Consider the following 57671-nt stretch of genomic DNA (forward strand, 5'->3'; position numbering starts at 1 on the left):
CTAAAAGCCATTACATGGTTAATTTGATCAAAGCATGACTTTATATCGGCCTCCAAAACCCAGTATGCACCCCTCTTTTTTGCTAAGGTTACGAAGCATTGTTCTATAGCATCAGCGGTACTACGACCTTTTCTGAAGCCATAAGAGTTTTGATCCGCAGTGGTCTCTGCAACAGGGTCAAGAGCTAGAAGGTGAAGTGCCTGCATAGCTCTATCTCGCATTATTGGGATCCCGAGTGGCCTCTTCTTGCCATTGCTTTTCTCAATATAAACGCGTTTTAAAGGTAAAGGTTTGTACCCTCTATGCTTTAGTTCGTTTATGGCAGCTGCTTTTCTTTCTGAAGTGGACCAGAGTTGTCGATCGACACCTGAGGTTCTCCTTCCTTCATTCTCTGTGACTCGTTTAATGGCAAGGATCTTACCGTAAAATGAGCGTGTAAGAAGATGTTGTAAGGCTTTTACCTTGTTCCATCTTCCTGCTTGTATTGCCTTCACAATACGCGCTTGGAGCTGCTGCACAGCCTTCTCAGCGGAAGACCAATTAAGTGCCTTCCAGTCGATTAGGTTGCGGGAGACTGCACCAGTATCCATATTTGTTACTGTCATCTGCTTTGTTTCCTAAAACAGTTAGCCAAGTTTCTTGTGTTCAAAAGCTAGATGGAAGTGGGCCCACTTTCGTGTGAGGCATTAACCTCTATCTTTACGATTACAGTAAAGCATTTGCTTTCTCCATCTTCCTTTACCCGCATCTCTATCAGCTAACCTTGCGGTACACCTTCCATATTGGAGAAATACGGGCTTACCGTGTTCCATTTATCCGACCATTGAATGGGTTAGGTTCTCTCTTTCCATCGGTGGTCTTTATGCCCATGAACAGGGAAATTTCAACCCTACTGCCGACCACGTTACCTTTTGGTTCAAGCTTATCAGCACCTTTAGCTTGTTCTTGCATAACGATGTTTATTAAGAGTTCACATATGTTAACCGTACCATTCGACCCTAGCTCCTTGCCGCCTTGGTGCTGGCAGCGCCTTCTTACCCTCACAAGTTCGAAGGAAGTCTTTCGACCTTGGACTACATTGTCAGAGGGCTTTATACAATTTGTTACCTCATTGCATTACCTCCTAGGGTACAGCTGATGGGACAGCTGGTTCTTCTGCAAAGCAGTGAACATTCGCATAAATAGCTTTGCACGTCGCACAAAGTTGTTGCAATCGAGGAGCCCTATCATTTTTAAACGTGTCCATCTCTTTAAAAGATCCTCTTAGATAAACTGATGGACAACAGACGTAACCACGCCCCATACGGTGAAGTCCATTTCCGGAGTAATAACGATATTCTTATAAGCTGGATTCTCAGGCGCAAGAACACATTTATCGGGATAAATCTTGAGTCTTTTAACGGTCAGTTCTCCATTTAAGACAGCAATTACTATACTATTATGTTTTGCCTTTAAAGACCGATCGACAACCAGAATATCATCATTATGGATACCTGCTCCTATCATAGAGTCTCCTGAAACTCGGACAAAGAAGGTAGCCGCGGGATGGGAGATTAAATGTTCATTGAGATCCAAGGATTTTTCCGCATAATCATCCGCCGGAGATGGAAACCCAGCTTGGACTCGACTGGAAAAAAGCGTTAAGTACACCTTAGAGTTTCTCGGAGTAATAATGCTGTCTAAGCTTGAGTCAAACTTTAGCAACCCAATGCTTGGTAGATAATGGATGCTATCTTGGATCTGAACATTCATAAGGCAAACCCTCAATGGTGAACAATAATCCTTATTATGCGACCATTTCCTATTAACAATCAATTCTTATAAGTAAATCAAATTTTTACTTAATTTCTCTTAGAAGCCCTCCAACAAACCGGCTTCATGTAGAAGGGTGCAATAGAGTTAAGAACGCAATTTAAAATTTTTATTTCTTTCAATTTTACGTTGCTCATTTATAAGTGTAGTAATTGAGGTGTAATTTATCCCTTTAGGCATATTGAGCAGAGTTAATACGGACAATAAACTATGAGCCTATATGATGAGGGATAAGAAAGCCTATCTATCATTTTTACTCCTAGGAGGACCTTATAATGAAGAAAATTACCCATACTTTCTCTATACTTAGTACAAGCATAATTGGCCTTGCTCTTTCCGCAACCCTTGTTACAGCTAACGATTATTTAAGTAGGGCAGATGCTCAAAGATATCAGATAGCCCAAGAGACTGAAAAAAGCAGTGAAGAAAATGAAAGATATTATGAAGGGTTAAACAATAAAAATTCCCAACTACTAATGCAGATTTATAAAAAAGCAGCCCTAATTGCGAAAAGAGACGCTAAGGGTGAAGACTATTATTATTCACCACCGTTTGGTAGAACAGAAAAGGAACATCCCGATTTAAAAGAATATAAGGAATTTAAAGATGACCTTAAAAAGGACTCAGGCAAAAGTCAAGACTTTGATAAGCTCGTCAAATATGTAGAGGATAATTTCGATTGCCTTTATAAGTTATATGAAGAGAAGAATTTCGCTAAGCTAGCATCCTTTAGGACAACAACAGTTTCTTTTGGAGAGCCATATGTGCCTGGAGGAAATGGGCGCTATCGAATTAATATAATTAGCTTATCATCAACGCAACAGTAAGACCTGATTTGTTAGAAGAGGCGCAGCGAGGCGTCTCTTATCACTAAAACACATAGTTCTAAAAACGTGATTGGGCAGCAAGATAGCGAGCCTAATAGAATACTCAAATATTTAAGAATTGCTTCCTTTTATCTTTGACGGCGATATATAAAGCTTGTATTTTGAAGCACAATAAATATTACCACATTAGCTTTTGAAGACTTAGATCAAATGAATAAAGAAGCCGCTTTTCTACTTACAGAAGATTATGCAACCTTTCTGCTAGAGAGTACTCCTAAAAACTTATCATTATCAGTGTTTATCGAGGCTTCCCCTGAACTTGTCTCTAAATTACCTGACAGAACAATCTGTAAATATCTGTTGGTCAATCTACCTTCACGAGCACTTTTGAATCCTAGAGCCTAACGGACCTTTACAGCTTTGTTGATTGTCAACAAAGATACTTTATAGCAATATCGATCCCCGTAAAAAGTAACAAATATTCAGATATTGAAGAAGAAATCAGACAACTGTCTGAAGATCTCATAGGCCACTATCCTTATTTACAACGAGTAGCTATTGGACAAATATCAAGCTTATTTGAGGGCTTGCTTGAAGGATCTAAAGAATCCTTTTTGAGAAATATTGAATCTGTTCTCGAAGAGGAATTCAATTTGATTAAAAAGCCTTCGCTTCAGAGAAATAAAAGACATGACTGTATGATTAAATATAATTGGTTTATGATGAGCCCTTTCTTGGAAGCCTATGATCTTTTCATCCCTCTCCCAAACCACACTTTATTCTGGAGAGCTTTTGAAATTCAGAAGAATGGAAACTTAGATTATAATCCGGTGGAGCACTATATAAAAGAACGAAGGGGAGAAGAGGCGGTTAAAGAAGATTTCGACTTTCCATTTGTCGCGTATGGTCGAAGCCGCTTTGAGTTCTCCCCTCTCTCTGAGCAGCTTCAGTAGATTAATTAAGAAAAGTGGCAAGCAATTCAAAATGGAAGTTCTTCTCCCTCCATGGTCTGCTTTTAAAAGATATGAGATAAATAAGTGTTTACTTATTCTCGGCTTCTTAGAAAGCTATTCTTAACCTTCTATATCTTGCTAGGTTTGTTTTTTCAAAGAATTAAGCTTGGCTACTTCTTCTCACAAGGCAAGGTCAGGTTTTGATAAATTGATATTTAACTTGATTCTTCTCGCCTTTATTCTTAAGAATTTCTTCTTGGAGGCCAAAGAGAAGATCTCGGCTTGCTGTCGCTGTAGAAATATCGGGATGGAGTTGTAGATAGTCTTTCCGGGAAAACCAGTTTTCCTTAATGCGAGCTTGGGCAAATTGAAGGCGCGTCCGGTGATCCTGAGGAAGACGAGCAGCAGTTTGAGAATAGTCTTTCAGTGCCGCATATATGACCTTTAAGGAGAACTCAATAAAAGGCGTAGATTCTCCCAGGTTGTCACTTTCACCTAAAACACTATAGTATTCTTCTTGGTTCTGTTTTATTAAAACTTCTACTGGGATAAATTCAAATAGAGCATCTTCCTTCATAAGAAGTAGTTGCTGCCAGAATCGTCCCATCCTTCCATTCCCATCTGAAAAAGGATGAATGAACTCGAATTCATAATGGAAAATACAGGCTTTGATCAGCCAAGAGATATCAGAAGAGTGGGCAAGAAAGTTAAATAACTCTTCCATAAGAATGGGCACTCTTTTTGCAGGCGGGGCAATATGGCTGACTTCGTTTCCTTTTAGAATACCGACTCCCCCAGTCCGCCATTTCCCATTCTCCTCAATCAGACCAGCCATCAGAATAGCGTGAGCTTTCAACATATCCTCAACTTTAAGAGGATTAAAGCGATGAAGGTCCTCATAGAGAATAAATGCATTCTGGACCTCTAAGATATCTTTGGACGGCCCTATAACGCGCCTGCCTTCCAGGAGGGCTGTTACCTGATTAAGAGAGAGGGTATTCCCTTCAATTGCTAAAGAGGCCTGAATACTTTTAATGTTATTTGATCGTCTTAAAGTAAGAGGAGTATCCGCTAGTTTACGACCTATGATCAGCCCTAATTCTCGACTAATATCTTGAGAGAGCTTTAAAATTAGAGGGGTGATTTTAAAAGGAGGAATATATTTCATAATTATGATAGTATCATATGATACTATCATTTGCCAAATTATTTAGAATTAGATTATCTGGCTCTGATCACTGAGCACCCTACTTTAGATAGCAGCGGAGCAATTTTGCCTTAATCATAAAGAGAGGGATTATATTCTGTGTCGTTTTAACAGAAAATATTTATGAGAGTACGCTTTCTATCCAATACATAGTTCTCTATAATTTATAAAAATTGTCTAAAGTATTAGACTTAGCAGCCTAAAATTGTTATACATGAATCCATATTATAATAGACTAAGGAGAACCCATGAGGGAATCATTGATTTCTAAAGTAGTGATGACGAGCGTTATAATTATAGGCATTGGTACCCTATTTAATGAACTTGCTCTACCCCCTTTATATTCCATGTATACAGCTGAACCCTTAAAAAGCTCAAGCAATAACAGCCTTAACTCTACTGAGAGTAAGATTGTAATTACTGAAAAAACAATCCATGATCTAGCTTGCTTTCAAATGGGTCTATCTCTTAAGACTCATTCTCCTCTAATGCTGAAATCTGCGAGTTATAAGAAATTATGCGGAGAGCATTAATCCTTACTTAGCTATATTTATAATCTAGTCTCTTTAAGAAAGAACTGTTTCTTTCTTAAAGATCCTTGTTTCCTATAAATAAGGTAATGCTTATGCACCTACCGTCTTCAAAAATTTATATAAATAAGATTTAGAAGCTCTTAGCGTATTGCAAGCTGTATTCTTGCTAAGACCTCTGTTTTGAGTGATTGCTTGGTAGCTGTACTGTGCATGGCATTTAATAAAACCTAATCTTTTCTTCCTCTTGCCTGAGCAGATTAAAGATACTTTAGGGTTTATTCTTGAGGAAAACATAGAGTTTTTCAAAAGCCACTTACTTGATAGATAAGTTCTTCTTTGCCTATGCTAAACCTTGGGCGCTCAACCTCTAACTTTGGCTAATACTTCCTCATAACAGAGATTTAATCTCAAAGATGCTTGCTGACTAATACTTATATAAAATAATTCTAAAAACAGGTAAGTAATATTGCTTGCGTCTATGTATAATTCTTATGTATATAAATAAGTAATAACCCTTTAAAGGTTATCACGGGGAGATGAAACCTCCTGACTGACCTCAGGAAACCAAGCAACAATACTATCTCATCTCCTCAATTTTCTTTCATCTTCTCTATCTCATATGTTTCTGCTAGATCCCTAAATGAAACTAAGCTCTATGATAGGTGCGCTTTATTGAAGATCTCCAGCTTTGTAAGTTGGTTGAAAGAACTTTGATGGGTTCCGGATGATCTTCCAGAAGACTATTATACATGAGCTCAAAATTACAATTTTATGCATTAATACCTCAGTAGCGGTATTAAACACAGAGATTCCATAATACGTTTCAGCAATCTGAGGTAAGAATCCTATAATGCTTATGTGAATAAGAGGAAAAAAGAGGGCTTTATAAGTAGCGATGAAACTAACTACATATAAAACTGCTATCAACCCTATTACAACGGCCAAGCAAAATACCAGAAATTTGAGAAAGCCTGGTATAATTAAGGATGCTAATGTTATCCAAAATAGCATCCTATAAATTCTTAGCTTTCCATATTGCTCTTCAAGCCATTGAATATACACTAGCTGCTTCTTTGTCATTCTTACTGCTTCTTCTGGGTGTTAATGTTTATATTTTATTGCCTAGTCTATTTTCTTCACAGTTTATTTGTGGCTCTGTTTTTCCTCGTTAAGATGGCGATAGTCAGCATAGTCCCGAGCGTATTTTAAGGGCGAGGGTTCTCCTTTAGGCCAAGCGATAAAATCTTTGGAGCCATCATAGATCAAACAGCCTGCTATTTCTTTATCCGATTCCTTAATTATGATGGGCCTTCCACCGCCTGTATAAATGAAATATAAATAAGTGTTAAATTGATGCGGCGCGGCTAAAAATATGAAAGCAGAAATTACGAAGCTGATTCCATAGGAGTTGTTCTTCGTGTGCTTATGTGAGAGTAAATAATGCCGAGTCACCATTACCAACGCAAAAATTATCGGTATTGCACTTAGGCTTAAGAGTAATGATTTATGATTTAGCAGCCGAATTGGATAGTGAGGCTTTAAATTGAAGGATCCATACGCATCTATAGCTAAGCTCCAGAAGATCAGTGTTATGAGGCTAACATCAAAATATAGCCTGTAAGCTTTATAACTGTTATTACTCGAGAAATACCTCGCACCTATGCCTATTACTGGAAAGTTAAGGAATACAGATAGAGCTAATAAGAAGCCGAACCTACTTAAATCAGTAAGCGTTGCCAAAGGAGGAAAGGCTACGACATATAAGGTACCAAGTAGAGGTAGTATGCCCGAGGCCTGATATAAATCGTGAAGTGTTGTCCTATCCCTGTCTTCAACTTCTAGGGATGAGATGGCATAACGAGAGTTAAGCGGATGATTAAGACCTGTTTGCATTCTCTCAAGCGATTTTGCACAGAGAAAATAGAGTAGCCATAGTTTTAAGAAAGGCAAAGGAATGCAAAAGAAAAGGGTTAAAGGAGAGAATTCTTTTATAGATATCTGGTAAACATAACAGTAAGTGACTAATCCGATAATTAGTCCTATAGCAGCAACAAAGACTCCTATATGGGCATGAAAATAGGTGGATGCTTTATCAGTAAGTTTATCACATTTTGTACTAATCATCATAATTTGTTTTCCATACTTAAAAGATTAGATGACATTTTCCCAATCATAACGGGGTAGGATATCGCGAGCTTTGACTCGGCCTTGTGTTGCTTTTTCAATTCTTAAGCAATTGATAGGGTCAGGAAAACCTAATCCTTTAAGCCATCTATATATATTAGCAGGTCTGATTCCTAACACTTTAGCTAGTTTCCAAGCAGATCCCATAATATCCACTGCCCTCTGAACCTCTTCCTTGTTATATTCTTGTGAATGGGTGCTTTTTTCCACCAATTGCTCTTCACCTTATGAGTTCACTTATATCTTGTATATCACATCTATGTGTATCGTAGCTATATATATATAGCAGCAATATATACAGTAGCTGTATATACATAGTAGCTGTATATAAGCAGTTGCAATATATACAGCTACTGTATATAGTTCTCATATAAAATTATGGATATAGGAATCGCATCCTATATATAAACTAACGGAGGGTAATAAAAATGATGGAGAATCTTCAGCTGGACTTTTTATGGGAAAGGTCAGCGCCCCTAGCTGAACCAGAAACAATTGCAATGATCGGCTTCGCGGCTGCGATTATTGCTGTGATAATTAGCGTTATAACACAGACTTCAGGTTTCTTTAGATTCACGGCATGTACCATTGTTCCCCTTATGTTTTACTGGGGGGGAGAATCAAAAGCTGCAATAATTATGGCATTTTTTATGATTGCCATTATGATGTCAGCGCTAAACGGAAGCTTAGGTAATATATTATACGCAATGTTCACCAGCATTCCTTTAAAACAAGATTTCTCACCTCAAAAAAGTGTATCACAATTAAGAAGAGCTAATGGGAACTTAACAACAAAAGAGCTCATCATGCTTATTGAAAGATCCCGTCCTTTCTTTGAGAGCTATTTCAACAACCTGAATAATAAAATTACTAAACCCATAAGAGAGATTATAGCTGAAAAAGAGGTTAGGAGAATACTCGGCCCCCTTAGTAGTTATCTTTGTAACAATGATGGCTATGATGTTGATTCAGAGTTAAGAGAGCTGGCTGTTAAAATACAGTATGAGCTATGCATATATGCAGAAGAGCATCAGGCTGAAATTGAAGACCATTTCAGAAAAATAGATCAAGGCCTTATTAAGCCCTTTTCATACTATAGAGCTTTTAAAGATGATTTACCCCTCGCAAGAGACTATCTTGCTAAACAGATTTATTTTAAAAGCTCCAAGGCTTCCTTGAAAAGAGACGAGAACCTAACCTAATTTAATAGGGAGTACCGTTAATCGGTAAACTAAAGGAGATCTCTTAGCACAGCATAATTGATTCTCCTCATCCCCCTCTTCCTTCTCGTATTCTCCGATCCGGTCATTCTTATTGATGAATATTTTGTTGAAAAGAATTATTTCCTAAAATTCATACATCGAGCTCATTATTAAAGCTGATAAACCAGCGACGCTTTATGTCAGTATAATAAGATTCTACCCTCTATAATATTGGTGTTACGTTTTAGAATTGTATCTTAATCCTACTCTCTAAGGGGTTTTACCCCTCGCGCCACCAAGGGGTGTCCCCATCCTTCCTCCATGGTTATTGCGTGCAGGATGGGTGATCCCCCTCCCCTTGTTCTTGCTACCCCCATCCTTCGCCAGGAAGTCACCAAGGTTAGAGAGAGGTCTCTAACCTTTCTCTGCTAATTAAAGAAATTAATTGGCAAATTACTAACCTTAAAAGAGAGGAATAAAATGCAAAATAATAAGATAAGCCGATCCTATGTGACTTTATACAGAACTCTATCTAGGGTTCTCGAGAACAAAAGTGGGTTCCTGTACTTTGTCAGCGATCTCGCGCAAACACTTCTTCACAACTTTGATGAAGCCAAGCCCATTTATTATTCTCTGACACGTATAGAGCCAACTGAGGAAAGCATAAAGATCTCAGATAACAGTCTTACGGTAACTGATGAGTTTGGGCAGGAGCATCCGCTTGATTTAAATGTTACTATTCACAATAGAAAGGGGCTTTTAACAAGGATTCATAACTTTGAAGAACCTAATATACTTCAAGTGTTAGGGTTTTACCATCAAAGCCAACGAAACGTTCATGTCTACCTTTCTTTCTTCAAAGGAGGAGAGGAAAGAGTTTACAAGCTTGAAGCGTGGACAGATCGGATAGCTTATTATCAAGAACATCAAGCCTAATACAGTAGTTATATATAGTTCCTATATGAATTTATCCATATAGGAACCGTATCTTAATATATAGGTTGACGGAGGATAATGAAAATGATGGAGAATCTTCAGCTAGACTTTGTATGGGAAAAGTTAGCGCTCCTGGATGAAATAGAAATAATTTTGATTATAGGAGGAGTAGCAATGGTTTTCAGTGCGGTTCCTAGGATTGCTAGAATAAGTGTCATTGCTTTCTTTTGTGCAATATTGGTTTATCTGTTTCTCTCTTATATGAGGTCGGAAGGATCCAATATAACACCTCTTTTGGGAATATTGATGATTGGTGCTCATCTAAAATTACTGTGCTATACCCCAGAACCAATTAATATGGACTTAGCGAAAAAAGAACTCTTTATGCACTTCGAATGCTACCGTTCTTTCATTGAGGGCTATTTTAAAAATCTTAATGAAGGGAGGAGTAAACCCTTAAGTGAGATTGCGGATATAAATGAAGTTAGAAGAATAATCGGTATCCCTTGTAAAGGCTACCTTAATGCCGATGATTACGACACTGATCAAGAATTTAGAGAAACAGTTATGAAAGCGCAGTATGAAATGTGTTTGTATGCAGAAGAGAACCAAGCTGAAATAGAGCATCATTTTAGAAGAATTGATCAAGGAGTTATCAAGCCGTTTTCCTCCGGCCGAGTTTTCCAAGATGATCTACAGCATGCTATGGATTACATTCTATCAAGAGTTTATAAAAGGTGCGGTTTAAACGGTTAACTTTGGTCAAAGAAAAGTAAGGCTCGCCTTCTCATCAGCATTTTTTATAGGACACTTTTATTCTAAATAGTTAAACTTTTGGAAAGAGGTAATCTTCTTATAGATAAGTGCATTTTTATAAATTTATATAAGTGTCACATATGTGACACTTTAAGTGTTCTTATTATGGCGTCTGGTTTAAAAGTTTGTCTCTCTAAGGAGATCTTATTTACCTTAAGAGGATGTTTAGATTAAATCTTCTTCAGGTGCTCATGCTACATAGTTGTTAAAAACAGATATCTCAATATTTTCTAAAGATTATAAAAATAATAAAGAGTTTTAAAACTTGTTTTTTGAAAATCGCAAATATTGGATTATAAGCTTCCTTTTAGTTAAGGCTCTCTTTTCGAAATAGGTGGCTCTCTTTACTCTTGCTCTTCTGTCACCTTATCTGCTTTTTCTTTATTACTATTTTTTTAGATGAAACCTCTTCCGGAGAACGATTAAAGAACGATATTAAAATGTCAAAGATTAACTCTAATAATGGTGACACTTGCAACTCCTTATGTTCTTTTTAGAGTAATTCACAAGCAATATTAGCGCCAGTATTAATCTCCTTTTCCTCTTCACTTCGAAATTTTAGTGGAGCTTTAGAGGCTTCATTTAAGAAGGCTTGAGCTTTTAATTTCCACAGCTCAAGTGAAGCTTCACCCTTTTGAAGATCACGTTTAATTTCAATAAAGGCTCCGAGCAATCCCAAAGCAATTTCTTGCATCTGCGGATCCTTTTGGAGATCGCTCCCAGGGATAAGACCCACCGCCTCAAACAGGCCGGCTTTTTCAATAAGCCCCCCTAATTGGATGAGAGTTCGAGTCCGAGCCTGACGGAACCCGTACCCCGCTATTCCTGAGCGATTTTTCATCTGATAAATCTTTTGTTTTAGTTTAAGAGATTGACGCTGATATGTATGCCATTTAAGTTCTAAAACTTTAGTCGGCAGAGTTTGGAAAGGAATTCGATAGCTTAAGCCAGTCCTCCTTAGTTTTACCGGAGTAATGCCATGCTTGCTGAATCAGGGTTAACGCTAAGGACGGAGAAAAGTCTTCGCCAAGAATCTTCTGCGATTCATGATAAAGGTGTTCTGCGATCTTCAGTTGTAATTTTTGTTGTTCGGCTTGCAAGTCTTGAAGCTTTTTAGATAAGGTATCTATTTTTTTCATTTATATCCTCGGTTAAGTTAGTTGATCTCAATGCTAAGTGAAGAATGCCAGTAGTTTACCGTTTCTTGAAGTGATTCTATGATCTGAAAAATTTTGGTATGAGGCTTTTCACTACATTTAAGTTTGATCGTTGTTTTTTGAACAGAGGGGTGCCCAAACTTCTCTTTAAATTCGTCATCATTAATGTAGCAAAGATAGGTGTTAACTTTATGTGCTATTCGCTGAATTATGTAGTGGGAACCATCTAAATACCCAACCGATACAATGAAGAGATGAGTATTTCCATCTTTAGCTGTTGTTATCACATCAATTCGGTTAACGAGCTCGCTTGGAATAGGATGCCCATCCCCGTTAATCTCCTCAGGAGGAATGATGTTTTCTTGTAAGGATTCCTCTTTTTTAAAAAGCCATTCTTTAATTTTTTTTATCCAAGTCATCCTGATCTCTTAGATCTTATGTGTTGCCAATTTTTAGAGTTTTCTGTAAAGAGGTGACCCCCTTTACTATCCCTCCGCTCTTTGAAAGTGTGAGGGTTAATCATGAATAATGGATAACATTTTCTATAAGTCCGCAGCAATAAAAAATTGCAAGGCGCGCTTATACATTGCATAATAGCAATGTCGCTGTGACGCAAGCGTCAATGCTTTGTAGGTAAGATGAATGGCCATTTATCACGCTCATATTAAAACTCTGGGACGCTCTGATCGTAACACGGTCGGAGCGCTGGCTTATCGCAGCGGCACACGGCTTCAAGAAGAGCGAACTGGTGAGCTTTTTAATTACCGCAACAAAGCAGTTGAGCATGTCGAATTGTTGATTCCTGAGAACGCTCCCCAATGGGCCCAGGATCTTAAAGCCCTCATTGCCCAGGACCGCGAAAAAGGCGTTCAAAAGTTATCCGATCTTGCAGAATCTGCTGAAAAAAGAATTGATGCTCAAGTCTATAAAGATTTCGAATTTGCTCTTCCCGCTGAGCTCACCTCAGAGCAAAATATTGCCTTATTGCGGGAGTTTATTCAGGACCAGTTTTGTAAACGCGGCATCACAGTTCTGACTAATTTTCATAATGATTATGACAAAAATTCAGGTCAGAATAAGCCCCATTGTCATGCGGTTCTTTTAACACGCGAGCTCACTGAGAAAGGGTTATCTGAAGAAAAAAATCGTACCTGGAATCAAACGACATTGCTAGAAGAATGGCGGGAGCAATTAGCCGCTTATACAAACTTCCATTTACACCTTCACGGTCATCAAGCGCGCATTGATCATCGCTCTTATGAAGAGCGCGGCATTGATATTGAAGCCCAACCCAAACTCTCTCGCAGCGTCCAAGAAATGGAGGGCCGTCTTAAGGATATTTCTTCACTTTCCATGAGCCAACCGCAGACGGATAAAGCTCAAGAATTCAATCATATTAAGCTTAAAAATATGTACCGGATCATGAAGCAATCGGACCTGGTTTTTAAGATTGTTCACAAGTCGCAAGCAACATTTATGTGGGGCGATGTCCAAAAAGTTCTGGCCCGTTATCTGGATGATCCAGAAGTCTTTCAAGCTTATGAAGCACAGCTGCGTAATTCGCCAGAACTTAAGCTCTTAAGAGAGACACAAGAAGGTCATGTATATACCACAAAGACCATGCTCAAAAAGGAGCTCAATTTAGTAGAGCGCGCTCATCAATTAAGCCAAGCTCCGGGCTTTCAAGTGACCTCAAGCAGTGTTGAGAAGCACCTTCAAGCTTATAACGAAAAGTATGCCGCTAACGGGGGCTTAACAGTCGATCAGAAAGAGGCGTTGACTCATATTGTTGACAACAAAAAGCTAGTGGCCGTGGTGGGATATGCCGGCACCGGCAAGTCGTCCATTCTGACATGTGCGCAAGAAATCTGGAAGGATAATGGCTACAAGGTTTATGGATTAGCACCGACTGGGAAAGCTGCTCAGAATTTACAAACTGAAGGCATTAAATCGATGACGCTGCATCGGTTTTTGCAGCACTACCATCAAGGCCGCAGCCAGTTCAATCAAAAGTCGGTTCTGATCCTAGATGAAGCAGGTATGGTCGATATCTCCCGCTTTGAAGAGCTCTTAGGAGCCGTTCAGAAGTTGGGGGTCAAGCTCGTCACGGTGGGCGATGGACGCCAGCTTCAGCCAATTGAAGCAGGCGCTGCCTTCCGTTTAGTGACCCGAGAAACGGGCGTGGCCAAGCTCGAAACGATTATCCGTCAAAATGAGACCTGGATGAAGGAGGCAACGCAGCACTTTGGCCGTGGTGAAACTGAAGCGGCCTTGCAGAAGTATCACGACCACGACCGCGTAAAGATTATTGATGAGCCTTTGCCCTCTATTCAACGCTTGGCAGACACCAAGAATTATGTGGGTCTTGTAGAGGCCTTTAATACGGCGGTTCGTTCTCAAAAGCTGGTCGGCTGGACCTTCCGCAGTGGCCTTGAGCTCAATGGGGTGGAAAAGGAAAGAGGAAACAATCAGCTAGAGCAGTGGAAACAATTGGAAGCTGAAGCGGCCCAAGCCATCACTCAGCATATTGATGCTTGCCGTCCAGCTCTTCAGATCTTAAAGACGGATCCCTACCGGCTTGCGGCGCATCTGGTTAGTGAAACAGACTCGCAATTGAAAAAGCTCCAAGTCCAGCGCCTCGTGCAGCAATGGGGCCTCGACGGCCAAAGGAGAGACGGTGAAGCCTTTATCTGTCAGCCAAAGCAAGAGACTCAAGCGGCCCTGATGCGCGATTGGCATGCCTCCATTCAAGCGGAGCCTCACAAGTCCCATGTGTTAATGGCTTTTACCTTAAAAGAGACGGAAGCTTTAAATGAGCAAGCGCGACTGTTACGTATTCAAGATGGCACGGTCGACAAACAAAGCTTTACCCATACGATTATGCGTCTTGAAGAAAATGATTTCGGCGACCAAAGCAAACTTCAAAAGCAACGTGCTTTTTCTAAAGGCGATCGCCTTTTGTTTATGAAGAATGATCAAGGTTTAGGGGTGCGCAATGGTATGCTTGGCACCATTGAAGAGATTAATGCGACCAAATTAAAAGTTCGCTTAGATGGTAAAGACGGCAAACAAGGCGAACTCGTTTCTTTTGCCTCTAAGGTGTATCCTTACTTTGATTTAGGCTGGGCCATTAACATCAACAAGCAGCAAGGGGCGACTAACGATAAAAGCTTTATTCTAGCCTCGAACCATTTCCACAGCAATATCTCGTATGTGGCGTTAACACGTCATCGTGAAAACGCCTATATTTATGGGAGTGCTCAAGAGTTTTGGACAGAAGGAGTCTTAATCAAGCAACTCTCAAAGCAGCAAGAGAAACTCTCTTCGCTCGATTATATTGATACCGATCAAGCACTAAAACTGGTGAGAGAAGAGAGCTCAATTATTCGAGAAGCTTTGGAGAAAGTCACCAATACCCTCAAAGCCATCCATTATACGGCCAAACGTAGCCTTAACCATTGGCTACATAAGGATCCCCAGTTTGAGACGCTTCTGATAGAGACCGCTTTACCTGAAGCTCAGCGTGCTAAGACTCTTAACCAAGACAAGGCTCTCACTTTAGACTCCACTCCTCCTCGACTAGAGATAAGCCTTCCTACTGCAGAGGCTCCCAAGTCATGGAAAGAAATGTTGGTCGATCTAGAAAAACAGGATATGGAAAAACGTATCTTCCAAGCCACCGGGAGAACGTTGCAAGAGTATCAGCAAGCGAAAGCTCAATTCTTCCAATCTTCCTCTGCTCCATCCTTGCCGCAAACCCCTCAAGCGTCTTGGAAGGAGATGTTAGCCAAAATGCAGAAGCAACATAACGCCAATTCTCCTTCTCGGATGAGCGCAGCTAAAGCAACGCCAGACCAAGCATCGGTCTCTTCTTACCGGCCTCAGTTTGAGAAAGATGTCCTGGCTTTCCGAGAGGCTTATCACTCTTATAAAGAAGCCGAAGCTCAAGGTAAAACCACCCTAGCCGATAAACAAGCGCTCGCTCAGCAAGCAGTGGCTCTTGCAAAAGATGACAATGCTATGTTTTATATGCGCGGTTGGTACCCCGACTTGCATCAAAATGTTCAAGCTCTCGCAAAAGATTATGAGAAACAACAAATCCAACAACAAAACCGCAGTTTAGGTCGCGACTTAAGCCGCTAATAATAAGGAGATATTTTTATGGAAACTTCACAGTCTGTTACTGAACCTATTAAAGAGTTGACCAGTACCCTGTTTATCATGAATGGAATTGCTGAACAGCTCGAAAAAGAACGAGACGTCATCGTCTCATCAGCGAGCCAAATCTCAACCTGTACTAAGCAATTTGAAAAGGCCATTCAGAATCTAACTGAGTTGTCGCCTAAGTTAACCAACGATCTTGAAAGGGTGATCATAACGATCTCGAAAGCGGTGGCCGAGAATACAGCAAGCGAGATCAATCGTTTCTTACTTGAAAAGACGGCAGATCAAATGAGTGCCGAGTTAGAAAGAGTGCAACGGCAATCCTTTGATGTTAATCATCAGCTGGCGCGAGGCTTAGACAGAATCAAATTCTTAAACAGAGGCTTTGTAGCGGCGGTTTTAGGAGCCGTATTTCTGGGGGGACTTTTCGCTGGTGGACTTGTCCATTATCTCTTTCCACCGATCGATGCCACGATGAGTACCAAACTTCAATATGGTGAGTATTTTTCTCAAGCTTGGCCAAAACTGTCAGAAAAAGAACAGGAGCAGTTTATGGCAAAAGTGAAAGCTGCGACAAAAAATCCTAAGTCAATCCTTTAGAATATAAGAGTAGAAAAAGATTATGACCCGAACCCCTCTTACCTTAAGCCTTAATCCTCTTCAAAAAGCAAAAGCTCAAGAAAAGCTAACTCAGCTCAAGCTCTCCTTTGAGACAGGCTTGACTCACCAAGAGTTAGCCCCAACTTTTAAAAAGAAGCGCCCCCAAAGTTCTCAAGGGAAACCAGCCTCCCGACAAAAGCAAACGCAAACTCAATCAGTTCCGGATCAGGACAAGAATGCCATTCAAGCTCGACGTGAGCGATTAGGAAAGATCTTCCAATCCCTTGACTGGCTTATGGCCACATATCCAAACTGCTTTGACAAAGAGAACCCAAAACCTTTAAAGCTGCGTATTGAAAAGGATATCTTTAATAATTTACCCGAAGAGCTTCCCTTTGCACGCCATCATATCCGTAAAGCTTTGGCGATTTATACTAAGCGACGTAAATATCAAAAAGCTTTAGTTGAAAATCCCCACCGCTATGATCTCTCAGGCAATGTGGTGGAGGAAGTTTCTGAGGAACATAAAGAGCGGGCTCTACAGCGGCAATTGGTAAGCATACAAAAGTTAAAGCTAAAAAAAGGAAAACTGCCTAAATTAAAAGTTGATATACTTATTTTATCTATATAATATGTAAGTAAATTAAACGTAGCGATGTCATATTTTCATGCATATTGGACGCAATAAATTATTAACTAGAATTAAAGAAGAGTTTGAGATTCATCAGATTTGTGCCCTTCTAGGGCCAAGACAATGTGGGAAGACTACTCTTGCCAAAGAGCTTGCCCACCATTTTCCTACTTCTGTTCATTTTTTTGATTGTGAAAATCCTCTTCATTTAGCACGACTGGATTCTCCTTTGATAACCTTTCAAAACCTCGAAGGTCTTATTGTTATTGATGAAGTACAACGGCGGCCCGACCTTTTTCCTATTCTACGTGTGCTGGTAGATGAAGATAAAACTAAACAATTTCTCATTACAGGAAGTGCCTCCCGAGATTTAATTCATCAGTCCTCTGAAACACTTGCTGGCAGAATAGGTTATCATCAAATAACACCTTTTTCCTTGGATGAGGTGGGGGAGTGGAATAAACTATGGCTAAGAGGAGGGTTTCCTAAATCTTATTTAGCATCTTCCACTAAATTAAGCATAAGATGGAGGGACGAGTATATCCTAACCTTTTTAGAAAGAGATTTAGCCGCATTAGGATTTAACATAACTCCCTATTTAATTGGAAAGCTTTGGCGCATGTTAGCCCATGTGCATGGTCAAACTCTCAATTATCATGATCTCTCTCGCTCCTTAGACATAGACCAAAGAACAATCAAGAAGTATCTTCAAATATTAGAAGGTGCCTTTATGATTACCTTGCTTAAACCATGGCACTCTAATCTGTCGAAGCGAGAAGTGAGAGCACCAAAAATCTACATTCGAGACACTGGATTATTACATCGTCTTCTCCTACTAGCAGATGATAATATAGAGAACCACCCAAGGCTTGGAGCATCCTATGAAGGATTTGCTATTGAGCAGCTTTTAAGAAGATTTAATGCTTACCAAGATAGTTATTTCTGGGCAACGCATAATGGCGCTGAGCTTGATCTTCTTATTAATCATGAAAACAAGAAACTTGGATTTGAGATCAAATTCACAGATTCTCCTAAAATTACTAAATCTATGCATCTTGCCCTTGAAGGACTTCAACTCGACCATCTATTCATTATTATTCCCCAAAAAGAATATTTCCCGCTTAGCAATAAAGTAACCTGTGTAGGAATTGAGAACATTTTCTCTACCGAGTTCAGCTGCCATCCCTCTATAAATAGTTAAAAAGATATTTGGAGATTAAAGATGATTAAATTTACTGATTTAGATGATCTCAAGAAAGAGTGGCTGAAAGAGCCTGAGTTCGTCAGAGCTTACCAAGACCTAGAGGTCGAGTTTGAAATTGCCTTAGAGCTGATCAAAGCTAGGAGACAAGCGGGCCTCACTCAAGAGGAAATTGCTTTGAGGATGGGAACCACTTAATCGGTGATCGCTAGGCTGGAATCAGGTAAAGCTGTTCTAGCTTATCTTTAGTCCTTTTAAGAGATACAGATAAAATAAATTGATTATCAATTCTTGATTGCTAAAACGGTTAAACTCAAGCTAGAACTAGAAGAAGCAATTAAGCGTTAATAACGCTTAATTGACCAAACTATTTTCTTATTGGCTTTTTTTAGTACTTTGGGTCCATCCATATAAAGGAAGTTAAAGTTCCACAGAAATGCATTAATGATTGATAGTATCTCTGATACGCATGATTGTTTGTCGACTTGTTTTAAAGTTTCTTGCAATAGGTGCAACAGTTTTGCCTTCTTGTAAGTGCTGTATAGTTTGCTTTATTTGTAATTCTGTGAGAATTCTCGGTCGCCCGAGAGTTTTGCCCTTTGATTTGGCTCTAGCAAGGCCGGCTTACGTGCGTTCAATTATCAGATCTCGCTCGAATTGAGCAACCGCATTAATTACTCCCATAGTCTTTTTTCTGCTGAACTGGTTAGATCAACTCCTCGCCCTATTTTTCGATCTATAGAAAATGGTTTGTCGGACCGCGGCAGGTACAAAAGATTGTTAAACACGTGGCCAATCGAGCTAACCTAAGTCAAACTGCCCCGCCGCATTGTGCTCCGCCATACATTTGCCACGTTGGCTCTCCAGAAAGGTGTTTCTCTCGCGGCCGTCCAGAACGCCTTAGGCCATGACCGTTTAACGACGACGGCTATTTATCTGAATTTGACTGACGAACATGTGGTCGAAGAATTTGATCGGAAATGGTAAGGGCAGCTTTCTCTAATAAGGTAGGAGGCAAAATTCTCAAGCAAGCTCAATATTAGGATTGAACCTTAATAAAAATGATGGTATCTATAAGTAAATATTTTAAATTTTTAAGTAAATTAGATAATAAAATCTGTTGCTCAAAATATAGCCTATCATATTTTATTGCATTATTTTGAAGATTTCTTCAAAAATTCAAAAAATCCATGTTTTTGACTCTTGTAAATTTATTAATAAAAGATTAAAACCTCTCTCAGCTAGTTATGTGCTTGGTTGGAAGCCACTGTGATTCGTCATCATAGAAGCTCTGTTGTGAGGTGGGGTTATGTTCAGTTTTCGTAAAATTGTTAATGTTCTGCTTTTGGTCGCTTATCTCAAGATGACGCTGGTGTCCTCCTTTGCTATGGATGTCAGCTCACTGCCGGCCGATAAGGTTCAATACAAGCTCAAGGTTGAGCGGCAGCTCAATGAGGCCGGAGCTTTGGAATACATCCAACTTTCCTTGCAGCACAAGGATCTGCAAACGGGCGAAAAGAAAACAATTCGCTGTGATCGCATTAGTGACCCTGAAACCGTGCCTGCCGAAGATATTGATTGGACAACCGAAAATAAGCGCGAGACCGGATATAAGTGGCGCTATATAAAAAAATTTGGTCAGGTGCGCGTTGGCCTCAATGGTCAGATCTTTTTACAAAATATCAATCAATCTGATGCTGATACCATCTTTAAGGTTAAAGGTCCGCATCTGATCACATTGCGTAACTGTCAGATCTCACACCTCCACACTCAAGCCCTAAGTACGATCTTTATTGGCACCACTACCCTCGACACGTTACACGTTCAAGCTACCCAAGAACAAGGGGGTGTCTATTTATATGCTCACAAATCAATTCCGAATGCCCAAGTGCAGATTAAAAATATGCACCTGAAGGGGGATAACTTTGTCAACCATAGCCACTTAATTGCAACTGGCAAGGGAACATGGGATCTTGGCGGTGGCGACTTTATTAACAGTGGTACTTTAACTTCCCAAGGGGCACCGCAGACCATCACAAGTGTTCGGTTGTTCGATAATGTGGGGCAGATCGGCGGTGAGGGTATTTCTTTGCGGACCCAAAAACATGTTAATGAGAGTCAAGGAGAGATCAAGCTTAACAAATACGCTGTCACCGCCCAGGAGCTATTCATCAATCATGGCAAAATTCACACCCTCCGGGAAGGACTATATAAGTGGAAGGGGGAGGCCATTAATGGTGGACAGATCATCAGTGATAGCAGCTATGCTTTTAGCTCTCTCGAGGACACAAGCTCACCGATTCTCATCAATAATGGCGTAATGCGTGCTCAACAGGGTGACTTTAAGCACATTAAATTGGCCAACTATGGCGAGATTGATCAGCAGAAAAGTGTATTGACTCGCATCGCTTTAGTCAACTCAGGCCAGTGTAAGCTCGGCTGGATGGACCAGAAAAGTGATTGTCGTATTACTGAACTTGTCAACCGCGGTCAAATGAGCGGTACAGGCTTTCTTACCATCGACAAGGGGCAAAATCACGGCGAGTTAAACCTTTCTGGTGTCCGTCTTACCCTGGGTGCTGGTGGCGAACTTATTAACACCGCGCAGGTTTGGATGTCTATTCTTCTAGGAGAGGGTAAATTTATTAATAGGGGAACTTTTCGTGCCACCCCCTTGAAGGGGATGGCTGCTTTATATCTTCGCAGCTTTGATAACAGAGGCGGCAAGATTGTTGGTCAGCAATTGCAACTGCAAGAAACGCTTGAGGCTTTCATTTGTGATGCTGCTTCAAGTCTTGATTTGGCCAGCTTGATTATTTATAGCGCCGTCTCTCCTCAGACTTCCCCTCTTCACTTTGCAGGGACAATTCAATGTTCACAGGGGCTCAAAATTTATGAACGTAAAGTCAGTGTTGATGGCTCCATAATCACTCCCCACTTCGGAAGTGAAGGAGGAGAAATTAGCTTCACTGCAAACGGTCGCTTGCAAACACCAGCTACAAAGCTAATTAATAGCAAGCTGTTAAATCAAGGAACGGTTGACTTAGGCAAGGTATCTTTCACCAACGCTCAGCTTGATAACAGCGGTGTTTTGGCCTTTAAATCGGCATTATTAAAGTCAACTCAGCTCAGTTTGATAGCGTTGGTAATTTATGGGTTAAGAAGCTATTAGAGGTAAAAGAAGGGGATCTTAACGCGGCAAATTTGGGGCAATTTACTGTTGGCGTTGATAATCAGAATTTAGGTCAGGTGAATGCTGACAATGGTGCTGTTAACATTGAAGCTGCCGACACAGTGGACTTGAGGTATGGTTCAGTTCAGTCGACCAAACAGACACTGTTAAAATCCTTGACGAAGGATGTTATGTTGGGAGCTCGTTTGGGCGTGATGACCGAGCAGAGCTATAAGCCTACCGGAAAGTGTCTCAATAATCCTTTTTATGAAAAATCCCATCTCAATGGCACTTGTGTCAGTGCTGCAGATCACTTGAGAATTGAGGCTCCTTTAGGAAATATTTTGGTGGAGTATGGCCAACTGCAAGCTGGCCGGGGATTAACGCTGCTCGCCAGAGATCGCATCTATAATTTGTCAGGGGCCCTGTCTGTTATCGGCGATCTTGTCTTACAAGCCAAAACTTATCATCAGACCCGCATCGACTTAAGGGCCTTTCCTGGAACGTCCTCCAATCCTAACTATCAATTCTTATGCTACTATCTTGAGCAAGCTGATCCATCGACAATAAATGTTATAGGAAGCCTTTATAGTTACACCGAAACTTTTACCAATGAATATGGTAATGTGCTGATCAGCCAAAACCTTTATCATCATAACGACCTTCAAAATGTGGAAAATCTGCCTCAAAGCATTAAAAATATCAGTCGTACGACCTTTTATGATGTTCTAGAATTTGGTACCCAGACATGGTATAGGGAAAGAGGAGTAACCCCGCCCAGTATTGGTACGCTCAAAGTAGGCGAAGAGATTCACATTAAAATCGGCTCTGCTGAAATGAGCGGAAGTATGAGCGCGCCCACCCTCAATCTGTATGCTCAAACAGCTGCTTTCAGTAATCCGCTCGGAAGTCGTTCGACGCCTCAGACCACGGAAAGAGTGACCATTAATCTGAATGAGTTTATTGAGGGCCTCCGTCAAGACCCAAGCCACCATCTATTGCGTATTGGGGCGTCGGGTGTTCCTGCTTTGGACGGTACCTTAGTGCAAGGAGAACAACCTGAAGGAATGATTATCAATCCTCTGAGGGATGTCAATGTTGAGTTCTATCTCTATCAACTGTTTAGCCAGATTACGGGGCGCGCCTATCTGAAACAAGGCAACACCATCACCTCGGGCTTTGCCTTAGTCGATCAGTTGAAAAGCACCCACACTTATAGCTCGAAAAAATGCACGACCTATGAGTATGACCTAGTTAACTATGGCAACCGTTTTAGCACTGGCAAGCATGTCAATTCTGTTTGGGCGACCAAGCTCCCGTCAGAGCAACAAGGCCAAAGCCATATGACCACGAAGGTGGGCGGCCATACCTTTATTCGTGGCGGAACACAGCTCATTGATGGAGAGGCGCCGCGCGAGACCGCCGGAAGTACGACCATTGTGCCAGCTATTGATATTCACCAGCGCATTGAGCAGAAAAGGAAAAAGAGAAAACTTCTTAGCCGGCTTGTTCCGTTCAGAGAAGGACGCAGGAAGAAGACCGTTAGGAATGAGTCAGGTTATACCCAGCTGCAGCGCCACCGCCAAGATGCGCGCGGCCTTATCCGCGAGAAAGCGAAAGCCGACGTCAGCTTGCACGCTGTGGATTACACAGCCGGCGCCAACATTGAGGTTGAAAGTGAAACCGGTCAAATTAAGGTACCGGCTGTCATCTCTGAGTCTTGGAACCAGACCCAGAAACGTTCCAAAGATGACCATTGGCAATCACGATCGTCGACGTGGGAGCATGATCAGGAAGCCAATGTCAGCCGCTTTAGCCCGGGCCCTGGCAGTAAGGTTATCCTCAAGGCCCCTAAAGGCATTGTCGCGCCTCGAGTTCAAGAAGAGCATAAACGAGTGAAGGGTGAGAACGAGCGCACCGAGGTTTACTCTAAGAAGTTTACTGGTCCCGGCTATGAATGGCTGGAGGAGCTGAAGCTGCGCGATGATGTCATCTGGGAAGATGTGATTGAAAAGCATCACAGCGGCCGGGTTGCGGCTCAAGGGATGACCACGGCAGCCAAGATTGCGGCGGTGATCGTGATTACGATTTTGACTTGGGGGACTGCAACCCCGGCTGTGACCGGTGCTGGAGCCGCGAGCGGAGCTGCCGCCGGAGCTGCTGCAGGCGGAGCCGCGGCTGGAGCAAGTGCTGGAGCGGCCACAGTTGGAGCAGCCAGTGCTACCGCAACCACAGCCGGCGTTGCCGCTGGAGCGAGTGCGACTGCAGCTGCGAGCAGTTTCAGTGTCGCTGCCAATGCGGCGATGTCAGCTGCGCTCGCGGCTGTTAAAACTGCTACCATTCAACACTTTGCCATAGGAATGGTCGACCAGCGTGGCCGTCTAGATCGGGTGGCGGAAAGCTATGCCACCCCACAGAATTTTAAATCTATGGCCGTCGATGCTATTTCTGCCGGCCTCACTCAAGGGATGAGCAATTATTTCAAAATTGAACCTACCCAGATGAATGGCTTTATGGAACAGTTCAAAGGGAATGGTATTAAGTTTGCCGCTAACTTTGCGGCTCAAACAGCTGTTCATGGCAAAGCCGATGAAGCTCTTAAAAATGCGGCCATTAGCTTTGGGGTTGATACTGTCTTTGGCAGCATGACCAATGACACGGGAGAGCGCCGCAGCGGCCAGATTGGTGTTAATGATACTTTTATGCAAAAAGTACTCCACAAGGTAGAGCATTTTCTGATCGGAGGCCTGCGCGAAGGCACCAGTGCTGCCTTGCATGGTAAGAAAGGCCATGAGTTGTCTGAGGCTGCGCTCGGTGGTGCCATTGGCGCGGCTACGGCTGAAATTTTAGCTGAATCCCTCTTACCGGCCGCCTCTCGTCGGATAGCCAAGCAGCTGGAAGCAGAAGGCCTGAGTCCGGATAGCCAAGCTTATAAGGAACGGTATAGTGTTCTCAAAAATCAGCAAATGGAGAAGATCAAAGCTTATGGTCAGCTCGCCGCTGTCGGTGCTGCCAATACTCTGGGCCTCGATGTCCTAGCCGCCCAATCCGCCGCCCTTAAGGCGATGGAGAATAATACAGGGCGGGTCTTTGGTGCTTTCAGTATAATCTCTGAGACTGCTATTGATGATTTTTCCCAGCAGGAACACCAAGCGAAAGCGGCGGATGAAACCTGTGTTCGTAGCGAAGCTGAGCTAGAAGCCATTTTAGATCAGTGGGAGAGCTTAAGAGAAGAGGGGCAGGCCCTGCAAAAAGGACAGTATCGTCTCGGTAATGGGGATACAGCCTCGACAGCTGAGGATGTCTCGGGACTCTTTTTCGATGCTGCCACCCGTGACCAGCGCATTGCCAATATTCAAGCCCGCAAGGCTATGGAGGACAAGACCCGTCGGCTCCTGGTCGAGCATCACACGGCCCACACGACATTCGAGCAGCTAGCGCAGCAACCGCACTTAATAGTCAAACCCACGGAGCGACGCTTTGATATCATTGAGCGGGCCAAGCAGGCCTTGGCGAGCCACACCGCCCCTGATCTGGCACAGGTTTCTGGCTATGCAGCCTCAAGTTCAAGCTCATCGACCCCTTCGGTGATGATGGCCAGTCTTGCCGCAACCGCAACGACCGCAGGCCAGATAATGCAAGGAGCTATGCCGCGCTTTGCCGCCGCAACTGCCGGTGGCGCCCCCGCAATCTTCGAGGTAGCGGCAGCTGGGTTCGGTAAAGTTCCTTTGAATCCTAATACAGCGCTAATGACAGCAGCTGCGCTAGGTACAGCGTATGGAGCCTATAAAGGTTTTGAGTGGTATCAAGACCGGGAACGAGCTAAAGAAAACCAAGCCGCTGCCGAACGTGAAGATTTGAAGCAAGCTTATGAATCCTCCCGTTCCCAACAAGGTCAAGCTTGGTTGCAGCACCATACTTACCACTTAGCAGCCGCCGACACAGCCATTCCCGGCGTCTATAATCCGAGCACCGATAAAGGGAAAGAGAGAGTCTCTGACAGCAGCATCAGCCACTGCGAGACTACCGATCCTGCCCAAGGCTGGGTCGACCCTGGCTTCACCACCGAACTCTCCAAAGTGAAAATTCTGTCGACACCTATGCCGGAGCCAGCAAGACCAGATATTGAAGGCTTTGACCAGGCACCCTCAAGTATCGATATTACTCTGGAAGGCTTTAATATCTATGATGGGCCGCAGATACAGATATTGACTAATGAAAGAAAAAGCGATAAGCCTACAATTAAAGGACGCATTAAGGCTGCAGGGTTACCGACTCAAGGAAAGATAAGGTACATTCCACCAAAAAATTATACTCCCACACTTCCATTACCTAAGGGTAAGCAGGGATATATAGATCGCTTTAAAAATGAGTGGAAAGCAGGCCCTTCTCGAACTCAAGGAGAAAACATAGAGTGGGATGTACAGTTATCCCGTACAGGCGAGAGCCAATTAGGTTGGGCAACACGTGATGGAACTCATCTAAATGTATCCAAAAAGGGTAGAATTACTCATAAATAAAATTGGGGAGAAGAATGTTGAGAAGTAGATTTGATTTTTATGAGGTAGTTAGAGTTCGTTCAAATCTTCCAGAATATGTGCGAATCGATAATCTTTTGGGAACGGTATTAGGGATGTCCCAGGATTCCGAAGGGAGATGGGCTTATGCTTTAGAAATTGAAGATAGTGACGAGGCATGGATGGTATGGGAGGAATGTCTAATAAGCTGTAACGAGTTTAAAAATCGTGAAGATTTTTATAGTAATAGCTCCCTAAAAGTAGTTGTAGACCCTAAGACAGGTGAAGGCCAATTAAAAAGATAGGCCTTAGTTAATCACTATATACAAGTTAAATAAAAGAAAAGATATATAGCGCCTAAATATAATCTAGAAACTAATAATTTCAGAACAAGAGTTCTTTTAATAGAGATTATAAAAGGGTAAAGTTTTATTCTACTCCTACCGGGATTCCAAGGTTAGTGGTTTCTCTAGTGCGGGGCAAGAACTTCCTTTTACTCCAGCCGTAATTACTCGCGGCTGAGAAAAAAGAGTGCTACTTTAATGGACCCTATGATGAAATAACCCATAAGTAGGAAAATTAAATTGAAAACACTATTGAGAATTTTTTTTGAGCCAAATAAAACTTCTGAGTTGCAGGATACAGCTTACCAGATTACTAAAGAAGTAGCTAACGTATGTCCTAATATAAAACAAGAGCTTTTGCGCGCATGTTGGAAGATTCAGGGTTCATATGAGCTACTTTTAACCTGCGGGTGTCCCGTTTCCGAATGTGCTATTAAGATTAAGGAGAATATATTTCCCAAAACTGTTAAAGAGTATGCCTCTGAATATATTTGAGACCATCCCAAAGTTGGGGGTCATGCCGCTAAAGGTTGAGGAATATTATGGGCATCATCCATTTTTGGGTACCATTGTTTAAAGGATTTTATTAAGTCACCATTTAGGGTCTTCGAACGGACTTGAAGCAGTAGATGAGCTCCTTTCTGTGTCCATCTCATTTGTTGGCTTTTAGCCATCCTCTTGCTAATCAGCTCATTGACTGCTGATTCAGCGCAAGCTGAGGAGACTGATTCACCGTAACGATAACGTTCCCCATAATTGGGAATGAAGTGACTATTTGATTGAATATACTGATAAAACTCACTGACAACCCGCCAAAGCTTATATTTTTTGTGTGCTTTATTTTCGGAATATAAGTCTAAATCCATTATTAAAGATTCCAAGATATCCAAGGACTGATAGATATTCCCATGCCAAAGAAACCACTTTGTCCTTAATAGCTGTTTTTCAAAGTTCGCATAGTCTTTGCCCATAGCTCCCTTTGAAATTTGTTTTATAACAGTCATCCGCATGGTCACATGAAACCAATCTAAAATATGCTCTGATCGAGGACTTAGATAAAGAGGTAGACCTCGCACTGTATCGCCACCATCAGTTAGGAAAGTAATATCTTGATTCAATTGTAATCCTTGTTTTTCAAGCATTTCATACAACCGACGTTTTGGCTTTTGATCATAATTAACAACATAACCAAACCTTCTTGGTTGATGACCTTCTTGCAAGCTTTTACCAACAATAACCTCAAACCACCCAGCCTTACGGTTATTTCCTTTCCTTGCATGTACGTACCCTCCATCAAGGCTAACGGTAATAGGGGTATCTGGCCGGGGCAGTTGATTCCAATCCCGCTGGCATCCCTTAATGAACATAGCTTTTTCTTCGCCTAATTCTTGTTCTAAGCGGTTGGCTACTTTGGAGGTAATGCGGTATACCGAAGAAGGATAAATTTCCACAGGGAATACCTCTTTTAGAAGCTTAGCAGCCAATCCATACGACATCAATGACGCCCATTTTGACTCCAAATAACTTAGTTCAGGTGACACGTGTTCTGTTAAGAGCTGAACCAAAGGGCTAAAGGTTGAGGATTGCTGAGATTGGCATCGGCAAGAAAAAAGCCTCGGGCTTCTTAGACAAATCTTACCAAAAAGAGTCCTATAAACTAAAGGATGGTACCCCTTAATAGAGAGGGTTGAACCGCAACATAGGCAAAAACGGTTATGAGAAACAAAGTCTGTTATTTGATGACCTATCATCTTTTTCTGAATTTCAGAGGTAATCGTCTTAGCCTCTTGTAGAGTTAATCCTAAAGTTTCAGCTGTTAATTCTTCTCTCTCAATGCAGGCTATAACTTCTGTTGAGCTTTGGTCTTCACTATCAATGATAAATTGGATTTTAATCTTCATCTTGAATCTCCTCCAGTGTTAATTGATTATTGCTTGGGTTGTTGAAATAACGCTGTAGTTGTCGATTAATTTTTTTACGGTCAAATTTGTGGCGGCTTGCCCAGTATTGAAGATTTTCCAAGGTTTCTTTAAAAGAAGCAGGATCTCTTTCAGCTTCATACTCTTCTAATGCCTCTAAGATTTCTTCTTCAATTCTCCAGACAGAATAATAGTCTATCAATTCCATGAAAGCCTTAGGGCCCCCGCAGTCTTCAGGAGGGCTAACGTAATTGCCAGCAATGCAAAGTGGATATGTTTTTTTAGAATCAAGTAATAGCTTCTTTTCAAGGCGAATTTCATGTTCCCAAGGAGCGAAGAAATTATATTTATAGATAAATTTTTCGTTAACTCGAAATTGGAAATGTTGTAAATAAACTTCTCTGGCTTTATCAGGGAAAATGATTCCTCCGTCATAAGAAAGACCATATTGTTTTCCCCAAATATCAAATTGATGAAGATGTGTATCGCTCCACCCCATAGTAATTTGGATAGCATAATGAAGATCTGCAAGGCTACTATTGCTCTTCACTAGAATTCGTCTCCAAATCATAGGGCTAATCCCTTTAAGAAAAAATTTAAACTGATAAACCTCTATAGGGGACTGTGGGGTCATTGATGAGAGTTCCTTTTTAAGTTCGCAAAAATTGTAACTTTTGCAATAACAGGATGGAGTTAGGAAAGTACTGATCCTTTCTCATTGCAAAAACCATATGCAGAAGTAAAATATTTTGCTATATGTTTTGCAAAGAAAATTTCTCCTAGAGGGCTTTATGAAAATTGGATATGCACGGGTTTCTACTGACGACCAAGATTTAACCTTTCAGCTCCAGGTGTTAAAGGAAGCAGGGTGTAAAAAAATTTACCAGGAAAAAGTTTCAGGAGCTCATATGAAAAGACCTGAGCTAGAAAAAATGCTGGAGCAATTACGGGAAAATGACACTATTATTGTATGGCGCTTGGATCGATTAGCTCGCTCTACAAGAAATCTACTTGAAATAACTGACAAACTCCATCACGTAGGGGCTCATTTTCGCTCACTGTGTGAACCATGGGCTGATACAACATCTCATGCCGGTCGTATGGTGATGACGGTATTTACAGGCATTGCTGAATTTGAAAGGGAATTAATTAAAGAGCGGACGAGTACTGGTCGCTCTTTAGCGAAAAAAAGAGGTGTTAAGTTCGGGCGTCCCTCTAAGCTCAACTCAGAACAAAAGAGCCTGATGAAACGTCTACTCTCGGAAGGTGAGTCCATTAAGAGTATAGCTAAAACTTTGAATACCCACCCATCAACTATATATCGAAACCTGGAAACTTAACAAAATCAATGTGACCCCCAACTTTGGGATGGTCTCCTATCTACCAAGCTGTAGAAGCGGAGGGATTTACCGTTGTCAATAAAACTCCTGCCTTATCAAAGACAGAAAATATAACAGTATCCGTGCAAGAGCTGCCTTCAGCCAATCAAGCTGTAGAAACACCCTCAGCTTCAAGCGGCATAATTTCCGCGATTAAATTTGGCGCTGTCGGGGCAGGCTTGGCTGTGACCTATATGTATGGTCCTGCTGCCCTTTTATGGGGAACCTACTATGGAGCCTCTTATGCCTTAAATATGATGGGCATAAGTGGGATCACGGGTATTGCTGCCGCCACAAAACTGGGCATGATGGCCTCTCAATCTCCTGCAGCGCAACTGGCTTTAACAGCAACAGGGGGCTATATTGCTCAGTACGGAGCAGAAGCCGTGCTTAAGGCTGGTGAACTGTCTTTATCTATGAGTAAATATGTGGCAAGCAAGTCGTGGTCTTTTGGCCAAACAGCCTACACTTACTTATGGGGGAGTTCTTCAGTAAAAAGTGCTGTACCTGAAGAGGCAGTTGAGGCTAAGCGTAATCGTCATCTCAGTGCGATAGCTAAACGCTTGAGCCCAGCCGCAGCTGCTGCATAATGATTAAATTCCAGAGAAGTTCACTTTAGAACTTCTTTGGAAACACATTTGCAAGAGTAATCAATAAAGATCACTACTTTCACTATTTATAACAAGCCTATCTTAATGAATTGAAATTGAGAGCTATTGCTGAGGTTAAAAGGCCTCAATTAAGGTGAAATTTATATTTTCAGGACGAGATAATATAAGAAAACAGATGGTTGCAAGGCTGGACTACCAAAATCTGCTCAAGATTGAACCTAATAATCAGACCAAGAAAATTGAGGAGATGAAATAGTGTTGTTGCTTGGTTTCCTGAGGTCAGTCAGGAGGTTTCATCTCCCCGTGATAACCTTATAATAAAGTCATCCTTTACACATATATCTAAGTTATATTGATAAGACAAGAAATACTCAGTATATGAGCAATTATTTCCGTCAGCATTTTATGTATAAAATTACTAAAATTCAATAAAACCATCAATTATATTCTAAACCTCACTCTTTTACCCTACCCTCTAAGTGTGTTCTCATTATCTCTCTCACGTTCCTTTCCTATAAATCCCAGGAGTTTTTTTAGGAAAGCAAAAATACGTTTAATCAAATTAACAAGTAACCGTCCTCTCACTTTAAAAGAAGACATTTTGGAATCGCTCAGTGTATCAATTTTTTTTTGGTGCTCTGTATCATTTTATTTCTGGTGGTGACAACCGGCATCGACCCAGCCTTGAACAGGATCGGTCGTCTCGCAGTGGCTGGTGCTGCTGCCGGAAACTCTTTCCTTTGCTTTATCGGTGCCGGGATTATAGACGCCGGGAATGGCTGTGTCGGCGGCTGCTAAATTATAGGTATGGCGCTGCAACCAAGCTTGACCTTGCGGGGAACGAGATGATTCATAAGCTTGCTTAAGATCTTCACATTCGGCAGCAGCTTGCCTTTCTTTGGCTCGTTCACGGTCTTGATACCATTCATCCGCTTCTTGAGCAAATACTTTGCTCCTCCTCTCTTAGACTGAAGAGCTAGAACTTAAAATTGAATTTGCATAGATAAATGCATAACTAAGCACTAATATTATATTAGTTTGCTTTTGCCTTTATGAAATAAGTTATGGTACTACCTCAAGATGTGCCCAAAGCACCTCAGAAGTAATAAATGCTTCTTCTGGGTGTATATTCTTATCCCAAATATATTCAGAGGCATACTCTTTAACAGTTTTGGGAAATATATTTTCCTTAATCTTAATAGCACATTCTGAAACGGGACACCCACAGGTTAAAAGTAGCTCAAATGAACCCTGAATCTTCCAATAGGGGCGTAAAAACTCTTGCTTTATATTAGGGCATACGTTAGCTACTTCCTTAGTAATCTGGGAAGCTGTATCCTGCAACTCAGAAGTTTTATTTGGCTCAAAAAAAATTCTCAATAGTGTTTTCAATTTAGTTTTCCTACTTATGGGTTATTTCACCATCCAGAGATACATTAACATGGCTTCCATCTCTTGAAGCCCAACCTATTTTATTTTTACCTTGGCGAGATAACTGAACATCCCATTCAAATTCTTGTCCTTGAGTCCTTGAGGGACCTTTTGTCCACTCATTACCAAAGCGATCCAAATAACCATAGTTATTACCTCTCTTTAAAGTAGTACTAGGATTATATTCTTTCGGAGGAATAAAGCGTATTTTTCCCTGGGTAGGCAACTGAGCTTCTTTTAATCTAGATTTTATGGAGTGTTTTTGATCCCTTGTCAATATCTGTATCTGCGGACCATCATAAATCTCGAAGCCTGGTAGGGTGGTATCGATGCCCAGAGATGCTGGATCGAAGCCTTCGATGTCTGGTCTTGCAGGTTCCGGCATGGGCGTCGACAGTATTTGCACCTTTGCGGGCTCAGTGGTGAAACCGGCATCGACCCAGCCTTGAACAGGATCGGTGGTCTCGCAGTGGCTGGTGCTGCTGCCGGAAACTCTTTCCTTTCCTTTATCCGTGCTGGGATTATAGACGCCGGGAATGGCTGTGTCCGCGGCTGCTAAATTATAGGTATGGCGCTGCAACCAAGCTTGACCTTGCTGGGAACGGGAGGATTCATAAGCTTGCTTAAAATCTTCACGTTCAGCGGCGGCTTGACTTTCTCTAGCCTGTTCCCGGTCTTGATACCATTCATAACCTTTATAGGCTCCATACGTTAGACCTAGTGCAACTGCTACCCTTAGCGCTGTACTAGGATTCAAAGGAACTTTACCGAACCCCGCTGCCGCTAGCTCAAACATTGCGGGGGCTCCGCCGGCGGTTGCGGCGGCAAAGCGCGGCATAGGTCCTTGCATTATATGGCCTGCCGTCGTTGCGGTTGCGGCAAGACTGGCCATCATCACCGAGGGGCCGGTTGAGCTTGAACTAGAGGCTGCATAGCCAGAAACTTGCGCTAGATCAGGGGCGGTGTGGCTCGCCAACGCTTGCTTAGCCCGCTCAATGATATCAAAGCGTCGCTCAGTGGGTTTAACCATTAAATAAGGTTGCTGCGCTAGCTGCTGGAAGGTCGTGTGAGCCGTATAATGCTCGACCAGGAGCTGACGGGTCTTGTCGCTCATGACATTGCGGGCTTTAATATTGGCGATGCGCTGGTCACGGGTAGCAGCATCAAAAAAGAGTCCCGAGACATCTTCAGCTGTTGAGGCTGTATCTCCCGTACCAGGACGATACTGTCCTTTTTGCAAGAGCTGATTCTCTTCTCTTAAATCATCCCACTGGTCTAAGATGGCTTCCAGCTCAGCTTCGCTGCGAACACAGGTTTCATCAGCCGCTTTTGCTTGATCTTCCTGCTGAGAAAAATCATCAATAGCAGTATCAGAGATTATACTGAAAGCACCAAAGACCCGCCCTGTATTATTCTCCATCGCCTTAAGGGCGGCAGATTGGGCGGCTTCGACATTAAGACCCAGAGTATTGGCAGCACCAACAGCTGCGAGCTGACCATAAGCTTTGATCTTCTCCATTTGCTGGTCTTTGAGAATACTATACCGTTCCTTATAAGCTTGGCTATCCGGGGTCAGACCTTCTGCTTCCAGCTGGCTTTCAGCCGTAGCCGCGCCAATGGCACCACCGAGCGCAGCCTCAGACAACTCATGGCCTTTCTTACCATGCAAGGCAGCACTGGTGCCTTCGCGCAGGCCTCCGATCAGAAAATGCTCTACCTTGTGGAGGACTTTTTGCATAAAAGTATCATTAACACCAATCTGGCCGCTGCGGCGCTCTCCCGTGTCATTGGTCATGCTGCCAAAGACAGTATCAACCCCAAAGCTAATGGCCGCATTTTTAAGAGCTTCATCGGCTTTGCCATGAACAGCTGTTTGAGCGGCAAAGTTAGCGGCAAACTTAAGGCCATTACCTTTGACCTGCTCCATAAAGCCATTCATCTGGGTAGTTTCAATCTTAAAATATTGGCTCATCCCTTGGGTAAGGCCGGCGGAAATAGCATCGACCGCCATAGACCTAAAATTCTGTGGGGTGGCATAGCTTTCTATCACCCGATCCATACGGCCACGTTGGCCGACAGCACCAATAGCAAAGTGTTGAATGGTGGCAGTTTTGATAGCCTCAAAAGCAGCTGACATCGCCGCATTAGCCGCAACAGTGAAACTGCTTGCAGCCGCTCCCGCCCCAGCGGCAGCACCCGCGGTCGTCGCCGTCACACTGGCCGCTCCAACCGTGGCAGCCCCTGCACTTGCACCAGCCGCGGCTCCGCCTGCTGCAGCTCCGGCAGCCGCCCCTCCGGCGGCAGCTCCGCTCGCCGTTCCAGCACCGGTCACAGCCGGGGTGCCAGTCCCCCAGGTCAAAATCGTAATCACGATCACCGCCGCAATCTTGGCTGCCGTGGTCATCCCTTGAGCCGCAACCCGGCCGCTGTGATGCTTTTCAATCACATCTTCCCAGATGACATCATCGCGCAACTTCAGCTCCTCGAGCCATTCATAGCCAGGACCAGTAAACTTCTTAGAGTAAACCTCGGTGCGCTCGTTCTCACCCTTCACATGTTTATGCTCTTCTTGAACCCGAGGCGCGACAATGCCTTTAGGGGCCTTGAGGATAACCTTACTGCCGGTGCCCGGGCTAAAGCGGCTGACATTGGCTTCCTGATCATGCTCCCACGTCGACGATCGCGATTGCCAATGGTCATCTTTGGAACGTTTTTGGGTCTGGTTCCAAGACTCAGAAATGACAGCCGGTACCTTAATTTGACCGGTTTCACTTTCAACCTCAATGTTGGCGCCAGCTGTGTAATCTACAGCGTGCAAGCTGACGTCAGCCTTCGCTTTCTCGCGGATAAGGCCGCGCGCATCTTGGCGGTGGCGCTGCAGCTGGGTATAGCCTGACTCATTCCTAACGGTCTTCTTCTTGCGTCCTTCTCTGAACGGAACAAGCCGACCAAGAAACTTCCTCTTTTTGCTTTTCTGCTCAATGCGCTGGTGAATATCAATAGCTGGAACGATGAGCGTACTTCCGGCTGTCTCGCGCGGCGACTCCCCATCAATGAGCTGCGTTCCACCGCGAATAAAGGTATGGCCGCCCACCTTCGTGATCATATGGTTTTGGCCTTGTTGCTCTGACGGGAGCTTGGCCGCCCAAACAGAATTAACATGCTTGCCAGTGCTAAAACGGTTGCCATAGTTAACTAGGTCGTACTCATAGGTCGTGCATTTTTTCGAGCTATAAGTGTGGGTATTTTTCAACTGCTCGACTAAGGCAAAGCCGGAGGTGATAGTGTTGCCTTGTTTCAGATAGGCGCGCCCCGTGATCTCGCTAAACAGTTGATAAAGATAGAACTCAACATTGACATCAGTTAAAGGATTGATAATCGTTCCTTCAGGCTTTTCTCCTTGCACTAAGGTACTGTCCAAAGAAGGAGCACCCGAGGCCCCAATACGCAATAGATGATGGCTTGGGTCTTGACGGATGTCCTCAATAAACTCATTTAGGTTAACGGTTACCCTTTCTGTCGTCTGGGAAGGGGAACGACTTGCGACAGGATTACTAAAAGCAGCCGCTTGAGCATAAAGATTGATGATGGGCGCGCTCATACTACCACTCATTTCAGCAGAGCCAATTTTAATATGAATTTTTTCGCCTACTTTGAGCTTAGCAATACTGGGTGGGGTTGCGCCCTTCTCCGTATACCATCGGCCAGTGCCTACTTCCTTGACATCATAAAGGGTCGCACGACTGATATTTTTAATGCTTTGAGGCAGATTTTCCACATCTTGGAGGGCATTGTGATGATAGAAGTTCTGGCTAATCAGCACACTACCATATTCATTAGTGAAAGTTTCAGTTTCGCTATAAAGGTTTCCTATAACATTTATCGTAGATGGATCAGCTTGTTCAAGATAGTAGCATAAGTGTTGATAATTAGGATTGGAGGACGTTCCCTGAAAGGCCCTTAAGTCGATGCGGGTCTGATGATAAGTTTTGGCTTGTAAGACAAGATCGCCGATAACAGACAGGGCCCCTGACAAATTATAGATGCGATCTCTGGCGATCAACATTAATCCCCGGCCGGCTTGCAGTTGTCCATACTCTAGCAGGATGTTTCCTAAAGGTGCTTCAATTCTCAAGTGATCCGCAGCACTGACACAAGTGCCATTGAGATGGGATTTTTCATAAAAAGGATTATTGAGCCTCTTTCCGGTAGGCTTATAGCTCTGCTCGGTCATCACGCCCAAGCGAGCTCCCAACATAACATCTTTCGTCAAGGATTTTAACAGTGTCTGTTTGGTCGACTGAACTGAACCATACCTCAAGTCCACTGTGCCTTCAGCTTCAATGTTAACAGCACCATTGTCAGCATTCACCTGACCTAAATTCTGATTATCAACGCCAACAGTAAATTGCCCCAAATTTGCCGCGTTAAGATCCCCCTCTTTTACCTCCAATAGCTTCTTAATCCATAGATGACCCACGTTCTCAAACCGAGCTGAGTTGACTTTAATAGTGGATTCAAACGTCAAAGCATTGCTGTTAACAAGCTGAGCGTTGGTGAAAGATACCTTTCCTAAGTCAACCGTTCCTTGATTTAACAGCTTGCTATTAATTAGCTTTGTAGCTGGTGTTTGCAAGCGGCCGTTTGCAGTGAAGCTAATTTCTCCTCCCTCACTCCAGAAGTGGGGAGTGATTATGGAGCCATCAACACTGACTTTACGTTCATAAATTTTGAGCCCCTGTGAACATTGAATTGTTCCCGCTAAGTGAAGAAGGGAAGTCTGAGGAGAAGCGGCACTATAAATAATCAAGCTGGCCAAATCAAGACTTGAATCAGCATCACAAATGAAAGCCTCAAGTGTTTCTTTCAGCTGCAATTGCTTGCCCACAATCTTGCCGCCTCTGTTATCAAAGCTGTGGATGTATAAAGCAGTAATCCCCTTTGTCTGAGCGGTGTGAAAGGTCCCCCTATTAATAAATTTGCCCTCTCCTAGAAGAGTGGACAGCCAAACCTGCGCGGTGTTAATGAGTTCACCACCAGCACCCAGGGTAAGACGGAGACCAGAAAGGTTTAACTCGCCGTAATTTTGTCCCTTGTCAATGCTAAGAAAGCCTGTACCGCTCATTTGACCGCGGTTGACAAGTTCAGTAATACGGCAATCACTTTTCTGGTCCATCCAGCCGAGCTTACACTGGCCTGAGTTGACTAAAGCGATGCGAGTCAATACACTTTTCTGCTGATCCATCTCGCCATAGTTGGCGAGTTTAATGTATCTAAACTCACCCTGTTGAGCACGCATCACGCCATTATTGATGAGAATCGGTGAGCTCGCCTCTTCTAGGGAGCTAAAAGCATAGCTGTTATCACTGATGATTTGGCCACCATTAATAGCCTCTCCCTTCCACTTATAGAGTCCTTGCTGGAGGGTGTGAATCTTGCCATCATTGATGAATAGCTCCTGGGCGGTGACAGCGTATTTGTTAAGATTGATCTCTCCTTGACTTTCATTGACATGTTTTTGGGTCTGCAAAGAAATACTTTCACCGCCGATCTGCCCCACATTATCGAACAACCGAACACTTGTGATGGTCTGCGGTGCCCCTTGGGAAGTTAAAGTACCACTGTTAATAAAGTCGCCGCCGCCGAGATCCCATGTTCCCTTGCCGGTTGCAATTAAGTGACTGTGGTTAACAAAGTTATCCCCCTTCAAGTGCATATTTTTAATCTGCACTTGGGCACTGGGAGTTGATTTGTGAGCATATAAATAGACACCACCTTGTTCCTGGGTGGCTTTAGCGTGTAACGTGTCAATGTTAGTGGCGCCAATAAAGATCGTACTTAGGGCTTGAGTGTGGAGGTGCGAAATCTGACAGTTGCGCAATGTGATCAGATGCGGACCTTTAACCTTAAAGATGACATTGGTATCGAGCTGATTGATATTTTGTAAGAAGATCTGACCATCGAGGCCAACGCGCACTTGACCGAATTTTTTTATATAGCGCCACTTATATCCGGTCTCGCGCTTATTTTCGGTTGTCCAATCAATATCTTCGGCAGGCACGGTTTCAGGGTCATCAATGCGATCACAGCGAAGCGTTTTCTTTTCACCCGTTTGCAGATCCTTGTGCTGCAAGGAAAGTTGGATGTATTCCAAAGCTCCGGCCTCATTGAGCTGCCGGTCAACCTTGAGCTTATACTGAACCTTACCAGGCGGCAGAGATCCCACGTCCACCGCAAACGAAGACACCAGCGTCATTTTGACATAAGCAACCAAGACCAAAACATTAACAATTTTACGAAAACTGAACATAAACCGACCTCACAACAAAGCCTCCATGACGACGAATCATAGAGGCTGGCAACCGAGCACAAATGTATTTCATGGAGGTTTTAACGTTTTGTTAAGAAATTTACAAGAGTCAAAAACAAGGATTTTTTGCCCTTTAGAAGAAAACTTCAAAATAATGCAATAAAATAGAAGGGGCTATATTTTATATAACAGTTTTTATTATATAATTTACTTAAAAATTTAAAATATTAACTTATAAATACCACTGTCTTTATTAAGATTCAATCCTAATATTAAGACCGCTTAAGAATTTTGCCTCCTACCCCCTAACAAGAGAACTGCTGTTACCATTTTCGGTCAAATTCCTCGACCACATGTTCATCTGTTAGATTTAAGTAAATAGCGGTTGTCGTTAAACGGTCATGGCCTAAAGCTTTCTGAACAGCCGCTAAGGAGATACCTTTTTGAAGAGCCAGTGTGGCAAATGTATGGCGGAGCACATGCGGCGTGACAGTTTGAGTGAGTTTCGCTCGATTGGCCACATGTTTAACAATCTTCTGCACCTGCCGCGGCCCGACAAACCATTTATCATGGATCGAAAAATAGGGCTCCAATAAGGCTTGGACACGCCGTGACATGGGGACGACTCTCTTTTTGGATTGCTTCCCATAAGGTCCTCCTTTACCAGCAATGCGAATTGATTTCTGTTGCCAGAGAATATTTTGAGGCGTTAAGCTGCAAAGTTCAGACACGCGCAGGCCCGTATCAAGGAGGGTCCAGATGATCAATTTCTCTTGAGGCGTTTGACAAGCATGAGAAAGGTGATCAGCTTCCTCAGCTCGTAAAGGCTCTCTGACATATTGGTAGGCCATGAATTATCATCCCCTTGAAAAGTTCGCAATCAGAAAAAGAATACGATTATAGTTCGCATTTTATGTAACTCATTGTTAGTCCGAAACCTTATGCAATGCAAGACCTAAGAGGAATATCGGAGATCTATGTTAGAGGATTAAATTGTACCTAGTTCGCCTTTATATGCGGATCGCGAACTATAATTAGGTTGCTTTTGGCTTGTAAAGCATTGAAGGCTAATGCTTGCCTTTTTTGAGCCATTTTAATGCTTTACCGTCAATGTATATGTCTTGATATTTCTCTCCTAGATAATCTTTCGAAGGTATAAGGGTTTCTGTGTTATCTTTAACATAATATAAATGTAAGGCGTCGAGAGGTAAGTGCTCCCACTCTTCTTGAGGAATTTGTATTAAAGGCTCATATTGATTACATCCTAATAAGTTTGTCTGCTTATATGGCTTTCCCCATAAAGTAACCTCTCCATCGAGGGCGCTTTGTCTAAGCTTCGCCATAAAAGAAAGGAGATCAAGGTTTTCAGGATCCCACCCTTTTTTTGAAACACCGTCCATAAAATCCTTGATGGGCATTCTTTTTAGGGGTTTTGGGTCATCTTTTAACCAGCTCCGTATCTTTTCTAGTACAAGTGTAGACACAACATTATTAATAATTTCTTCTCCAAGTCCAGAAAGGTCATGCATAAAAAGTATCCTTCATAAGTTAGCTTATATTTTGCATCCTAAGTCAAATTTTAAATCCATGTCAAATTTTTCTATAATTTTATTTTTATTGGGTGATAAAATATGTCTTAATTTACTGTATTTTACTATAGGGCACGAATAGTGCTTAAGAAAACGCAATGTTGATCAGTTTTTACTCTCTCAGCAAATTCAGGAAATAGGGAAAAAACTTCATATTTCTCAACGAGAGACAGGGCGACTTTTAGGGAGAGGCAAGCGCTCTTTTCAGCGCTATGAATTAGGCGAAGTGATGATTATTACAAGGGACAAAGAAGAGTGGCATGTATGTATGCCACCCTTCTACTCTCCTCAATTCTTCTTAATAGATCTATTGTCCTACCTGATGGTTATTTCTTCTTTTTATCCTTTCATGTAGAATGTCGGCGATTATTTCATTATCCAGGCATTTAGGGAAACAATTGTGTACCATTCTGAGTTGAAGTGTTGCCTTAAGAGAATCTTTATAAGCCCCTGCAAGAATCTTTACATGTTCTTGAAACCCTGGAAGATCAACCAACTGCGCATATTTACCATTCACATAATTACGCATATCTTTTTCTGCGTACTTTATAATTTCGCTAAAGAAATTATCCTTTAACCTTTTATTGATTATCATTTCTTTGAAGTGCCCGAGCATAGCCTCGTCCCCTTTTAAAGCAATCTTTAAATCAAGCTCTGCTTTTTCCAGAAGTGTTTTATTCACAAGGGTAGGACATCCTTTATACTCATAAAATAGGGCTAATTCATGTAGATCACCCGATCGATCTGCCGCCTCACTATCTCCATGGCTTTCCGAAACTTTTATTGATTCCAATATATCCGTTTCATAAAGCCACCCTTTATCTTCTTCATTTAAGGCGCTGATTTCACCTTTTGGTCCAGCTTTTTCTAAAATCCTTCTAGAGATTTCCCGATTTTCTTCAGGTCCTTTTAATTGGGAACCAATATCGTCTAAGCTAAATACTGCACCTGAGTTCATGACCATACCAACTAAACCTATTATTAGTGTCTTATATTCCATTACCTAATTTCCTAACTTGTAATTTTATTGTTCTTTCGAGGGTCCATTTCCAGCCATCAAGAATAGGAGCGTATCTGGACCCTCTATATTAAGCTCTTCACTATAACCAGTGGTAGGTCTTTTAATCTTGAAAGGATGAATCGCAGAGTATAATAAAACTTTTCCTAAAGGGATATCCTCTTTAATTCCTAATCCTTCCAGTAAGCTTTTATTTAAAAAGTCTTTATGTTCCAAAGCCTCAAATAGAAGCGGCCTACAATGGTTACAACAATCATTACGAGAGACAATATTAAGTATAGATAACTCCGGGATAACGTCCTTAGGTAGTTTAATACTATACATTATTTCACTGAAAGTAGGAGATAAGGTTTCCCCAATAGCTTTTAGTGCAGGATGCCCCATTATATAGAGTAATATAGGTTCTTCACTATGAAGCCAAAACTGGAATGCGTGCTCATTACTATGCATCAAAGATTCTTTTTCTGTTTGTAAAAATTTGTCGCTTAGAAGATCTTTAGAGGAAGCTTTAACAAAAAAGGGCGCCAATTTTTCTCGGATAGGTTTATAGTTTTCTTTCCATAAACTTTCCCAGCCAAAGTAGCTGCTAATTGAAACGCATGGATCTCGGGTAATGTGCGATATGTTCTTTTGAAGTCTTAATGCTTTTCTTTTTGCATTCATATCGGAATAGCCACTAAGAAATAATATAGGGATTGAAGCACTTGAAACTTCGTAGCAGTCTCCTATCTTATACACCAAATCAATTCTTGCCCGTATATAATTGGTTGTATCATCCGAACCTACTAGAGTTACAATTTCATTTATTTGTTTCCCCATAGCTAAGTGCCAATCTTTAATTTCCTTGGAAAGCAATATACCTTTATAAGAAAGTCTAAAGGTTTCTATGCCTCTCTTTTCATCACCTACCCAGGTCCCAATATCAGCTGATTGTTCAATGAGAGTTTCTTGAGGGGAAGTTATTGGGCTTTTCGGCTCCTCTTCCTCTGAAGCTTCTCTTTCTTCCTCACTTTCAATTCTTGGTCTTTTCGTAAGGATAGGTTCTTCTGGTTTCTTAGCTTGGCTATCTGATGGTACTACCGTTTGCTCGTGAGGCCGTTTGGAAGCAGAAGTTTCCTGTTCAGCATTTTCATTGCTTAGACTAAGACTTATTGAGAGGATAAACAGAGATAAGGCGGTTAGGCATTTATGGAGATACTTTTTAAGCATTTTAAACCTATATAATAAGAAGCCCTGCAAAGCAGACCTCCTTTTTATAAGTATGCCTTTATAATTTTCAAGAGATTAAAAGATAATTTTTTGCCCGTAGCATAAATTATAACTTTTAATAAGGGGTATGTGTTTATCATTTTGAACAAATGCTCGAACTGTTCAGGAATATAAATTCACTTAGATCGCCAGGAATTTCTTGGTTTTCAAATAAGAGAGAGTTAGATAAAGAGGATTAAGTGTCTTTTATCTGAGAAGATGAGACGGCAGGGTCTCAGTTCGTAGTTATCCACTGCGAAGCTCTTTTAACTACAAGTTTAATTAGTAAATACAAGATATGTCCTTTACCCCGCTGAACTTCCAACTTTAAGAACTTGCGTCGTCTAAATATGCGTAAGCATTGTTTCTCTCATGGCTCTCCTATTCAAAGAGAGTATTTTTTCGTTCCTCCTATGTTGAGAAAAGCCTACATGACCTATTGCTTAGTAGCTAGGTTCTTACGCAGATCTCTATTTGGACACCAAGCCATTTCTGCAAATCTGGTAAATACTTACTGATAATCCAGTCTCTCTTAAACTGATTCGCCGCTTTGATAACAAGAAGCTTGGAAGCCAACTCAATTTCTATTTCTCTAAACCAAGCTGTATAAGTTGCTGCCCCTGCCCTTTTAAGAATTAAAGTCCGGATATCTTTAACCCTACAATCTTCAGTAGAAAGCTTGATTGAATTTAAAGCATCATTGGATAAATCCAGGTTTGGCTCCAAGTCTTTAATTCCTAGCTGCTTCTCGAAAATTTTTTGAATAAAGCTAAACCTAAGAGCGCTATCTAAGGCGATCTTAAAACCGTTTCTAAATTTTCCCATAAGAAAATCACTAGAAGCAATTTTCAAGCAGTATTCTTTCCACTTCTGAAGATTGTTATCAAATTTAAACTTCAGAGCAGCGATTAGATGCTGGCATCGCTCTCGAGTAGGTTGAGCTTCAACTTGTGGAGTTATAATTTCATTCCATATAGCCACCATTTCAAGGGCAGTTGGTTTTATCGCGGGGTTTTCTTTAAGATTATCTTTTCCTAATTCATCAGAATTATTTTGATTTATTAAAATATCTTTATTTGTTTTCTTATCTATATACATTGGCTCATTTTGAGCTGATGATGGAGTCAAAATGAGCCTACCCTCTTTAATTTCTTCCGCGATGGATGATGGTACTTCAGGAATTGTTAAGGATGAAACAGGGGGAAAAAACTCTTCTATTCGATCATAATTAATCGTATACCAATTTGTGCGATTGCTCTTATAAGAAGAGAGTTTATCAACAGATAAAATACCCAATCTTTTTAGGTTACTCACTGCTCTTTTAACTGTGCTTAAGGATAATACTTTTAGATCTGCTGCCCAACTTTCGTAGGTATTAGCTATCCATTTCTTTCCCTCAAAAGATTTACCTTCAACTTTTGGATTGTTGATCCAAAAATGGATTTGTTGCAATAAAAGAGCTGAAGATTTACCGACCGCTTTTATTAGCTCGGGTTGCATTAGAAGACATTTATCCCCTATTAACAATGCTTTGGATTTAGACATGTGCATTTCCTTTATTAATATCTGCACATGCTCAAAATTAACAACACCTTGACATTAGAATATTGATATTCTAACATTGTTTTAGGAAGAAGAGCTGTTATTGAAGCTCATGTGCATAAAAACCCTCGTCTGCTAACGAGGGTTTTCCCATTTAAAACCAATTCCCTAAGTTAACGTTTAATTAATCATTATATAAATTTTTTACAAAGGTCAAGGCTAATTATTTTAGATTGATATCTATATGATATCATTTTTATACTAAATATATATATTTTATATATCAATATGGCTTAAGATTGATATTTGTAAGATACTATAATGATATCAGATTGATAGCTACAAACATTTTTCTAAGATGCGAACAATTAAGAAAATTTACTCAGTATTAGCTCACCCTTATGTCTATAATAGAAGCTATCCAAAAAAATAGCTTAATGCAGTTTAGAAAAAATAGGGGACAATAGCATTTCTGAGTAAAGCAAGGTAGCTTATTGAAGATTGATAAGAATAACAGAGGTGCCACTTTTATTTTCTACAGTAATCCTCTTATATGAGAAGGGTTGTCCTCAATCCGCTAAAAAATGAATGCTATATTCATCTACATAAAAAATTGGCCAATTAATAAAAAGAGATGTCTGGAAACCGATCACTTAATTTCCTTCCATAAGAATTGATTGTTTTCATGCGCAATTTTTCTGTCTTTACTTGCTAATATTGAGATGGTCCAAGCGTTTTATCCTAGGAATAATCCTCGCATTTTAAGGGGAGTATAATTGTTTATTTTCATACAAAGCAAAAATATTGCAAAACAATATTAATTTAACATCTTTAGTATATCTAAAATATATAATTCTGATATGTTTTTGATATCAAAATGGTTTTTCTTAGGAGGGTGATTAGAAAAAAGCAAAAATTTTCAGTATATAAAGTTATATATGAAGCTCTACTGGCTGTATAAACATTGCTTCCACTAGGAAATAAAACATCTTTTAATGAAATAGTTCAAATGATAACGTTGTGATATAAATTTGATATCACAAAGAGGTAAAAATGATAATACTGATAGGCGGAGAAAAAGGTGGCCCTGGAAAAACTACTATAGCAACTAATATTGCGGCAATACGCACTAGTATTGTTGGAGATGTACTATTAGTAGATACAGATAAACAACCAACTTCAAGTTATTGGTGCTCATTAAGAGAGGATAAAGGTATAGCCCCCAGAGTTTCTAGCATACAAAAGTATGATAAGGCTGTAAGAACAGAGATAGTGGAGCTTAGTAAGAAATATTCTGATATCATTATTGATGCAGGCGGTAGGGATTCTCCCGAACTCAGAGGAGCTTTGTTAGTTTGTGATAAAGCAATATTTCCTTTGCGCCCTTCTCAATTTGATTTATGGACCCTTGGAAGGCTAAATACTCTAGTAGAAACAGCGAAAGAAATTAATGAAAAGTTACAAGCATATGTAGTTATAAACCAGTCTTCCCCAAACCCAGCAGTGAAAGAAGCAGAAGAAATGAAGGGGTTCCTTACAGAGTTTGAAAACATAAAGGCTTTAAACTCTGTCATATGTGAAAGGATAGCTTTTAGACGTGCTGCTTTAAATGGCATGGCAGTAACAGAGTATAAGCCAGAAGATATAAAAGCTAACGAAGAAATTATGGGATTATATAAGGAGATCTATGAATGAGTAACAATTCATTTAATAAACCCCCCCTTTCTCCATCAGAGAAAGAAAAGAAGGCTGAAGCATTTATCGGATTTCTTGATACATCACCTATGCCCGTAAAAAGGCAAAGTTCTGAGCGCGTACTTGAAAAGGAAAAAACTAAATCCTTTGTTTTAAGAGTCCCTGAGTCCTTATATATGGATCTAAAAGAGATAGCTGCTTTAACAAGTATATCTATAAATTCTATCTGTCTAGAATTGCTACGTCCTTCTATTAAAAAGAAGCTGAAAGAGTTAAAAGATATAGAGTAATTGCATATATATATCATCATGATATAATCATGATATTAAAAAATTATCAATATAATATTAAATTGATGCTTTGCTGATATAAAGTAGTGTTGAAATTCTCATTTAGTTGTGGTTAACCATACTTAAAATATTAGCTAAACTTTAAAGCGCCTGCTAGTACGGCCACTAAAGCAAGCACTTTCTAGCCACTCAGCGGTAAGACCGTAGTAGGAGACCATCCCAAAGTTGGGGGTCACATTGATTTTGTTAAGTTTTCAGGTTTCGATATATAGTTGATGGGTGGGTTTTAGCTATACTCTTAATGGACTCACCTTCCGAGAGTAGACGTTTCATCAGGCTCTTTTGTTCTGAGTTGAGCTTAGAGGGACGCCCGAACTTAACACCTCTTTTTTTGGTTCTGATGGTATGGGACCAAATAGATACCACCATCCCTCATGGCACACAGGTGTTTAGATTATCTGCCGCCCTGTCAGAATTTAAACGTGAGATTATTATAGAATGTACCAATGCGGGACTGGTTGCTGCTAGGGCTCGAGGAAGGTTGGAGTCTCATAATACCTTAAAGGGTAAAATCAATATAATATATTTAGTTTAAGTAAAATTCCTTATTTACCCAACTATTACTCTCCTCTACAGCCTCTAATCCCTGTAAGTTACAGTGGCGCATTTGTATTAACTTTTCTACCGTAGGTAAATGCCTTTCTTTCCAAATAACCTTTGTAAGATTATTTGCATTTGTATGAATAGTAATATCGCTTACTCTGGAAGCAATTAAAAAAGGATTGTGGCCGCACGAGATTTTTCCTGTATATCTAATTGTACCTCCCTTTCCATCAGACAGGCGGCAATATTCCGCTGGATATATGGGTTTTCCATTTTTCGCGTATTGTAACATCTCTATAGTAGAGTAGTTTTCAATACTATAAACTTTCTCCATAAGGTCTTTTACATAACTAGCAGACTTGCGCCAATTGAGAAAAGCTACTATTTTTTTCTGCGGCCTAGCATGCTCACCCAGCCATTCGTTAACTATAATCCATGCACCTTTCAAGGTAATCATAAAATATTTCCTTTGTAGTGGTATATCTTCGAAAGTACTATATTCTACTTCCTCGAGTATCTCAAATACTGATACAGTGTCTCTCTGCTAATCTGAAACTCTTTAGCGACGTGACTTTTTTGGGGTATCAGCCCCATTCGTATAAAATGAATGATACGGTTTGAGATTAAACGAGAGTATGGCTCTGATAATATTAGGGTAGAAGCTATCTAATTTGGGCCCCTTATCCGTTCCCATTTATCTGCCTCTTTTTGGCGCTATATTATGAGAAGGTAATCATCTGATAGTAAAATATACGGTTCCGGAAAAGATCCAGACTCTAGACCGTATCATTTTACACGAATGGGGCTGATACCCCTAGTAGAGCATTTTCTCTGACATCATTTATATATAAATATTGCAGAATATAAGATAAAGAGGTCCCTCTATAAAGAGAAGAATTACAGTTTTCAGCCTAATTAAAGATCAAAACCCTAACTTTTCACCTTAATAATTCTAGAACCTCAATTGATATTACCCTAAACCAATATATATAAAGTTATGCCACGAACAGCTCTCATCTATTTAAAGATTGGGATAACAGAGTTATCCTTTACTCTTGTCCTATCTAATAGATAGGGGTTGATTTCTTTGTCGAAGATCTCACTTTTGCCATAAACTGCTCTTTGTCTTTTTCTGTCAATGTTGACCAAGCGTGATGGAAATACTCCCCATATTGTATTTTTTCAGCCAAAACTGCATTTATAGGAGGAAAGAAATAATGCACTAAACCGCCTCCAATAACGCCTCCCGCTAGAGTGGCCAAGATAATAAAGAGAATGTATAACTTTGAAAACCAAGACAATCTTCTCACAATTGTATCCATATGGTTATTAACCCGATGACCTTGCTGTTCAATTCTGTTGATCGCTTTCTCTAATTCATCCCTTGACTTTTCAAGAACTAAACGAACAGTTTCTTCAGCAGCTTGTTTAGCCATAAGCTGCGAGGACTCATGTATATTCGCTTTTAATTGCTGAGCGACTCGAGGAGAAAGTCCCTCAAATTCTTTGACGGCACCAATAAACTGGCGCGTACAGACAGACATTTGACTTGTGGAGGTGATGATGGCATCTCGTTCTTTTTCAAGTTCTTTAGTTAGACCTCTAATAACAAAAAGGGCACTAGTAAGTTCTTTAATCGGATCAGTTGATGCGGAGCTCTGGTTCATTATTATTTCCTGCTTTAACGACTTAAACTATTATCTTTGATGAGTGTTTTTTGTTGATCGTGTTCTTTGGTTAAGTTTTGAATTTCAAGCCTCAGTTCTGGGTTTCTAACGCTAAGATACCACATTGTTGTCTCGTTCTTGGAGATAATTGAAGCTTGTTCTTGTAAAGAACTCAACTCTTGGGTAGAAGCTGTTCCTTCTCTTTCACTCTGTTTGTAAGCTTGGTAAGATTCTTTAAATAAATCAATATCTTTCTCAGATTGAGAGCGATAATCCACTTTTCCTGAATCAGATTGTGCTGCGATTTCTTTAGAAAGTCCCGAGGAGGAAGACTCAGGATGTAAAAGCTGGTTTAGAACTTCCTGCCAAGATGCTTGAGGGGTTTGAGGTAGGGACGGGCGGGAGACAGCCTGGAAGAATTGATCTTTCGCTTGCTGATATTCTTGCAACGTTTTCCCGGTGGCTTGGAAGATACGCTTTTCCATATCCTGTTTCTCTAAATCGGCCAACATTTCCTTCCATGACTTGGGAGCCTCTGGGGTAGGAAGACTTATTTCTGAGTGAGGAGAGGGAGGGGCGTCTAAAGTAAGGCCCTTGTCTTGGTTAAGAGTCTTTGCACGCTGAGCCTCAGATGGATCAGTCTCCACTAGAATCGCCTCAAACTGGGGATCCTTATGCAACCAATGATTGAGGCTGCGTTTGGCCGTATAATGGATGGCTTTCAGGGTATTGGTGACTTTCTCCAAAGCTTCTCGAATAATTGAGCTCTCTTCTCGAATCAGCTTTAAAGCTTGATTGGTATCAATATAATCGAGCGAAGAGAGTTTCTCTTGCTGCTTTGAGAGTTGCTTGATTAAGATTCCTTCTGTCCAAAACTCTTGCGCACTCCCATAAATGTAGGCGTCTTCACGGTGACGTGTTAACGCCACATACGAGAGATTGCTGTGGAAATGGTTCGAGGCTAGAATAAAGCTTTTATCGTTGGTCGCCCCTTGCTGCTTATTGATATTAATAGCCCAGCCTAAATCAAAGTACGGATAAAGCTTAGAAGCAAAAGAAACGAGTTCGCCTTGTTTGCCGTCTTTACCATCTAAGCGGACTTTTAATTTGGTTGGATTAATCTCTTCAATGGTGCCGAGCATACCATTGCGCACCCCTAAGCCTTGATCATTCTTCATAAACAAAAGGCGATCACCTTTAGAAAAAGCACGTTGCTTTTGAAGTTTGCTTTGGTCGCCGAAATCATTCTCTTCCAGGCGCATAATCGTATGGGTAAAGCTTTGTTTATCGACCGCGCCATCTTGGATGCGCAATAGCCGAGCTTGCTCATTTAAAGCTTCAGTCTCCTTTAAAGTAAAAGCCATTAAGACATGGGATTTATGAGGCTCCGCTTGAATGGAGGCATGCCAATCCCGCATCAGGGTCGCTTGAGTGGCGTGCTTTGGCTGACAGATAAAGGCTTCACCGTCTCTCCTTGGGCCGTCGAGGCCCCATTGCTGGACAAGGCGCTGGACTTGATACTTTTGCAATGGTGGGTCTGTTTCAGTAACGAGAGGCGCCGCAAGTCGGTAGGGATCCGTCTTTAAGATCTGTAGAGCCGGACGGCAATCATCGATGTTTTGAGCTATGGCTTGAGCTGCTTCAACTTCAAGCCTTTTCCACTGCTCTAAGTGACCGTTTCCTCTTTCCTTTTCAACCGCATTGAGCTCAAGGCCACTGCGGAAGGTCCAGCCGACCAGCTTTTGAGAACGAACCGCTGTATTAAAGGCCTCTACAAGACCCACATAATTCTTTGCCTCTGCCAAGCGTTGAATAGAGGGCAAAGGCTCATCAACAATCTTTACGCGGTCCTGGTCGTGATACTTCTGCAAGGCCGCTTCAGTTTCACCACGGCCAAAATGCTGCGTAGCCTCTTTCATCCAGGCCTGGTTTTGACGGATGATGGTCTCAAGCTTAGCAACCCCCGTTTCTCGGGTTACTAAACGGAAAGCCGCACCGGCCTCGATCGGTTGCAGCTGGCGTCCATCACCCACTGTGACGAGCTTGACCCCCAATTTCTGGACGGCTCCTAAGAGCTCTTCAAAGCGGGAGATATCAACCATGCCTGCTTCATCTAAGATTAGAACGGACTTTTCATTAAACTGGCTGCGGCCTTGATGGTATTGCTGCAAAAACCGATGTACGGTCATCGACTTGATGCCTTCATTTTGTAAATTCTGAGCAGCTTTTCCTGTCGGTGCTAATCCATAAACCTTGTAGCCATTATCCTTCCAGATTTCTTGCGCACAGGTCAGAATGGACGACTTGCCGGTGCCGGCATACCCCACCACAGCCACCAGCTTTTTATCGTCAACAATGTGGGCCAACGCCTCTTTCTGGTCGACTGTTAAGCCCCCTTTAGCGGCATACTTTTCGTTATAAGCTTGGAGGTGCTTCTCAACACTGCTTGGAGTCACTTGAAAGCCAGGATCCTGGCTTAATTGGTGAGCGCGCTCGATTAAATTGAGCTCCTTTTTGAGCATGGTTTTCGTGGTATACACATGACCTTCTTGTGTCTCTCTTAAGAGCTTGAGTTCTGGCGAATTGCGCAGCTGGACTTCATAAGCTTGGAAGACTTCCGGATCATCCAGATAACGGGCCAGAACTTTTTGGACATCGCCCCACATGAAGGTCGATTGCGACTTATGAACGATCTTAAAAACCAGGTCCGGTTGCTTCATGATCCGGTACATATTCTTAAGCTTAATAAAGTTAAACTCTTGAGCTTTATCCGTCTGCGGTTGGCTCATGGAAAGTGAAGAAATATCCTTAAGACGGCCCTCCATTTCTTGGACGCTGCGAGAAAGTTTGGGTTGCGCTTCAATATCAATGCCGCGCTCTTCATACGAGCGATGATCAATGCGCGCTTGATGACCGTGAAGTTGCAAATGGAAGTTCGTATAAGCTGCTAATTGCTCCCGCCATTCTTCTAGCAATGTCGTTTGATTCCAGGTACGATTTTTTTCTTTTGATAACCCTTTCTCAGTAAGCTCACGTGTTAAAAGAACCGCATGACAATGGGGCTTATTCTGACCTGAATTTTTGTCATAATCATTATGAAAATTAGTCAGAACTGTAATGCCCCGTTTACAAAACTGATCCTGAATAAACTCCCGAAATAAGGCAATATTTTGCTCTGAGGTAAGCTCAGCGGGAAGAGCAAATTCGAAATCTTTATAGACCTGAGCATCAATTCTTTTTTCTGCAAATTCTGCAAGATTGGATAACTTTTGAACGCCTTTTTCACGGTCCTGGGCAATGAGCGTTTTAAGATCTTGGGCCCATTGGGGGGCGTTCTCAGGAATCATCAATTCAACATGATCAACTGCTTTGTTGCGGTAATTAAAAAGCTCACCGGTTCGCTCTTCTTGAAGCCGGGTTCCGCTTCGATAAGCGAGCGCTCCGACCGTGTTACGATCCGAGCGTCCCAGAGTTTTAATGTGAGCGTGATAAATGGCCATTAACCTTACCTACAAAGCATTGACGCTTGCGTCACAGCGACATTGCCATTATGCAATGTATAAGCGCGCCTTGCAATTTTTTATTGCTGCGGACTTATAGAAAATGTTATCCATTTTATAACCATGCTCTATTGATTAGGACTCATTAGAGGGATTGTTAAGGGAGAATCTCTTAACACCAATGCAATAAGGAATACCAATGAAAAAGATGGATCATCTCTCGAAAAAGCTCCAAGACTTACAAGCTGAACAACAGAAGCTGCAAAGAAAGATTGCAGACCATCTTTATCAAGAAACGCGGAAGATTTTAGGCGAGGACTTTTCGCCGTCACTCGCTTTAGCGTTGGTTCATCAAGGATGGAATCATTCAGAAAAATCGAAGGAGGATTGGCTTAAGCTATCGACCTCCTTTCCAGAGTCTACCGCTTAAAGTTTTAAAACTCAAATGGTATACATATCAGCGCCACTCCATCACACTTAAACAGAAAATTTATCAGATGAAAAATCGCTCTGGGTTAGCAGGATATGGGTTCCGACAAGCTCGCACTCGGACCCTCATCCAATTAGGCGGGCTTATGGAGAAAGCAGGCTTGTTTGAGACCTTAGGTATTATTCCGGGCAGCGATCTTCAAAAGGATCCGCAGATGCAAGAAATTGCCTTGGGATTGCTCGGAGCTTTTATTGGAATGAAAAGCGAGCTCCAAAAGAAAGAAGTTTCCCTGGAGCTATGGAAATTGAAGGCTCAATCCTTTTTAAATGAGGAGAGATAGCAGCAAAAATCTGATCAAGGAAATGGTTGATCGTTACACCATTTTAGCTTAGAAAGTCCTCCGGAATGCGCCAACTGAGATGAGCTAATCGATTTCTATTTCTCTATCTTTAAAGGAAAAGGAGTACTTAAATTATCTGTTTTTATATTAATAATCTATAATTAATATAAAAATATTTTTTAGTAATTTATTGAGTAAGGTAAATTTTTAAAGGAAAGGAAAGAAACAGGCACTCATTTTAAGGTAAACAGATTCTTTCTCACAAATCCAAAACCATACGCTAATAACTTAAAACCTTAAGTGCCACACGTGTGACACTTAGATAGAAATTTAACAAATGACTTTATATTTCGCTAAAAAATCTTTCCCGAATCAACGTGATGCCCTGTCTGCTCACGAGGAAGCTATTATAAAAGGAGATCAAGATTTAAAGGAGGCCCTCCGAAGTGAATTTGTTACGAAGCTTTTAGGGATCAAAGAAGACTATTGGCTCTTATGCGATTGTAACGAGCGCAAGCCTATCATTATTATCTGTAAAAAAAGCTCAGGGGTGGTCTATTTAAGGAGCCGTACAAAAACAGATCACACATCTCCGTGCCTCTTTGCACATTCGGGTCTAGAAATCAGTGAAGTTAATTCTTCAATATTTCTTCCTAAGCGACGGGTTAAGACTTTTTCTTTATATACTCAAAACGAGGTTCTCTCTGTTCCTGATGGAGAAGAGGAGACAAGAGGGCCGTCGACCTTACAAAATGTTAACCGCTTAGGGCAGATCCTTTATACACTGATCGATGATGGCGGTCTTAATGTTTTCCTTCTTGATCAAGAGCCGATCTCTTGGCGTCAACGTCTAAAAGATCAAACTGAGAAATTGATTAAAGCCTTACAGAAGAAAACCATTGCTCAGAAGATTCCTCTTGCTGATTATTTTCATTTTGTTTTAACAGAGAAATCCCTAGATTTTGCTTATGAAAAGCTTAAAGACCCCAGGCGCGTGCTTAATCACAGCTGGCCGCCGCGGTTAAAACCATTCGTGCTATTTATGACGGTCTCCCCTCGACTCACAACTCATGAGTTTTTCACAAGAACTCAAGAACCCATTAAAGTCGATTCAGAGATCCGCCTTCCTTCTAAATGGATAAACAGAGAAAAGAGTAGTCCTTATTTAGTTCTAGCCGCTCTCACTCTAGACCCTCATAATGTGCCATATTTTAGAGATGCATTTGCTCTACCGATTCTCTCAGACACCCAATGGATTCCCTTGGAAAGCTCTTATGAGCGCTCCATTTTAAAAATGATCTTAGGAGCGGTGCGAACAGTAGGGGCAGACCAATTTAAAATTGAAAAGCCTCTTTTCTGCTACTCTACTGACGCTGGCCATCCCTATCGCCCTGATTTCATCATCTATAGCAAAAGTGATAAGAAATTATTTATTGAGGTCTTAGGGAGCTCAGATAGCCTTTATCTGTACCATAAACAGTTAATGGAAAGAGTCGCCCGCGATAACTGCGATGTGTATTTATCCGTAAAAGCCTATGATCTCCAAACAGAATATGACTCTTTTAAGGAGCGGCTTCTAAATGCTTTAGTAGAAATATCTTTTTAAATTCTTTCTATAAATTAAAATTTTAAAAATAAAAAAATAATATTTATAGCTATCCAGGAAATAGTGTAGATTAACGCCATTAACTTAAATATAAGGTAATCATGGATGCAGATTATTGAAATTGATCCCCGGACCTGTACCCGTTGGAAATTTGCTGACCGCTCTGGATTTGAGTTTGGAGATATTTTTGCTCTCGCTCAAGATATCCTTAAATATGGCCAGATAGAACCTGTCATCGTCAGGAAATCTTCCCAAGAGGGATATAACTATGAAGTTATTGCCGGAAGTCGGCGGTGGAAGGCTTGTCTTGAAGCAGGTATCCCATTAAACGGAATTGTTCAGGATTTAACTGATGAACAAGCAGCTATGGTTCAAATTAAAGAGAATCAGCATCTTCCTCTCTGCGATTATTCAAAAGGCATCTATTATGCCAAGCTTTTAAAAGAGAATAAGATAACCCATACCCAATTAGCAGAGTCGATCGGCTGCTCCCGAGCTAAACTTGATAATTATCTAGCGTTTGATAAGGTTCCTTCAAGTATTTGGGAAGCTGTGGGCAATCTAACCCGCGTTTCTTCCCGATGCGCCTCGACCATTTATAGCTTAGCCAAGAAAGGGCCCGACTATACTAACGCATTAATTGAAATTGCAGAAGACATTAGAAAAGGGGCTGGCAGCAAAACGATAGAAAAGAAAGTCTGTCAGATCCTGATGAGCTTAGAGGATAGGAGTGAACCTCAAGACAGAATTTGCTTACCTTCAGGATTTCCGATTGCAAAATGGACAAGAAGAGGAATTGAATTTGAAAAAGAGATCCCTTTAAACCAAGCAGAGATCACTCAAATCCTTATCAGCTATTTCCAAAACTTGATGACGCAGGAGTGAGAAGTTATCCACAGTTCTGGGGATAACTCGTCTATTTATTAATAATTTGTTAACCTATCAAGGGCAAAAAATAAGCGTGTTCACCTCTTTGCTTAATTTTTAAGCTCTATTAAGATGAAAGATTCAAAGTATATTTTTTGTTAATAATTTTATGGCACACTAACTGCGACTAGCTAGATTCCAAGGGATAATCAAATGAATTCATTACTCTGCTGTTATTTTCCAACAAAAGTTATTTTTGTAGACGATAACTCAAGTATTTTAAAAAGCTTAGCACTCATTATCGATCATAATTTAGCTACCTACGAGTTTTTTGATAATCCTTATCAAGCGTTAGAATTTGTCAACAATTGCCAAGCTATTGATTTTTTGCCTTCAGCATTTCCTTTGCGAGAGCAAAAAAATGATGAAATTTATAAAGCAATCTTTTCTTCCCAGCGCTATGAGGAAGTATCAACAGTTATTGTTGACTATGAAATGCCCGGCATGAAAGGCTTAGAGTTTTGTGAAAAGATAGAGAATCCTTATATTCGAAAAATATTATATACGGGGGCTGCTGATGAAAAAATCGCAATAGAAGCTTTCAATACTGGTCTTATTGATGGTTATATCCGTAAACAGGATGAAAATGAGAAGCAGGCAGCTATTCTCAATAGATTTATTGCTCAAAGTCAGCTGAGATATTTTAAGGCAATCACCGACATCTCACTCGAAGTTTTAATTAAAAAGGATATTGTGTATGAGGATCATAGAGAGTCTCCTCTTTACGATCCAAGCTTCATAAAATATTTTAATGAGTTGATAGAGAAAAATAATATTACTGAATATTATCTCAATCAAAACACTGGTGGATTCGTGTTTCTAACCACTCAAGGTAAAGTCAGCGCCCTTTACACCTTGAATGATGAATTTTTTGATGATGTGCAATCAGGCTACATTGTAACACTTGAACAAGAAATCGCTAAAAATAAAGAGCTAACTTCATTAGTTAAGGAATTGGATCAAGAGCGCAAGACTATCTGCCTCCCCTTTCATGGCAATAATAAGCACCCAGGCGTCAATAAGTGGAAAGAGTATGCTTATCCTATTCATGTTGTACAAGGAAAAAAGGTCTATTATGTAGCCTATGTTCCAGAAGTAAATTATATTAATTCTTCAGAAGTTTTCTCTTTTCAAAGATACCAAAGGAAAAGATAGAAGATAAGGATGTCAATCCCCCCTCTTCAATTAATCTGACCGGTTCCTGAAATAGGCGGGCTTCTCATTTCTAGAAATCTATTCGAAGGCCTTCTACTTGACCAAGGGGAAACTTAAGATAAAGTGTGTAAACTCCCCTTCAATCGACTCACACGTAATATCTCCTCCAGATCTCTGCATGACCATTTTACAAAAAGCAAGCCCAACACCTGTACCATGATCTGTACGGCTGTAGAATTGATCAAAAATATGGGGAAGAATATTCGGAGGAATACCTTTACCCGTATCTTTAAAGTGGAGCTTATTAAACTTTTCACCTTTCTCGGTCCAAATTAAAATCTTACCTTTTCCGGCAGCTTTTAGATAATGAAGTGAGTTTTTTAGCAGATTAAAAAAGACATGCTTGAGCAAGTGAGCATTCGTCTCAACTTCAAAATTGTTAACATTTTCAAGTGAAATTAATTCTTCTTCTGCATCAGTTAAAGAGTAGGCTTTAAGAGCAGCTTCTACACAGTCTAAAATATTACATCTCTCAAGAACAATTTTTGAGGGAGCATCTTGAAGGTTCAAGAGAAGAGTATCAATAACAGTAAAAGCGCTTCTGGCCACTCTTTCTAGTTCAATAGGTACTAATTTAAGCGGCTCTAAAACCTTATCATTAACATAAGGTAGGCTTTCTTCCTTTTCTTGCATAGTTTGTTGGGTCTCTATAAGAGTGGGCAGATAATTTTTTAACCCAGTCGCCATATTAGCAACAGCCGCTAAAGGAGTTCGCATCTCGTGAGCTATTGCGGCTGCTTGCATCCTGAGAGATTGCTGCTTTTCTTTTTGAATAATTTCTTTACGGCGAGCAAATATTGCAGCGATAATCACTGCCCAAAGATAATTAGCAAAAGCTCCACCCAAATACTCCATATCTAAATGGGTTGGCCCTTCAATCAGGTAATGAATAAATGCTCCGAGCGAAACTCCTATCAATAAAGAAAAAAGGAATGTCACCCAATTTGTTATCAAGACTAACCAAACTAATCCAATAGTAATATTGGTTAGCCATGAAATAGAATCCATATTTTCCAGGAACATATAGGTCCCAAAGAAAGGAAGGCAATAAAGGACGGTTAAGTGCCAAAATAACGGTATAAACTTCTTAAGTCTGCTCGGCCATATTTCTATTAAGGAGATGCAAAGACACAGTATAAAGGCAATACCTCTAAGAAGAAAAGACCCATAGTTCCCCTTACTTAGGTATTGAGGAAGAAGATAAAAAAGAGGAAAATTGACAACCCCAAATAAGCCAAAGATTTTGATAACATTTAGAGATATTTGTGAATCAGGCAGAAAGAAAGCCTTATATAGTGCTAGGAGCGGCTTCATCTTTTCCCTCATCCTTATATACTCTTAATATATTTAATATATTATTTAAGGCATATCTCTATTAACAAATAGCTAAATCTTTCTTGCAGAAGATATAAAAGCCCATGTAACTCAAGCTATGTATAGACCGCTTACTTACAGAACTGATAAATTTCTTTTAAGATGATCCCCTTTAAAGTAATCCCTAAAATACTCTAGAGTTTCTTCCAGATTATCCGAGAACTCAAACATCATAATCATATCAGGGCTCAATCCGAAATCTGTTTCTAGTCTATCATAGATATAATTAACTCTTTTATGAATAAGATCTCGTAATACTTCATCCCACCCTGCTTTAGGAAGTTTTACTGACCTTTCGTAAGCTCCGCTCATATAATGGCGAACAGCTTCCTCTATGCTTTCTTCCTTTGTAAAACTTCTGATAAGGGGACGTTCTGGGGCAAATACATTACTTAATTCATGAGGTAACCCTAGAATTTTTCTTGCTAGGGCTTCCCCTAAGAAAGGAGACTGATGAAAACCATCCCTATAAGTTCCCGTCAAAAGCCAAAGACCTTCTATAGAGGTCTTACCTATTAGAGGAAAAGTATCAATAGTTGCCGGACGGTTTCCTACATGGAAAGTCTTTACGTCGGACTTGTGTAAATTCTGGTTTATCTGTTCTAGAGCACATTCCAGAAGAAAATGAGTAAACCCCATCTTGTGGCGTGTTTTTGGCTCTGTGTAAACATTATTTGTGGCCCCAATATAGAGATTTTTCCCTTGAGGCATAACATGCAGT

Annotated in this window: 52 protein-coding genes and 1 pseudogene (1 of these 53 running past the window's edge); 27 read left to right on the forward strand and 26 right to left on the reverse strand. The window is 41.1% G+C overall.

The annotated features are described in order from the left end of the window. From HMO_RS0112325 to HMO_RS0112335, 3 genes are all read right to left on the reverse strand, one after another. Nucleotides 1-605, reverse strand: a 605-nt coding sequence (locus tag HMO_RS0112325; RefSeq protein WP_010304066.1) for a reverse transcriptase N-terminal domain-containing protein, incomplete at its 3' end; no start/stop codon positions are given. A gap of 193 nt (nt 606-798) precedes the next feature. Beyond that, nucleotides 799-1044 (reverse strand): hypothetical protein, encoded by a 246-nt coding sequence (locus HMO_RS0112330; RefSeq protein ID WP_010304067.1) that lies wholly within the window; start codon nt 1042-1044, stop codon nt 799-801. A 219-nt stretch (nt 1045-1263) separates the two neighbouring features. Then, nucleotides 1264-1752, reverse strand: a complete 489-nt coding sequence (locus HMO_RS0112335; RefSeq protein ID WP_010304068.1) for a LexA family protein — start codon at nt 1750-1752, stop codon at nt 1264-1266. Nucleotides 1753-2087: 335 nt separating this feature from the next. Here HMO_RS0112335 and HMO_RS0112340 point away from each other — a divergent pair, with 335 nt between their 5' ends. The 3 genes from HMO_RS0112340 to HMO_RS0112350 all read left to right on the forward strand — a co-directional run bounded on the left by HMO_RS0112340 (nt 2088) and on the right by HMO_RS0112350 (nt 3592). Further along, nucleotides 2088-2639: a hypothetical protein gene (locus HMO_RS0112340; RefSeq protein ID WP_010304069.1), complete on the forward strand. Its 552-nt coding sequence runs from the start codon at nt 2088-2090 to the stop codon at nt 2637-2639. 210 nt (nt 2640-2849) lie between these two features. Further along, nucleotides 2850-3044: a hypothetical protein gene (locus HMO_RS0112345; RefSeq protein ID WP_010304070.1), complete on the forward strand. Its 195-nt coding sequence runs from the start codon at nt 2850-2852 to the stop codon at nt 3042-3044. Between the two features lie 293 nt (nt 3045-3337). Continuing rightward, nucleotides 3338-3592: a hypothetical protein gene (locus tag HMO_RS0112350; protein WP_139016893.1), complete on the forward strand. Its 255-nt coding sequence runs from the start codon at nt 3338-3340 to the stop codon at nt 3590-3592. 193 nt (nt 3593-3785) lie between these two features. Here the strand turns inward: HMO_RS0112350 and HMO_RS0112355 are convergent, their stop codons facing one another. Beyond that, entirely contained in the window at nt 3786-4760 is a 975-nt protein-coding gene (locus HMO_RS0112355) for a Fic family protein (RefSeq protein WP_010304072.1), read from the reverse strand. Nucleotides 4761-5047: 287 nt separating this feature from the next. Here HMO_RS0112355 and HMO_RS0112360 point away from each other — a divergent pair, with 287 nt between their 5' ends. After that, nucleotides 5048-5332 (forward strand): hypothetical protein, encoded by a 285-nt coding sequence (locus HMO_RS0112360; protein WP_010304073.1) that lies wholly within the window; start codon nt 5048-5050, stop codon nt 5330-5332. A 1143-nt stretch (nt 5333-6475) separates the two neighbouring features. On the opposite strand, the gene HMO_RS0112370 is transcribed toward HMO_RS0112360, so the two are convergent. Both HMO_RS0112370 and HMO_RS0112375 read right to left on the reverse strand, forming a co-directional pair. Beyond that, nucleotides 6476-7459, reverse strand: coding sequence for a hypothetical protein (locus HMO_RS0112370; RefSeq protein WP_010304075.1), 984 nt, complete (start codon nt 7457-7459; stop codon nt 6476-6478). A gap of 24 nt (nt 7460-7483) precedes the next feature. After that, nucleotides 7484-7726 (reverse strand): transcriptional regulator, encoded by a 243-nt coding sequence (locus tag HMO_RS0112375; protein ID WP_139016894.1) that lies wholly within the window; start codon nt 7724-7726, stop codon nt 7484-7486. Between the two features lie 221 nt (nt 7727-7947). Here HMO_RS0112375 and HMO_RS0112380 point away from each other — a divergent pair, with 221 nt between their 5' ends. The 3 genes from HMO_RS0112380 (at nt 7948) to HMO_RS0112390 (ending at nt 10410) form a co-directional block, all read left to right on the forward strand. Beyond that, on the forward strand, nt 7948-8718 hold the full coding sequence (locus HMO_RS0112380) for a hypothetical protein (RefSeq protein WP_139016895.1): 771 nt from the start codon (nt 7948-7950) through the stop codon (nt 8716-8718). Between the two features lie 480 nt (nt 8719-9198). Further along, the gene (locus HMO_RS0112385; RefSeq protein WP_010304078.1) at nt 9199-9654 is read left to right on the forward strand and encodes a hypothetical protein; all 456 of its coding nucleotides are present in this window, start codon (nt 9199-9201) and stop codon (nt 9652-9654) included. Between the two features lie 84 nt (nt 9655-9738). Continuing rightward, nucleotides 9739-10410 (forward strand): hypothetical protein, encoded by a 672-nt coding sequence (locus tag HMO_RS0112390; protein ID WP_010304079.1) that lies wholly within the window; start codon nt 9739-9741, stop codon nt 10408-10410. 553 nt (nt 10411-10963) lie between these two features. Here the strand turns inward: HMO_RS0112390 and HMO_RS0112395 are convergent. From HMO_RS0112395 to HMO_RS0112405, 3 genes are all read right to left on the reverse strand, one after another. Beyond that, the gene (locus tag HMO_RS0112395) at nt 10964-11311 is read right to left on the reverse strand and encodes a conjugal transfer protein TraD (protein WP_010304080.1); all 348 of its coding nucleotides are present in this window, start codon (nt 11309-11311) and stop codon (nt 10964-10966) included. Between the two features lie 67 nt (nt 11312-11378). Continuing rightward, entirely contained in the window at nt 11379-11609 is a 231-nt protein-coding gene (locus tag HMO_RS0112400) for a hypothetical protein (protein WP_010304081.1), read from the reverse strand. A gap of 17 nt (nt 11610-11626) precedes the next feature. After that, on the reverse strand, nt 11627-12046 hold the full coding sequence (locus HMO_RS0112405; RefSeq protein WP_010304082.1) for a DUF6572 domain-containing protein: 420 nt from the start codon (nt 12044-12046) through the stop codon (nt 11627-11629). 223 nt (nt 12047-12269) lie between these two features. Here HMO_RS0112405 and HMO_RS0112410 point away from each other — a divergent pair, with 223 nt between their 5' ends. Genes HMO_RS0112410 through HMO_RS17135 form a run of 5 tightly spaced genes read left to right on the forward strand, consistent with a single transcriptional unit; the run spans nt 12270 to nt 18421 of the window. Beyond that, on the forward strand, nt 12270-15770 hold the full coding sequence (locus tag HMO_RS0112410) for an AAA family ATPase (RefSeq protein WP_010304083.1): 3501 nt from the start codon (nt 12270-12272) through the stop codon (nt 15768-15770). 18 nt (nt 15771-15788) lie between these two features. After that, nucleotides 15789-16391 carry a hypothetical protein gene (locus tag HMO_RS0112415; protein ID WP_010304084.1) on the forward strand — a complete coding sequence of 201 codons (603 nt, stop codon included), beginning with the start codon at nt 15789-15791 and terminating at the stop codon, nt 16389-16391. Nucleotides 16392-16413: 22 nt separating this feature from the next. After that, on the forward strand, nt 16414-17022 hold the full coding sequence (locus HMO_RS0112420) for a ProQ/FINO family protein (RefSeq protein WP_010304085.1): 609 nt from the start codon (nt 16414-16416) through the stop codon (nt 17020-17022). Between the two features lie 37 nt (nt 17023-17059). Next, nucleotides 17060-18223, forward strand: coding sequence for an ATP-binding protein (locus HMO_RS0112425; RefSeq protein WP_010304086.1), 1164 nt, complete (start codon nt 17060-17062; stop codon nt 18221-18223). 21 nt (nt 18224-18244) lie between these two features. After that, a complete protein-coding gene (locus HMO_RS17135; protein WP_010304087.1) occupies nt 18245-18421 on the forward strand; it encodes a hypothetical protein in 177 nt (58 codons plus the stop codon). 243 nt (nt 18422-18664) lie between these two features. Here HMO_RS17135 and HMO_RS17710 read toward each other — a convergent pair. Then, nucleotides 18665-18942 (reverse strand): annotated as a pseudogene (locus tag HMO_RS17710) (helix-turn-helix domain-containing protein); the annotation flags it as partial. Nucleotides 18943-19054: 112 nt separating this feature from the next. Between HMO_RS17710 and HMO_RS17425 the strand changes: the two are divergent. The 4 genes from HMO_RS17425 (at nt 19055) to HMO_RS0112445 (ending at nt 26217) form a co-directional block, all read left to right on the forward strand. Continuing rightward, entirely contained in the window at nt 19055-19210 is a 156-nt protein-coding gene (locus HMO_RS17425; protein WP_010304088.1) for a tyrosine-type recombinase/integrase, read from the forward strand. Between the two features lie 322 nt (nt 19211-19532). After that, complete coding sequence (locus HMO_RS0112435) at nt 19533-21395, forward strand: hypothetical protein (RefSeq protein ID WP_010304089.1); 1863 nt, start codon at nt 19533-19535, stop codon at nt 21393-21395. 32 nt (nt 21396-21427) lie between these two features. Beyond that, nucleotides 21428-25915 carry a polymorphic toxin type 17 domain-containing protein gene (locus tag HMO_RS17270; RefSeq protein ID WP_010304090.1) on the forward strand — a complete coding sequence of 1496 codons (4488 nt, stop codon included), beginning with the start codon at nt 21428-21430 and terminating at the stop codon, nt 25913-25915. A gap of 14 nt (nt 25916-25929) precedes the next feature. After that, nucleotides 25930-26217, forward strand: a complete 288-nt coding sequence (locus HMO_RS0112445) for an Imm31 family immunity protein (RefSeq protein ID WP_010304091.1) — start codon at nt 25930-25932, stop codon at nt 26215-26217. 554 nt (nt 26218-26771) lie between these two features. Here the strand turns inward: HMO_RS0112445 and HMO_RS0112455 are convergent. Together HMO_RS0112455 and HMO_RS15905 are read right to left on the reverse strand one after the other, a co-directional pair. Beyond that, entirely contained in the window at nt 26772-28157 is a 1386-nt protein-coding gene (locus HMO_RS0112455; RefSeq protein WP_010304093.1) for an ISKra4-like element ISCot1 family transposase, read from the reverse strand. After that, entirely contained in the window at nt 28147-28809 is a 663-nt protein-coding gene (locus HMO_RS15905) for a plasmid pRiA4b ORF-3 family protein (protein WP_010304094.1), read from the reverse strand. Before HMO_RS15905 ends, HMO_RS0112455 begins: the two co-directional genes overlap by 11 nt. Nucleotides 28810-28966: 157 nt before the next feature. Here HMO_RS15905 and HMO_RS0112465 point away from each other — a divergent pair, with 157 nt between their 5' ends. The 3 genes from HMO_RS0112465 (at nt 28967) to HMO_RS16895 (ending at nt 31031) form a co-directional block, all read left to right on the forward strand. Continuing rightward, the gene (locus HMO_RS0112465) at nt 28967-29515 is read left to right on the forward strand and encodes a recombinase family protein (RefSeq protein WP_010304095.1); all 549 of its coding nucleotides are present in this window, start codon (nt 28967-28969) and stop codon (nt 29513-29515) included. A 23-nt stretch (nt 29516-29538) separates the two neighbouring features. After that, on the forward strand, nt 29539-30144 hold the full coding sequence (locus HMO_RS0112470) for a hypothetical protein (RefSeq protein WP_010304096.1): 606 nt from the start codon (nt 29539-29541) through the stop codon (nt 30142-30144). Between the two features lie 635 nt (nt 30145-30779). Then, on the forward strand, nt 30780-31031 hold the full coding sequence (locus HMO_RS16895; protein ID WP_139016896.1) for a hypothetical protein: 252 nt from the start codon (nt 30780-30782) through the stop codon (nt 31029-31031). Between the two features lie 196 nt (nt 31032-31227). Here HMO_RS16895 and HMO_RS0112490 read toward each other — a convergent pair whose 3' ends face one another. The 7 genes from HMO_RS0112490 to HMO_RS15910 all read right to left on the reverse strand — a co-directional run bounded on the left by HMO_RS0112490 (nt 31228) and on the right by HMO_RS15910 (nt 43306). After that, complete coding sequence (locus tag HMO_RS0112490) at nt 31228-31557, reverse strand: RING finger protein (RefSeq protein ID WP_010304099.1); 330 nt, start codon at nt 31555-31557, stop codon at nt 31228-31230. 10 nt (nt 31558-31567) lie between these two features. Further along, a complete protein-coding gene (locus tag HMO_RS0112495) occupies nt 31568-37906 on the reverse strand; it encodes a polymorphic toxin type 17 domain-containing protein (RefSeq protein ID WP_010304100.1) in 6339 nt (2112 codons plus the stop codon). Between the two features lie 323 nt (nt 37907-38229). Beyond that, a complete protein-coding gene (locus tag HMO_RS0112500) occupies nt 38230-38757 on the reverse strand; it encodes a tyrosine-type recombinase/integrase (RefSeq protein ID WP_010304101.1) in 528 nt (175 codons plus the stop codon). Nucleotides 38758-38973: 216 nt separating this feature from the next. After that, on the reverse strand, nt 38974-39435 hold the full coding sequence (locus tag HMO_RS0112505) for a hypothetical protein (RefSeq protein WP_010304102.1): 462 nt from the start codon (nt 39433-39435) through the stop codon (nt 38974-38976). A 367-nt stretch (nt 39436-39802) separates the two neighbouring features. Continuing rightward, a complete protein-coding gene (locus HMO_RS0112510) occupies nt 39803-40495 on the reverse strand; it encodes a hypothetical protein (RefSeq protein WP_010304103.1) in 693 nt (230 codons plus the stop codon). Between the two features lie 24 nt (nt 40496-40519). Beyond that, nucleotides 40520-41722 (reverse strand): hypothetical protein, encoded by a 1203-nt coding sequence (locus HMO_RS0112515; RefSeq protein ID WP_245528684.1) that lies wholly within the window; start codon nt 41720-41722, stop codon nt 40520-40522. Nucleotides 41723-42211: 489 nt separating this feature from the next. Next, nucleotides 42212-43306, reverse strand: a complete 1095-nt coding sequence (locus HMO_RS15910) for a DnaA N-terminal domain-containing protein (protein WP_010304105.1) — start codon at nt 43304-43306, stop codon at nt 42212-42214. A 1050-nt stretch (nt 43307-44356) separates the two neighbouring features. Here HMO_RS15910 and HMO_RS0112525 point away from each other — a divergent pair. Together HMO_RS0112525 and HMO_RS0112530 are read left to right on the forward strand one after the other, a co-directional pair. Beyond that, nucleotides 44357-44998 (forward strand): nucleotide-binding protein, encoded by a 642-nt coding sequence (locus HMO_RS0112525; RefSeq protein ID WP_010304106.1) that lies wholly within the window; start codon nt 44357-44359, stop codon nt 44996-44998. Further along, nucleotides 44995-45288, forward strand: coding sequence for a hypothetical protein (locus HMO_RS0112530; protein WP_010304107.1), 294 nt, complete (start codon nt 44995-44997; stop codon nt 45286-45288). Before HMO_RS0112525 ends, HMO_RS0112530 begins: the two co-directional genes overlap by 4 nt. 246 nt (nt 45289-45534) lie before the next feature. Here HMO_RS0112530 and HMO_RS17595 read toward each other — a convergent pair whose 3' ends face one another. Beyond that, complete coding sequence (locus HMO_RS17595; protein ID WP_280956267.1) at nt 45535-45717, reverse strand: helix-turn-helix domain-containing protein; 183 nt, start codon at nt 45715-45717, stop codon at nt 45535-45537. On the opposite strand from HMO_RS17595, the gene HMO_RS17435 reads away from it, so the two are divergent. Beyond that, nucleotides 45689-45883 carry a recombinase family protein gene (locus HMO_RS17435; RefSeq protein ID WP_029449120.1) on the forward strand — a complete coding sequence of 65 codons (195 nt, stop codon included), beginning with the start codon at nt 45689-45691 and terminating at the stop codon, nt 45881-45883. The genes HMO_RS17595 and HMO_RS17435 overlap by 29 nt on opposite strands. Here the strand turns inward: HMO_RS17435 and HMO_RS0112540 are convergent. From HMO_RS0112540 to HMO_RS0112550, 4 genes are all read right to left on the reverse strand, one after another. Next, nucleotides 45875-46348, reverse strand: coding sequence for a hypothetical protein (locus HMO_RS0112540; RefSeq protein ID WP_010304109.1), 474 nt, complete (start codon nt 46346-46348; stop codon nt 45875-45877). The two genes, HMO_RS17435 and HMO_RS0112540, sit on opposite strands and share 9 nt — an antisense overlap. A 44-nt stretch (nt 46349-46392) precedes the next feature. Further along, nucleotides 46393-46485 (reverse strand): helix-turn-helix domain-containing protein, encoded by a 93-nt coding sequence (locus tag HMO_RS17715; protein ID WP_075261252.1) that lies wholly within the window; start codon nt 46483-46485, stop codon nt 46393-46395. 470 nt (nt 46486-46955) lie between these two features. Beyond that, nucleotides 46956-47558, reverse strand: coding sequence for a hypothetical protein (locus HMO_RS0112545; protein ID WP_010304110.1), 603 nt, complete (start codon nt 47556-47558; stop codon nt 46956-46958). Nucleotides 47559-47572: 14 nt separating this feature from the next. Further along, nucleotides 47573-51058: an AAA family ATPase gene (locus tag HMO_RS0112550; RefSeq protein ID WP_010304111.1), complete on the reverse strand. Its 3486-nt coding sequence runs from the start codon at nt 51056-51058 to the stop codon at nt 47573-47575. 199 nt (nt 51059-51257) lie between these two features. Between HMO_RS0112550 and HMO_RS0112555 the strand changes: the two genes are divergently transcribed. The 5 genes from HMO_RS0112555 (at nt 51258) to HMO_RS0112575 (ending at nt 55516) form a co-directional block, all read left to right on the forward strand. After that, nucleotides 51258-51488, forward strand: a complete 231-nt coding sequence (locus HMO_RS0112555) for a hypothetical protein (RefSeq protein WP_010304112.1) — start codon at nt 51258-51260, stop codon at nt 51486-51488. 67 nt (nt 51489-51555) lie between these two features. Then, on the forward strand, nt 51556-51828 hold the full coding sequence (locus HMO_RS0112560; RefSeq protein ID WP_010304113.1) for a conjugal transfer protein TraD: 273 nt from the start codon (nt 51556-51558) through the stop codon (nt 51826-51828). A gap of 337 nt (nt 51829-52165) precedes the next feature. Continuing rightward, entirely contained in the window at nt 52166-53434 is a 1269-nt protein-coding gene (locus HMO_RS0112565; protein WP_010304114.1) for a hypothetical protein, read from the forward strand. Nucleotides 53435-53539: 105 nt separating this feature from the next. Then, nucleotides 53540-54319, forward strand: a complete 780-nt coding sequence (locus HMO_RS0112570; RefSeq protein WP_010304115.1) for a ParB/RepB/Spo0J family partition protein — start codon at nt 53540-53542, stop codon at nt 54317-54319. A 195-nt stretch (nt 54320-54514) separates the two neighbouring features. Further along, a complete protein-coding gene (locus HMO_RS0112575; RefSeq protein WP_010304116.1) occupies nt 54515-55516 on the forward strand; it encodes a response regulator in 1002 nt (333 codons plus the stop codon). 93 nt (nt 55517-55609) lie between these two features. Here HMO_RS0112575 and HMO_RS0112580 read toward each other — a convergent pair whose 3' ends face one another. After that, the gene (locus HMO_RS0112580) at nt 55610-56599 is read right to left on the reverse strand and encodes a sensor histidine kinase (RefSeq protein ID WP_245528685.1); all 990 of its coding nucleotides are present in this window, start codon (nt 56597-56599) and stop codon (nt 55610-55612) included. Nucleotides 56600-57025: 426 nt separating this feature from the next. After that, nucleotides 57026-57671, reverse strand: the end of a protein-coding gene (locus tag HMO_RS0112585; protein ID WP_010304118.1) for an NAD(P)/FAD-dependent oxidoreductase. The gene runs 818 nt beyond the window's last position; the window shows 646 of its 1464 coding nt (coding positions 819-1464); its start codon lies beyond the right edge, outside the window — the gene reads right to left on this strand; it ends in the stop codon at nt 57026-57028.

This window comes from Candidatus Odyssella thessalonicensis L13 (assembly GCF_000190415.1).
Classification (GTDB): domain Bacteria; phylum Pseudomonadota; class Alphaproteobacteria; order Paracaedibacterales; family Paracaedibacteraceae; genus Paracaedibacter; species Paracaedibacter thessalonicensis.

What these genes read in the sequence shown, in the direction of transcription:
- HMO_RS0112335 (WP_010304068.1), bottom strand. Translation starts at nt 1,752, where the DNA reads ATGAATGTTCAGATCCAAGATAGCATCCATTATCTACCAAGCATTGGG.
- HMO_RS0112340 (WP_010304069.1), top strand. Translation starts at nt 2,088, where the DNA reads ATGAAGAAAATTACCCATACTTTCTCTATACTTAGTACAAGCATAATT.
- HMO_RS0112345 (WP_010304070.1), top strand. Translation starts at nt 2,850, where the DNA reads ATGAATAAAGAAGCCGCTTTTCTACTTACAGAAGATTATGCAACCTTT.
- HMO_RS0112350 (WP_139016893.1), top strand. Translation starts at nt 3,338, where the DNA reads ATGATTAAATATAATTGGTTTATGATGAGCCCTTTCTTGGAAGCCTAT.
- HMO_RS0112355 (WP_010304072.1), bottom strand. Translation starts at nt 4,760, where the DNA reads ATGAAATATATTCCTCCTTTTAAAATCACCCCTCTAATTTTAAAGCTC.
- HMO_RS0112360 (WP_010304073.1), top strand. Translation starts at nt 5,048, where the DNA reads ATGAGGGAATCATTGATTTCTAAAGTAGTGATGACGAGCGTTATAATT.
- HMO_RS0112370 (WP_010304075.1), bottom strand. Translation starts at nt 7,459, where the DNA reads ATGATGATTAGTACAAAATGTGATAAACTTACTGATAAAGCATCCACC.
- HMO_RS0112380 (WP_139016895.1), top strand. Translation starts at nt 7,948, where the DNA reads ATGGAGAATCTTCAGCTGGACTTTTTATGGGAAAGGTCAGCGCCCCTA.
- HMO_RS0112385 (WP_010304078.1), top strand. Translation starts at nt 9,199, where the DNA reads ATGCAAAATAATAAGATAAGCCGATCCTATGTGACTTTATACAGAACT.
- HMO_RS0112390 (WP_010304079.1), top strand. Translation starts at nt 9,739, where the DNA reads ATGATGGAGAATCTTCAGCTAGACTTTGTATGGGAAAAGTTAGCGCTC.
- HMO_RS0112395 (WP_010304080.1), bottom strand. Translation starts at nt 11,311, where the DNA reads ATGAAAAATCGCTCAGGAATAGCGGGGTACGGGTTCCGTCAGGCTCGG.
- HMO_RS0112400 (WP_010304081.1), bottom strand. Translation starts at nt 11,609, where the DNA reads ATGAAAAAAATAGATACCTTATCTAAAAAGCTTCAAGACTTGCAAGCC.
- HMO_RS0112405 (WP_010304082.1), bottom strand. Translation starts at nt 12,046, where the DNA reads ATGACTTGGATAAAAAAAATTAAAGAATGGCTTTTTAAAAAAGAGGAA.
- HMO_RS0112410 (WP_010304083.1), top strand. Translation starts at nt 12,270, where the DNA reads ATGGCCATTTATCACGCTCATATTAAAACTCTGGGACGCTCTGATCGT.
- HMO_RS0112415 (WP_010304084.1), top strand. Translation starts at nt 15,789, where the DNA reads ATGGAAACTTCACAGTCTGTTACTGAACCTATTAAAGAGTTGACCAGT.
- HMO_RS0112420 (WP_010304085.1), top strand. Translation starts at nt 16,414, where the DNA reads ATGACCCGAACCCCTCTTACCTTAAGCCTTAATCCTCTTCAAAAAGCA.
- HMO_RS0112425 (WP_010304086.1), top strand. Translation starts at nt 17,060, where the DNA reads ATGCATATTGGACGCAATAAATTATTAACTAGAATTAAAGAAGAGTTT.
- HMO_RS17135 (WP_010304087.1), top strand. Translation starts at nt 18,245, where the DNA reads ATGATTAAATTTACTGATTTAGATGATCTCAAGAAAGAGTGGCTGAAA.
- HMO_RS0112435 (WP_010304089.1), top strand. Translation starts at nt 19,533, where the DNA reads ATGTTCAGTTTTCGTAAAATTGTTAATGTTCTGCTTTTGGTCGCTTAT.
- HMO_RS0112445 (WP_010304091.1), top strand. Translation starts at nt 25,930, where the DNA reads ATGTTGAGAAGTAGATTTGATTTTTATGAGGTAGTTAGAGTTCGTTCA.
- HMO_RS0112455 (WP_010304093.1), bottom strand. Translation starts at nt 28,157, where the DNA reads ATGAAGATTAAAATCCAATTTATCATTGATAGTGAAGACCAAAGCTCA.
- HMO_RS15905 (WP_010304094.1), bottom strand. Translation starts at nt 28,809, where the DNA reads ATGACCCCACAGTCCCCTATAGAGGTTTATCAGTTTAAATTTTTTCTT.
- HMO_RS0112465 (WP_010304095.1), top strand. Translation starts at nt 28,967, where the DNA reads ATGAAAATTGGATATGCACGGGTTTCTACTGACGACCAAGATTTAACC.
- HMO_RS0112495 (WP_010304100.1), bottom strand. Translation starts at nt 37,906, where the DNA reads ATGTTCAGTTTTCGTAAAATTGTTAATGTTTTGGTCTTGGTTGCTTAT.
- HMO_RS0112500 (WP_010304101.1), bottom strand. Translation starts at nt 38,757, where the DNA reads ATGGCCTACCAATATGTCAGAGAGCCTTTACGAGCTGAGGAAGCTGAT.
- HMO_RS0112505 (WP_010304102.1), bottom strand. Translation starts at nt 39,435, where the DNA reads ATGCATGACCTTTCTGGACTTGGAGAAGAAATTATTAATAATGTTGTG.
- HMO_RS0112510 (WP_010304103.1), bottom strand. Translation starts at nt 40,495, where the DNA reads ATGGAATATAAGACACTAATAATAGGTTTAGTTGGTATGGTCATGAAC.
- HMO_RS0112515 (WP_245528684.1), bottom strand. Translation starts at nt 41,722, where the DNA reads ATGCTTAAAAAGTATCTCCATAAATGCCTAACCGCCTTATCTCTGTTT.
- HMO_RS15910 (WP_010304105.1), bottom strand. Translation starts at nt 43,306, where the DNA reads ATGTCTAAATCCAAAGCATTGTTAATAGGGGATAAATGTCTTCTAATG.
- HMO_RS0112525 (WP_010304106.1), top strand. Translation starts at nt 44,357, where the DNA reads ATGATAATACTGATAGGCGGAGAAAAAGGTGGCCCTGGAAAAACTACT.
- HMO_RS0112530 (WP_010304107.1), top strand. Translation starts at nt 44,995, where the DNA reads ATGAGTAACAATTCATTTAATAAACCCCCCCTTTCTCCATCAGAGAAA.
- HMO_RS17435 (WP_029449120.1), top strand. Translation starts at nt 45,689, where the DNA reads ATGGTATGGGACCAAATAGATACCACCATCCCTCATGGCACACAGGTG.
- HMO_RS17595 (WP_280956267.1), bottom strand. Translation starts at nt 45,717, where the DNA reads ATGGTGGTATCTATTTGGTCCCATACCATCAGAACCAAAAAAAGAGGT.
- HMO_RS0112540 (WP_010304109.1), bottom strand. Translation starts at nt 46,348, where the DNA reads ATGATTACCTTGAAAGGTGCATGGATTATAGTTAACGAATGGCTGGGT.
- HMO_RS17715 (WP_075261252.1), bottom strand. Translation starts at nt 46,485, where the DNA reads ATGGGGCTGATACCCCAAAAAAGTCACGTCGCTAAAGAGTTTCAGATT.
- HMO_RS0112545 (WP_010304110.1), bottom strand. Translation starts at nt 47,558, where the DNA reads ATGAACCAGAGCTCCGCATCAACTGATCCGATTAAAGAACTTACTAGT.
- HMO_RS0112550 (WP_010304111.1), bottom strand. Translation starts at nt 51,058, where the DNA reads ATGGCCATTTATCACGCTCACATTAAAACTCTGGGACGCTCGGATCGT.
- HMO_RS0112555 (WP_010304112.1), top strand. Translation starts at nt 51,258, where the DNA reads ATGAAAAAGATGGATCATCTCTCGAAAAAGCTCCAAGACTTACAAGCT.
- HMO_RS0112560 (WP_010304113.1), top strand. Translation starts at nt 51,556, where the DNA reads ATGAAAAATCGCTCTGGGTTAGCAGGATATGGGTTCCGACAAGCTCGC.
- HMO_RS0112565 (WP_010304114.1), top strand. Translation starts at nt 52,166, where the DNA reads ATGACTTTATATTTCGCTAAAAAATCTTTCCCGAATCAACGTGATGCC.
- HMO_RS0112570 (WP_010304115.1), top strand. Translation starts at nt 53,540, where the DNA reads ATGCAGATTATTGAAATTGATCCCCGGACCTGTACCCGTTGGAAATTT.
- HMO_RS0112575 (WP_010304116.1), top strand. Translation starts at nt 54,515, where the DNA reads ATGAATTCATTACTCTGCTGTTATTTTCCAACAAAAGTTATTTTTGTA.
- HMO_RS0112580 (WP_245528685.1), bottom strand. Translation starts at nt 56,599, where the DNA reads ATGTTCCTGGAAAATATGGATTCTATTTCATGGCTAACCAATATTACT.